This is a genomic window from Amycolatopsis sp. NBC_01307, assembly GCF_035975215.1.
GTDB lineage: Bacteria > Actinomycetota > Actinomycetes > Mycobacteriales > Pseudonocardiaceae > Amycolatopsis.
The window spans coordinates 9,001,244-9,054,183 of record NZ_CP108403.1 but is presented as its reverse complement, the minus strand read 5'-3'; the positions used below and the strand labels follow the sequence as shown (position 1 = coordinate 9,054,183).

64 protein-coding genes and 1 tRNA gene (2 of these 65 running past the window's edge) are annotated in these 52,940 nt (G+C 70.3%); 41 read left to right on the top strand and 24 right to left on the bottom strand.

The features are described 5' to 3' along the window. From OG439_RS40295 to OG439_RS40280, 4 genes are all read left to right on the top strand, one after another. On the top strand, nt 1-43 hold the final stretch of the coding sequence (locus tag OG439_RS40295; RefSeq protein ID WP_326945730.1) for a DNA methylase. The gene continues 620 nt to the left of window position 1, outside the view; the window shows 43 of its 663 coding nt (coding positions 621-663); the start codon falls outside the window, past its left edge; its stop codon occupies nt 41-43. A gap of 28 nt (nt 44-71) precedes the next feature. Continuing rightward, nucleotides 72-716, top strand: coding sequence for a hypothetical protein (locus OG439_RS40290; RefSeq protein WP_326945729.1), 645 nt, complete (start codon nt 72-74; stop codon nt 714-716). A gap of 42 nt (nt 717-758) precedes the next feature. Then, nucleotides 759-1,580 (top strand): hypothetical protein, encoded by an 822-nt coding sequence (locus tag OG439_RS40285; RefSeq protein ID WP_326945728.1) that lies wholly within the window; start codon nt 759-761, stop codon nt 1,578-1,580. Between the two features lie 96 nt (nt 1,581-1,676). Then, nucleotides 1,677-3,047 (top strand): replication initiator, encoded by a 1,371-nt coding sequence (locus tag OG439_RS40280; RefSeq protein WP_326945727.1) that lies wholly within the window; start codon nt 1,677-1,679, stop codon nt 3,045-3,047. Between the two features lie 29 nt (nt 3,048-3,076). Here OG439_RS40280 and OG439_RS40275 read toward each other — a convergent pair whose 3' ends face one another. Both OG439_RS40275 and OG439_RS40270 read right to left on the bottom strand, forming a co-directional pair. After that, a complete protein-coding gene (locus OG439_RS40275; RefSeq protein ID WP_326945726.1) occupies nt 3,077-3,298 on the bottom strand; it encodes a hypothetical protein in 222 nt (73 codons plus the stop codon). Next, complete coding sequence (locus OG439_RS40270; protein WP_326945725.1) at nt 3,295-5,298, bottom strand: hypothetical protein; 2,004 nt, start codon at nt 5,296-5,298, stop codon at nt 3,295-3,297. Before OG439_RS40270 ends, OG439_RS40275 begins: the two co-directional genes overlap by 4 nt. Nucleotides 5,299-5,774: 476 nt before the next feature. Between OG439_RS40270 and OG439_RS40265 the strand changes: the two genes are divergently transcribed. Both OG439_RS40265 and OG439_RS40260 read left to right on the top strand, forming a co-directional pair. Continuing rightward, complete coding sequence (locus OG439_RS40265; RefSeq protein WP_326945724.1) at nt 5,775-5,951, top strand: helix-turn-helix transcriptional regulator; 177 nt, start codon at nt 5,775-5,777, stop codon at nt 5,949-5,951. Continuing rightward, nucleotides 5,951-7,141, top strand: coding sequence for a tyrosine-type recombinase/integrase (locus OG439_RS40260; RefSeq protein ID WP_326945723.1), 1,191 nt, complete (start codon nt 5,951-5,953; stop codon nt 7,139-7,141). Before OG439_RS40265 ends, OG439_RS40260 begins: the two co-directional genes overlap by 1 nt. A gap of 64 nt (nt 7,142-7,205) precedes the next feature. On the opposite strand, the gene OG439_RS40255 is transcribed toward OG439_RS40260, so the two are convergent. Further along, nucleotides 7,206-7,281, bottom strand: a tRNA-Lys gene (locus OG439_RS40255). Between the two features lie 108 nt (nt 7,282-7,389). Here OG439_RS40255 and OG439_RS40250 point away from each other — a divergent pair. Then, the gene (locus OG439_RS40250; RefSeq protein ID WP_326945722.1) at nt 7,390-7,935 is read left to right on the top strand and encodes an AAA family ATPase; all 546 of its coding nucleotides are present in this window, start codon (nt 7,390-7,392) and stop codon (nt 7,933-7,935) included. Nucleotides 7,936-7,953: 18 nt separating this feature from the next. Here the strand turns inward: OG439_RS40250 and OG439_RS40245 are convergent, their stop codons facing one another. Beyond that, nucleotides 7,954-8,802: a hypothetical protein gene (locus OG439_RS40245; RefSeq protein WP_326945721.1), complete on the bottom strand. Its 849-nt coding sequence runs from the start codon at nt 8,800-8,802 to the stop codon at nt 7,954-7,956. 210 nt (nt 8,803-9,012) lie between these two features. Between OG439_RS40245 and OG439_RS40240 the strand changes: the two genes are divergently transcribed. Beyond that, on the top strand, nt 9,013-9,546 hold the full coding sequence (locus OG439_RS40240; protein WP_326945720.1) for a DinB family protein: 534 nt from the start codon (nt 9,013-9,015) through the stop codon (nt 9,544-9,546). Here the strand turns inward: OG439_RS40240 and OG439_RS40235 are convergent, their stop codons facing one another. After that, nucleotides 9,547-10,284: a TMEM175 family protein gene (locus OG439_RS40235; protein ID WP_326951738.1), complete on the bottom strand. Its 738-nt coding sequence runs from the start codon at nt 10,282-10,284 to the stop codon at nt 9,547-9,549. It lies immediately after the preceding gene. Between the two features lie 448 nt (nt 10,285-10,732). Here OG439_RS40235 and OG439_RS40230 point away from each other — a divergent pair, with 448 nt between their 5' ends. Then, nucleotides 10,733-12,379, top strand: coding sequence for a class-II fumarase/aspartase family protein (locus tag OG439_RS40230; RefSeq protein WP_326945719.1), 1,647 nt, complete (start codon nt 10,733-10,735; stop codon nt 12,377-12,379). Nucleotides 12,380-12,540: 161 nt separating this feature from the next. Continuing rightward, complete coding sequence (locus tag OG439_RS40225) at nt 12,541-13,536, top strand: SCO0930 family lipoprotein (protein ID WP_247060090.1); 996 nt, start codon at nt 12,541-12,543, stop codon at nt 13,534-13,536. Between the two features lie 18 nt (nt 13,537-13,554). Here the strand turns inward: OG439_RS40225 and OG439_RS40220 are convergent, their stop codons facing one another. From OG439_RS40220 to OG439_RS40210, 3 genes are all read right to left on the bottom strand, one after another. Beyond that, the gene (locus OG439_RS40220) at nt 13,555-14,247 is read right to left on the bottom strand and encodes a DUF4383 domain-containing protein (RefSeq protein WP_326945718.1); all 693 of its coding nucleotides are present in this window, start codon (nt 14,245-14,247) and stop codon (nt 13,555-13,557) included. Between the two features lie 167 nt (nt 14,248-14,414). Beyond that, nucleotides 14,415-15,623 carry an alpha/beta hydrolase gene (locus OG439_RS40215; protein ID WP_326945717.1) on the bottom strand — a complete coding sequence of 403 codons (1,209 nt, stop codon included), beginning with the start codon at nt 15,621-15,623 and terminating at the stop codon, nt 14,415-14,417. 147 nt (nt 15,624-15,770) lie between these two features. Beyond that, the gene (locus OG439_RS40210) at nt 15,771-16,733 is read right to left on the bottom strand and encodes an alpha/beta hydrolase (RefSeq protein ID WP_326945716.1); all 963 of its coding nucleotides are present in this window, start codon (nt 16,731-16,733) and stop codon (nt 15,771-15,773) included. A gap of 159 nt (nt 16,734-16,892) precedes the next feature. Between OG439_RS40210 and OG439_RS40205 the strand changes: the two genes are divergently transcribed. The 3 genes from OG439_RS40205 to OG439_RS40195 all read left to right on the top strand — a co-directional run bounded on the left by OG439_RS40205 (nt 16,893) and on the right by OG439_RS40195 (nt 18,798). Continuing rightward, nucleotides 16,893-17,351, top strand: a complete 459-nt coding sequence (locus OG439_RS40205; RefSeq protein ID WP_326945715.1) for a MarR family winged helix-turn-helix transcriptional regulator — start codon at nt 16,893-16,895, stop codon at nt 17,349-17,351. 55 nt (nt 17,352-17,406) lie between these two features. Next, on the top strand, nt 17,407-18,249 hold the full coding sequence (locus OG439_RS40200; RefSeq protein ID WP_326945714.1) for an SAM-dependent methyltransferase: 843 nt from the start codon (nt 17,407-17,409) through the stop codon (nt 18,247-18,249). Between the two features lie 84 nt (nt 18,250-18,333). Continuing rightward, the gene (locus OG439_RS40195) at nt 18,334-18,798 is read left to right on the top strand and encodes a hypothetical protein (protein WP_326945713.1); all 465 of its coding nucleotides are present in this window, start codon (nt 18,334-18,336) and stop codon (nt 18,796-18,798) included. Here the strand turns inward: OG439_RS40195 and OG439_RS40190 are convergent. After that, on the bottom strand, nt 18,795-19,733 hold the full coding sequence (locus OG439_RS40190) for a patatin-like phospholipase family protein (protein ID WP_326945712.1): 939 nt from the start codon (nt 19,731-19,733) through the stop codon (nt 18,795-18,797). The genes OG439_RS40195 and OG439_RS40190 overlap by 4 nt on opposite strands. Nucleotides 19,734-19,837: 104 nt before the next feature. On the opposite strand from OG439_RS40190, the gene OG439_RS40185 reads away from it, so the two are divergent. Genes OG439_RS40185 through OG439_RS40175 form a run of 3 tightly spaced genes read left to right on the top strand, consistent with a single transcriptional unit; the run spans nt 19,838 to nt 23,396 of the window. Continuing rightward, the gene (locus OG439_RS40185; protein WP_326945711.1) at nt 19,838-20,380 is read left to right on the top strand and encodes a PadR family transcriptional regulator; all 543 of its coding nucleotides are present in this window, start codon (nt 19,838-19,840) and stop codon (nt 20,378-20,380) included. Continuing rightward, nucleotides 20,380-22,392 (top strand): NADPH-dependent 2,4-dienoyl-CoA reductase, encoded by a 2,013-nt coding sequence (locus OG439_RS40180; RefSeq protein ID WP_326945710.1) that lies wholly within the window; start codon nt 20,380-20,382, stop codon nt 22,390-22,392. Before OG439_RS40185 ends, OG439_RS40180 begins: the two co-directional genes overlap by 1 nt. A 26-nt stretch (nt 22,393-22,418) precedes the next feature. Further along, nucleotides 22,419-23,396 (top strand): prephenate dehydrogenase, encoded by a 978-nt coding sequence (locus tag OG439_RS40175; protein ID WP_326945709.1) that lies wholly within the window; start codon nt 22,419-22,421, stop codon nt 23,394-23,396. Nucleotides 23,397-23,493: 97 nt separating this feature from the next. Here OG439_RS40175 and OG439_RS40170 read toward each other — a convergent pair whose 3' ends face one another. Further along, nucleotides 23,494-23,727 (bottom strand): antitoxin, encoded by a 234-nt coding sequence (locus OG439_RS40170; protein WP_326945708.1) that lies wholly within the window; start codon nt 23,725-23,727, stop codon nt 23,494-23,496. Between the two features lie 23 nt (nt 23,728-23,750). Further along, nucleotides 23,751-25,718, bottom strand: a complete 1,968-nt coding sequence (locus OG439_RS40165) for an FUSC family protein (RefSeq protein WP_326945707.1) — start codon at nt 25,716-25,718, stop codon at nt 23,751-23,753. 68 nt (nt 25,719-25,786) lie between these two features. Between OG439_RS40165 and OG439_RS40160 the strand changes: the two genes are divergently transcribed. Both OG439_RS40160 and OG439_RS40155 read left to right on the top strand, forming a co-directional pair. Next, nucleotides 25,787-26,236: an SRPBCC family protein gene (locus tag OG439_RS40160; protein ID WP_247060074.1), complete on the top strand. Its 450-nt coding sequence runs from the start codon at nt 25,787-25,789 to the stop codon at nt 26,234-26,236. 143 nt (nt 26,237-26,379) lie between these two features. Continuing rightward, nucleotides 26,380-27,120 (top strand): polysaccharide deacetylase family protein, encoded by a 741-nt coding sequence (locus OG439_RS40155; RefSeq protein WP_326951737.1) that lies wholly within the window; start codon nt 26,380-26,382, stop codon nt 27,118-27,120. Here OG439_RS40155 and OG439_RS40150 read toward each other — a convergent pair. The 4 genes from OG439_RS40150 to OG439_RS40135 form a co-directional block, all read right to left on the bottom strand. Further along, nucleotides 27,117-27,590: a carboxypeptidase regulatory-like domain-containing protein gene (locus OG439_RS40150; protein ID WP_326945706.1), complete on the bottom strand. Its 474-nt coding sequence runs from the start codon at nt 27,588-27,590 to the stop codon at nt 27,117-27,119. The two genes, OG439_RS40155 and OG439_RS40150, sit on opposite strands and share 4 nt — an antisense overlap. Then, the gene (locus OG439_RS40145; protein ID WP_247060070.1) at nt 27,587-28,192 is read right to left on the bottom strand and encodes an RNA polymerase sigma factor; all 606 of its coding nucleotides are present in this window, start codon (nt 28,190-28,192) and stop codon (nt 27,587-27,589) included. Before OG439_RS40145 ends, OG439_RS40150 begins: the two co-directional genes overlap by 4 nt. A gap of 422 nt (nt 28,193-28,614) precedes the next feature. Continuing rightward, nucleotides 28,615-29,292 carry an SGNH/GDSL hydrolase family protein gene (locus OG439_RS40140; RefSeq protein ID WP_326945705.1) on the bottom strand — a complete coding sequence of 226 codons (678 nt, stop codon included), beginning with the start codon at nt 29,290-29,292 and terminating at the stop codon, nt 28,615-28,617. A gap of 9 nt (nt 29,293-29,301) precedes the next feature. Beyond that, nucleotides 29,302-29,796 (bottom strand): GbsR/MarR family transcriptional regulator, encoded by a 495-nt coding sequence (locus OG439_RS40135; RefSeq protein WP_326945704.1) that lies wholly within the window; start codon nt 29,794-29,796, stop codon nt 29,302-29,304. Between the two features lie 93 nt (nt 29,797-29,889). Here OG439_RS40135 and OG439_RS40130 point away from each other — a divergent pair, with 93 nt between their 5' ends. Further along, on the top strand, nt 29,890-30,786 hold the full coding sequence (locus OG439_RS40130; RefSeq protein ID WP_326945703.1) for an ABC transporter ATP-binding protein: 897 nt from the start codon (nt 29,890-29,892) through the stop codon (nt 30,784-30,786). After that, nucleotides 30,783-32,417, top strand: coding sequence for an ABC transporter permease (locus OG439_RS40125; protein WP_326945702.1), 1,635 nt, complete (start codon nt 30,783-30,785; stop codon nt 32,415-32,417). The genes OG439_RS40130 and OG439_RS40125 overlap by 4 nt, the downstream gene beginning before the upstream one ends. A gap of 4 nt (nt 32,418-32,421) precedes the next feature. Here the strand turns inward: OG439_RS40125 and OG439_RS40120 are convergent, their stop codons facing one another. Next, entirely contained in the window at nt 32,422-32,748 is a 327-nt protein-coding gene (locus OG439_RS40120) for a hypothetical protein (protein WP_326945701.1), read from the bottom strand. A gap of 115 nt (nt 32,749-32,863) precedes the next feature. Continuing rightward, nucleotides 32,864-33,409, bottom strand: coding sequence for a TetR/AcrR family transcriptional regulator (locus OG439_RS40115; RefSeq protein ID WP_326945700.1), 546 nt, complete (start codon nt 33,407-33,409; stop codon nt 32,864-32,866). 97 nt (nt 33,410-33,506) lie between these two features. Between OG439_RS40115 and OG439_RS40110 the strand changes: the two genes are divergently transcribed. Then, nucleotides 33,507-34,289, top strand: a complete 783-nt coding sequence (locus OG439_RS40110; RefSeq protein ID WP_326945699.1) for a nuclear transport factor 2 family protein — start codon at nt 33,507-33,509, stop codon at nt 34,287-34,289. On the opposite strand, the gene OG439_RS40105 is transcribed toward OG439_RS40110, so the two are convergent. The 3 genes from OG439_RS40105 to OG439_RS40095 form a co-directional block, all read right to left on the bottom strand. Further along, nucleotides 34,252-35,040, bottom strand: a complete 789-nt coding sequence (locus OG439_RS40105; protein ID WP_326945698.1) for a metal-dependent hydrolase — start codon at nt 35,038-35,040, stop codon at nt 34,252-34,254. The two genes, OG439_RS40110 and OG439_RS40105, sit on opposite strands and share 38 nt — an antisense overlap. A 59-nt stretch (nt 35,041-35,099) precedes the next feature. Continuing rightward, nucleotides 35,100-35,453, bottom strand: a complete 354-nt coding sequence (locus OG439_RS40100; RefSeq protein ID WP_247060053.1) for an STAS domain-containing protein — start codon at nt 35,451-35,453, stop codon at nt 35,100-35,102. Nucleotides 35,454-35,682: 229 nt separating this feature from the next. Next, complete coding sequence (locus OG439_RS40095; RefSeq protein WP_247060052.1) at nt 35,683-35,991, bottom strand: WhiB family transcriptional regulator; 309 nt, start codon at nt 35,989-35,991, stop codon at nt 35,683-35,685. 162 nt (nt 35,992-36,153) lie between these two features. Between OG439_RS40095 and OG439_RS40090 the strand changes: the two genes are divergently transcribed. The 3 genes from OG439_RS40090 to OG439_RS40080 all read left to right on the top strand — a co-directional run bounded on the left by OG439_RS40090 (nt 36,154) and on the right by OG439_RS40080 (nt 37,829). Beyond that, nucleotides 36,154-36,570: an anti-sigma factor gene (locus OG439_RS40090; RefSeq protein ID WP_247060051.1), complete on the top strand. Its 417-nt coding sequence runs from the start codon at nt 36,154-36,156 to the stop codon at nt 36,568-36,570. Beyond that, complete coding sequence (locus OG439_RS40085; protein ID WP_326945697.1) at nt 36,567-37,346, top strand: SigB/SigF/SigG family RNA polymerase sigma factor; 780 nt, start codon at nt 36,567-36,569, stop codon at nt 37,344-37,346. The genes OG439_RS40090 and OG439_RS40085 overlap by 4 nt, the downstream gene beginning before the upstream one ends. 63 nt (nt 37,347-37,409) lie before the next feature. Then, nucleotides 37,410-37,829, top strand: a complete 420-nt coding sequence (locus OG439_RS40080; RefSeq protein ID WP_326945696.1) for an ATP-binding protein — start codon at nt 37,410-37,412, stop codon at nt 37,827-37,829. On the opposite strand, the gene OG439_RS40075 is transcribed toward OG439_RS40080, so the two are convergent. Next, nucleotides 37,830-38,315 carry a MarR family winged helix-turn-helix transcriptional regulator gene (locus OG439_RS40075; protein WP_326945695.1) on the bottom strand — a complete coding sequence of 162 codons (486 nt, stop codon included), beginning with the start codon at nt 38,313-38,315 and terminating at the stop codon, nt 37,830-37,832. It lies immediately after the preceding gene. A gap of 33 nt (nt 38,316-38,348) precedes the next feature. Here OG439_RS40075 and OG439_RS40070 point away from each other — a divergent pair, with 33 nt between their 5' ends. From OG439_RS40070 to OG439_RS40060, 3 genes are read left to right on the top strand one after another with little or no spacing between them, the layout of a single operon-like run. Then, complete coding sequence (locus tag OG439_RS40070; RefSeq protein ID WP_326945694.1) at nt 38,349-39,326, top strand: aldo/keto reductase; 978 nt, start codon at nt 38,349-38,351, stop codon at nt 39,324-39,326. 18 nt (nt 39,327-39,344) lie between these two features. Next, entirely contained in the window at nt 39,345-39,983 is a 639-nt protein-coding gene (locus tag OG439_RS40065; protein ID WP_326945693.1) for a nitroreductase family protein, read from the top strand. Then, the gene (locus tag OG439_RS40060; protein ID WP_326945692.1) at nt 39,980-40,534 is read left to right on the top strand and encodes an SMI1/KNR4 family protein; all 555 of its coding nucleotides are present in this window, start codon (nt 39,980-39,982) and stop codon (nt 40,532-40,534) included. The genes OG439_RS40065 and OG439_RS40060 overlap by 4 nt, the downstream gene beginning before the upstream one ends. Before the next feature lie 71 nt (nt 40,535-40,605). Here OG439_RS40060 and OG439_RS40055 read toward each other — a convergent pair whose 3' ends face one another. The 3 genes from OG439_RS40055 to OG439_RS40045 all read right to left on the bottom strand — a co-directional run bounded on the left by OG439_RS40055 (nt 40,606) and on the right by OG439_RS40045 (nt 42,831). Continuing rightward, nucleotides 40,606-41,355 carry a 3D domain-containing protein gene (locus OG439_RS40055; protein ID WP_326945691.1) on the bottom strand — a complete coding sequence of 250 codons (750 nt, stop codon included), beginning with the start codon at nt 41,353-41,355 and terminating at the stop codon, nt 40,606-40,608. 133 nt (nt 41,356-41,488) lie between these two features. After that, the gene (locus OG439_RS40050; protein ID WP_326945690.1) at nt 41,489-42,127 is read right to left on the bottom strand and encodes an alpha/beta fold hydrolase; all 639 of its coding nucleotides are present in this window, start codon (nt 42,125-42,127) and stop codon (nt 41,489-41,491) included. Nucleotides 42,128-42,138: 11 nt separating this feature from the next. Continuing rightward, on the bottom strand, nt 42,139-42,831 hold the full coding sequence (locus OG439_RS40045; RefSeq protein ID WP_326945689.1) for an HNH endonuclease family protein: 693 nt from the start codon (nt 42,829-42,831) through the stop codon (nt 42,139-42,141). A gap of 179 nt (nt 42,832-43,010) precedes the next feature. Here OG439_RS40045 and OG439_RS40040 point away from each other — a divergent pair, with 179 nt between their 5' ends. The 14 genes from OG439_RS40040 to hypD form a co-directional block, all read left to right on the top strand. Then, nucleotides 43,011-44,066 (top strand): SEL1-like repeat protein, encoded by a 1,056-nt coding sequence (locus OG439_RS40040; RefSeq protein WP_247060041.1) that lies wholly within the window; start codon nt 43,011-43,013, stop codon nt 44,064-44,066. 143 nt (nt 44,067-44,209) lie between these two features. Continuing rightward, complete coding sequence (locus OG439_RS40035; RefSeq protein WP_326945688.1) at nt 44,210-44,830, top strand: D-sedoheptulose-7-phosphate isomerase; 621 nt, start codon at nt 44,210-44,212, stop codon at nt 44,828-44,830. Beyond that, nucleotides 44,827-45,063, top strand: a complete 237-nt coding sequence (locus tag OG439_RS40030; protein WP_326945687.1) for a HypC/HybG/HupF family hydrogenase formation chaperone — start codon at nt 44,827-44,829, stop codon at nt 45,061-45,063. Before OG439_RS40035 ends, OG439_RS40030 begins: the two co-directional genes overlap by 4 nt. Before the next feature lie 18 nt (nt 45,064-45,081). Beyond that, nucleotides 45,082-45,771: a D-sedoheptulose-7-phosphate isomerase gene (locus OG439_RS40025; protein WP_326945686.1), complete on the top strand. Its 690-nt coding sequence runs from the start codon at nt 45,082-45,084 to the stop codon at nt 45,769-45,771. Next, a complete protein-coding gene (locus tag OG439_RS40020) occupies nt 45,768-46,817 on the top strand; it encodes a hydrogenase expression protein HypE (protein ID WP_326945685.1) in 1,050 nt (349 codons plus the stop codon). The genes OG439_RS40025 and OG439_RS40020 overlap by 4 nt, the downstream gene beginning before the upstream one ends. A gap of 13 nt (nt 46,818-46,830) precedes the next feature. Then, entirely contained in the window at nt 46,831-48,615 is a 1,785-nt protein-coding gene (locus OG439_RS40015; protein ID WP_326945684.1) for a nickel-dependent hydrogenase large subunit, read from the top strand. Continuing rightward, nucleotides 48,615-49,148: a NifU family protein gene (locus OG439_RS40010; RefSeq protein ID WP_326945683.1), complete on the top strand. Its 534-nt coding sequence runs from the start codon at nt 48,615-48,617 to the stop codon at nt 49,146-49,148. The genes OG439_RS40015 and OG439_RS40010 overlap by 1 nt, the downstream gene beginning before the upstream one ends. After that, nucleotides 49,145-49,762 carry a DUF5947 family protein gene (locus OG439_RS40005; protein ID WP_326945682.1) on the top strand — a complete coding sequence of 206 codons (618 nt, stop codon included), beginning with the start codon at nt 49,145-49,147 and terminating at the stop codon, nt 49,760-49,762. Before OG439_RS40010 ends, OG439_RS40005 begins: the two co-directional genes overlap by 4 nt. Next, nucleotides 49,755-50,384, top strand: coding sequence for a DUF6084 family protein (locus tag OG439_RS40000; protein ID WP_326945681.1), 630 nt, complete (start codon nt 49,755-49,757; stop codon nt 50,382-50,384). Before OG439_RS40005 ends, OG439_RS40000 begins: the two co-directional genes overlap by 8 nt. Continuing rightward, the gene (locus OG439_RS39995; RefSeq protein ID WP_326945680.1) at nt 50,381-51,556 is read left to right on the top strand and encodes a hypothetical protein; all 1,176 of its coding nucleotides are present in this window, start codon (nt 50,381-50,383) and stop codon (nt 51,554-51,556) included. Before OG439_RS40000 ends, OG439_RS39995 begins: the two co-directional genes overlap by 4 nt. Further along, nucleotides 51,553-52,065, top strand: coding sequence for a hydrogenase maturation protease (locus OG439_RS39990; protein ID WP_326945679.1), 513 nt, complete (start codon nt 51,553-51,555; stop codon nt 52,063-52,065). Before OG439_RS39995 ends, OG439_RS39990 begins: the two co-directional genes overlap by 4 nt. Nucleotides 52,066-52,068: 3 nt before the next feature. Continuing rightward, complete coding sequence (locus OG439_RS50480) at nt 52,069-52,173, top strand: DUF6893 family small protein (RefSeq protein WP_442792247.1); 105 nt, start codon at nt 52,069-52,071, stop codon at nt 52,171-52,173. A gap of 4 nt (nt 52,174-52,177) precedes the next feature. Beyond that, complete coding sequence (locus tag OG439_RS39985) at nt 52,178-52,450, top strand: HypC/HybG/HupF family hydrogenase formation chaperone (RefSeq protein ID WP_323329030.1); 273 nt, start codon at nt 52,178-52,180, stop codon at nt 52,448-52,450. Nucleotides 52,451-52,458: 8 nt separating this feature from the next. Beyond that, nucleotides 52,459-52,940, top strand: partial view of a hydrogenase formation protein HypD gene (gene hypD, locus OG439_RS39980; RefSeq protein ID WP_326945678.1) — the beginning only. Its footprint extends 655 nt past the window's final position; the window shows 482 of its 1,137 coding nt (coding positions 1-482); its start codon is at nt 52,459-52,461; the stop codon falls past the right edge of the window.

Here is a 52,940-nt window from a genome sequence, read left to right as displayed (position 1 = left end):
CGCCCGCCTCGCCGCCGCTCCAGCCCTGCCGGCCGCGGCCTGATCACCCCGCCGCCTCGAACGGAGGACATATGAGCTACGCCAAAGACTTCGACCTGTACTCGATCCTCGCCGTCTCGCACCGGCTGCCCTCGAACGCCTTGCAGTACCGCACGATCCTCGCGCACATGGTCGGCCGCGACGTCGACCAGGTCGCAGGCGCCGGGGTGTGCGCGCTGACCATCGCGCCGGAATGCCGGCTGTGGCTGCTCGAACAGCACCCCCAGCTCAACCAGATCCCCACCCCGCCGGACTTCCGCGACGACGAGGCCGCAATGGACGCCTGGGCCGCCGAACAGGCCGCCCGGCTCGGCGTGGACCACCTGCCGGTCTCGCCGCTCCCGCCCGACCGCCCGCGCCGACTGGGGCTCGGCGACCTCATCGACGCGATCACCGACGCCAGCAAAGTGATCATGATCGACCCGGCCGAACTCCCGGCTGTCCCGAAAGGACCGGACGTGACCGAACTGGACTTCAGCGAACTCACCAAGAACGTCCGCCCGCTCGTCAACGAGTACTTCGACCTGCACCGGCGCGAGCAGGCCAAACGCGACGGTGAGCAGTGGTTCCAGCACGACGAACTCGCCGACATCGCCGACGAGGCCGCCAAGTGGATGGAGTTCTACATGGAGCTTTTCCGCCGCAGCGCCCGTCGTTTCCGCACCGGAGAGCACTGACCCGCCCGCTTGACCCTCGACACCCGAAAGGAGGTGCCTGACGTGTCCCGCAAGCCCGCCCCGCGCGACGACGACGGCCGCCCGGTCTCACGCCGGGTCCGCACCCTCACCACCCAGCTCGCCGAAGCCCACGACGTCCACCGGCTCGCCACCGACCCGCTGCTCGGGGCGGTCACCGCGGACCGCTTCCGCACCTCGATCACCCGCACCATGTGGGTGTTCCTCGCCATCGGACTCGGATTCACCACCACCGGCGTCCACGACTTCCTCGCCGGCCGGCTCCCTGCCTCCGACCCGCTGTGGTGGGGAGCCTGGCTCGCCGAACCCGCCCTCGCCGGCATCCTCGTCACCCTGCTCCGCTGGGAAGCCGCCATGCTCACCGCCGGCATCACCGTCACCGACAAGCCCGTCAAGCACCTCAAACGGCTTCTCCTGGGCGCCACCCTCGTGGCCAACGTCTGGGCCGGGCTCGCCCCCGCGGACGGCAAGATCTCCACCGGGATGGTGTTCTTCCACCTCGTCATCCCGCTCGTGGTGTTCCTGCTCGCCGAAGTCATGCCGATCATTCAGCAGCACTGCACCCGAGCCCGTGAACACGCCCTCACCGCCACCCCGCCGGCCGTCACCAGCTCGGACCGACCCACCCGCCCGGTCACCGCGGTCACCACGCCCGGGAAGGTGCTCGGGAAGCTCCCCGCCGGCATCCGCGACACCGTCACCGCCACCACCGCCGACGTCCACGCAGCCGGTCGCCCGGTCACCGCCGACGACCTCACCGCCCGGGTATCGCTCCCGGACCCGATGCTCACCAACCTCGTGGACGAGCTGAACGCCACCGTCAACCACCACCCGGTCACCGCCTGACCGGACCTGCACCTCCGCACCTCACGCACCTTCGCCGGGCCACCCCAGACCACCGGGGTGGCCCAGCCTCGTGGTGCCCGCACGAAAGAGGCCAGCATGATCACCGAGCACGACGGGTCCTCACTGGCTACCCGCATCACCACCCACCTCGCCCGCCCCGACATCCGCGCCATCCGAGCCCGCGCCGAAGCCACCGGCGGCTGCCTGCAACCCGTCCACCTCACCGGACACCGGACCGTCACCGAGCGCGCCACCGGCCGGATCCTCGACCGCACCGCCGGGGTCGTCTACGCCCCGTGCGGCAACCGCCGCGAATCCGTCTGTCCCGCCTGCTCCGACCGCTACGCCGCGGACGCCTTCCACCTCATCCGCGCCGGCATGACCGGCGGCAAGAGCATCCCCGAGGACGTCGCGGACAAGCCGCGGCTGTTCGTCACCTTCACCGCCCCGAGCTTCGGCCCCGTCCACTCGCGGCGGACCACCCGCACCGGGCGCCGCATCCCGTGCTCGTGCGGGGAGTACCACCACGATGCCGATACTCGAGTCGGCACCGCGCTGAACCCGCAGACCTACGACTACAACGGTGCCGTGCTCTGGCAGGGCCACGCCGGGGACCTGTGGCACGCCTTCACCGTCCGACTGCGCCGCGAGATCGCCGCCGCCGCCGGCTACCGCGCCAAGGACTTCCCCGCCCTTGCCCGTCTCTCCTACGCCAAGGTCGGCGAATACCAGCGCCGCGGCCTCATCCACTTCCACGCCGTCATCCGCCTGGACGGCCCCGAAGGCGCCCACGATCCTGCCCCCGCGTGGGCGGACAACCGGCTGATGGAGCACGCCGTCCGGGCCGCCGCCGCGCACACCCGCGTCACCCGCACCTACCTGATCGACAAGGTCGCCACCGAGTACGCCTTCACCTGGGGTGAACAAGTCGACGTCCGGCCCATCCGCCCCGCCCACGCCGCGATCATCGAAGACGGCGGGGAGATCTCCGACCGCGCGCTCGCCGGCTACATCGCCAAGTACGCCACCAAGGGCACCAGCACCAGCGAGGTCCCCGACCGCCCGGTCCGGTCCGAACGCGCCATCGCCGCGCTGGACGTCCACCCGCACCACCGGCGCATGATCACCGCCGCCTGGGACCTCGGGGCCTCCGGGGACCTGGCGTTCCTGCGCAAGTGGGCGCACATGCTCGGGTTCCGCGGCCACTTCCTCACCAAGTCCCAGCGCTACTCCGTCACCTTCACCGCCCTCCGCGGCGACCGCCGCGCCTACCAGCACCTCGTGACGCTCGAAGCCGCCGGCACCCACCCGGACGCGGTGCTGGTGGTCAACGACTGGTCCTACACCGGCAACGGCTACCGCCACCACGAAGAACGCGAGATCGCCGAAGCGATCTACGAAGGAAAACGCCAGCAGCGAAAGGAGAACTTGGTTGCGCTGAAGGAACAGGCCGCGCCGGGCAGGTGATCCTCACCCGGCGTGGCCCGCCGCTCCAGCTAGCGCCCCTTCGGCCAGACGGTGTTGAGGATCGCCAGCCCGAGCGTCATGACGATCACGAAGGCGCCACCGCCGCTGATGATCGCCGTCGGGGGCTTGACACCCCCAGCCCAGGCCAGCAGGCCAACGATCCCGCTCATGAAGAGGGAGAGCATGGCGATGACGCTGATCCAGAGGACGAGGAGGCGCTGGTCGATGTGGTCCTTCCGCGGCGTACTCATCCCTGCTCGCCGTCGTCCGCCGCGTCCGAGTCTTCGCCGTCACCCTCGGTGGCGTGCACGGGGGCGCCACTGGCGAGCTGCGCAAGTTCGGCGGGAGTCGCCTTGGACAGGCCGATCATGAAGAGGTTGTTCGCCCGCTGCCGGAGTTCTTCCAGACCCTCCACGAGGTACTTTCCCCGGCGGGGCGGGAGCCCGTCCCGCTGAGCGCGGCCGCTGTCCGCCGCTTCGAGCATGTCGAAGTCGGCGTGCAGTTCCTTCACGGCCTTGCGGATCTTCAGCTGGATAGATTCGACCGGGTCGTCAGAACCGCCGCCACCGTTCGCACCTCGGGGGTACAGCTTGTAGCGGATATCATCGTCCGTCAGGGGCGCAGGCTCTCCATCGGAGCCGTTCTGGACTTCGCCGTCGGCGTCAATCACGACCGGTGCATCCCCGTCCCGGCCGTCTTCAATGATGCGTCCGAGCTGCCGGATTCCCACCTCCGTGCCGAGCATGTCCTGGAGAACGTGGTGCACCTGGCGCCGGTCGGCGTTGCGCCCGAGGTCGTTCCGCGGGATTCGGAAGGTGCCGTGGTACGCGCCGTAGTAGAGCGCGCGGAGGGCCAGTTCGATCCCGGCCGGGCCGGGCAGGCCGTCGTCCTCCGCGAGTTCGGCGAGGGCGTCTTCTTCGAGGTCCTCGACGTCGTGGCCGCTCGGTCGGGTCAGGTGCTTTCCGGCGATCAGGGCTCCGCTGGCCATGACCTTGGTGATCTTGTCGACGGCGACCTTGAGCTTCTTGTCACCGAAGCGCAGTTCGCGGGCCGTGAGCTCGACAGCCAGGGGCAGTTTCGACTTGCGCCTGACCTGGACGCCGGCGCGCACGGTGTCGCGGGCGAGCACGAACGCGATCGGCTGCCGGATCGCCCGGTGCACCTTCGGCTCGGAAGTGGCGAAAAGATAGATCAGCTGGGCAAAGCGATCTTCGCGGTTCTCTGCGAGACCGAGGGTTTCCACTTCGTCCCGGGGCATGTCGCCCGTGAGCCAGCGGTGTTCGTCGATGGTGATTACACCGCTGCTGAGCGCAGAGGCGAGGCAGTCGTCTGCCATGGTCGCGTCCCGGTCGGACGGCTTCCAGTCGGTCTTGACGTTGATGTGCTCCTGCGCAACTTTCGCTTTGACCGCAGCGCCGAGATCGGGGGTGTCTCCCTCGTCGGGATCGAACCCGACGATCAGGATGAACTCCACAGTGGCCACCCGGGCCTTGGCGAGCTCGTTGTCCGGAACAGGCCCCGGCGACCTCACCGCCTTGTTGACCGATTCGATCAGCTCACGGATCGACGTAGCGCCCTTCGACAGCGTGTAGAGAATGTCGTCGGCGCTAAGACCGAGGAGTTCGAGTGCGTGGCTGGCCCGGCTGGAGCCCTCGCGGATGATCGGATAGGCAATCGACTTCGAGCCGTCACCGAAGTTGACCTGGGTCATGATGCCGAAGGGCGCGTCCATGATGCCCTGCTCACCGATCGGCGGGTGCAGGTCGTTGGCCTCGCGGGTCTTGTTCATCGCGTCGTCGAGCTGCCTGGCGAGGTCGCCACGCGTCGCGGCGTCGATCTGGAGTTCGGCGGGGCTCAGGGGCCGCGGCGCGGAGACGCGTTCGAAGCTAAGGACGTCCATGGTTCCGGTCGACAGAGCCAGCTGGTACGGGTAGGAACTCGCGTTCCGCGGGTTCGCCGGGTCGGGAATCAGCCGGCCCATCCAGGCGAGTCCCCTGAGGTAGCGCAGCTCGCCACCGGTGATCCGCATCCGCTGGGGGTTGGCCACCTGCGGCAGAATTTCTTCCGGGTTGACCCAGAAGGACGACATCGCGCCCGCCCCCAGGTCGCCCATGCCGAGGTGCTTGCGCGCCGCCCGGCTGAGGGCGCGGTTGATGCTGGGGTCCGGCAGATCCGGCAAGGTGCGCACCGGGCGCAACATCCGGGTCTCTTCTCCGACGACGCTCGTCGGAGGGGTGTTCGGGTAAGCCATCGTGCTACTCCTGCTGTTTTCCCGCCACGGGGGCACTCGCATCCCGCGGATAGTCCACGCGGGAGCCGGGAACGCAGCCGACCCTCGCTTCCTCGCTTGAGCGGATCTTTGCCCGTCGCACTTGGAGCGGCTCGAAATCCATTGCCGTGACGTCGGGACGACCTCCGGGAGTCGGCTCGCAAGCCGTATTCCTCACTGGGTCATCCACACCGCCTCATGGGTCTGCGTGCCCTTGAGTGCGGAACCTCACGACGCGGATGTCGCGTCAAGTGAAGTTATACGCCCGTTCGCCGACGGCCCACGCAACGGGGTCCGATCGCGGCGATTCCCAGGGCAAGCTGCGAGGACTACTCGAACATGAGTTCGATTCTGTATCGATGAGTTCAGCTCGGCTAAAGACGAGCTCAGCAGTCTCATTCGTTCAGCTCACGAACCTGAATTCGTTGGACCGCAAGAAAAGCCGAAAGGAGAACCCGATGAGCAGTCGACTTCTGTCCATTGAGGACCTGTCCGAGCACCTCGGCATTCCGATCAACACCCTGTACAAGTGGCGCACCAAGGGCTACGGCCCCGCCGGCCGCCGGATCGGCAAGTACGTCCGCTACCGCCCCGAGGACGTCGACGCCTGGATCGAAGCCCAGGGGACCGCCTGATGGGCCGCCCGCCGCTGCCGATCGGCACACACGGCAAGATCCGGACGATCGAGGAGTCCCCAGGGAGCTTCCGCGCACGGTGCCTCTACCGAGACTTCGACGGCAGGACGTACGAGGTTGCCCGATTCGGCTCGACCGCCACGAAAGCGGAGATCCGGCTAAAGGAGGCCATTCGCGACTGGGTGGCTCCTGTGGACGCCAAACAGGAAGTCACCTCGGAGTCCGGGCTGACCGAGGTCGGGCGGAAGTGGCTTCTCGAACTCGAGAAGGATGCCGAGAAGAACTACAAGAGCTGGGGCACCATCGACACCTACCGGAACCGGTTCGAGACGATCGTCGTCCCGGCCGTCGGCGAGTTGCGGATGCGGGAGGTCGACAACCCGAAGGTGGGCGTGCCGGCGTTCGACCGCCTGTGCCGGCGTGTCCGCGACGAGTCCAGCATCAGCTCAGCAAAAACCGTTCGCGCCATCCTGTCCGGGCTCTCCGCGTTCGCCGTCCGCCACGGCGCCCTCGACGCGAACCCCGTACGGGAGATCGGCCGTTTGGAGAGCAAGAAGGCCAAGCACCAGCGGGCGAAGCCACGCGCGTTGACCGCCGACGAGGCCATCGACTTGCTGAGCAAGTTGGACACCGACCAAGCGGCCATTGCGGAAGACCTGCCGGACCTGGCGCGCTTGTTCCTCGCCACGGGCGAACGGACCGGGGAAGGGCTCGCGGCGCACTGGCCGGACTTCGACGAGGAACGCCGGTTGCTGGTCATGGCTGGGAACGTCATTCGCGCGAAGGGCCGTGGCAAAGTCCTCAACCGCGGCAAGACCCTGAACGCGGACCGCGACATCCCGTTGCCGGACTGGTGCGTTGCGATGCTGGTTCAGCGCCGGGCGACCGCGAAGAACCTCGACGGACCGATCTTCCCCAGCAGCACCGGCACGGTCCGCGAAGCGTCCAACGTGCGCAACCGCGCATGGCGCCCGTTCGTGGCTCGCGCCGGCTACGAGTGGGTGACCTTCCGGACCTTCCGCAAGACGGTCGCCACCCTGCTCGACGACGCCGGCCTGACCGCTCGCCAGATTGCCGACATCCTCGGGCATGCGCATCCGTCGATGACTCAGGACGTGTACATGGGGCGCGGCACGGCTAGCCGCCGGGGTGCGGATGCGCTCGGATCGACCCTGAGGCCGAACCAGTAAACCGGGAGTATTCCGGCCGGATGATCTTGATCCGATCGAGCGCAAGTCACTGACCTGGGCATTTTGGTGGGCCGCCTGGGGCTCGAACCCAGAACCTACGGATTAAAAGTCCGCAGCTCTACCAATTGAGCTAACGGCCCGTGCTACCAGCTTAGCCGGGGCCCGCTCAGCCGCCCTCCGCGGGTGGATCAGGCCGCCTGGAAGGTCAAGACTGGTCTTGGCCGGCGGTGGTGCTCATGATGGCGTCCATGCCTGATGACGCCGGTTCGCTGCTGATCCTCACCGGGCCGCCCGGGGCCGGGAAGTCCACCGTTGCCCAGTCGGTCGCCGCGGGGGCGGCGCGGCCGACCGTCCACCTGCACACCGACAGCTTCTACGTCTGGATCCGGACCGGGTTCGTGCCGCCGTACCTGCCCGAAGCCGCGCGGCAGAACGAGGTCGTGCTCGGTGTGCTCGCCGACGCCGCCTGTGGCTACGCCCGTGGGGGTTATGACGTCGTCCTTGACGGCATCGTCGGGCCGTGGGCTCTTCAGCCGTTTCGCGACGCCGCCAAGCGGGACGGTCTGGACCTGTTCTACGTCGTTCTACGACCGAGTCTGGAAGTGACCCTCGCGCGCGGGACCGCTCGTGAAGGCCGGGAGCTCACCGAGGTCGAGCCCATCAAGGGGATGCACGGCGCGTTCGCCGCGCTGGGTGAGCTCGAGCGGTTCGTGCTGGACACTTCGGAACAGAGCGTCGAGGAGACCGCGTCCGCCGTGCGGCACCGGGGCCGCACGGCGAACTTCGCGCTCTGACGCTCCCTTATGGACGGATCAGCACGTCACGTACAGGCCCGTGTACGCCGTGCACTTCTTCGATGCCACGTCGTTGGCCGTGTTCGGGTCGGCCGGGGTGCTCGCCGCGCGCTGGGCCGTGGCCGTGAACGCGCCCCAGGCGAGGATGCCGCCCTCGGACGTGAACTTGGCCGTCGCCGAGGCGCCCGGGGCGAGGGTGCCGATCGTGCAGCTCAGCGTCGCGCCGGTCTTGGTGCAGCCGGTCGTCGAGACGACCGAGCGGTTCGCACCCGGGTTGACCGTCACGCGGACGCCGGTCGCCGAGGCCGGGCCGGTGTTCGAGGCCGTGACCACGTAGTCGACGCGGGCGAACACGCCGATGCGCGGGGTGGCCGTCAGCGCGACCTTGACGTCGGCCTTCGGCGCCGCCGTGATCGTGACGGCCGGGCCGTCCTCGACGCCGAACGCGTAGTTGTCGCCCGCGAACTGGTGCTGCAGCGTGAACTGGCCGCCGGCGGCGTCGTCCTTGACCTTGAAGGTGAACGTCACCGACCCGCTCTCACCCGGGCCCAGGTCACCGACACCGCCGCGGTAGCTGCTGAAGTACGGCCCGCACGGCGCGATCGAACCGGTGCACGACACCAGGTCCACCAGGTCGACGATCGGCGTTTCCTTGGTGTAGACCGCCGCTTTCGCCCCGGTGACCGTGAAGTCGGTCGGGTTGTAGAGCTGCTCCGTGACCGTGAACGTGTCGCCGGCGTGGAGGCTCGTGTCGCTGACGTCGATCGCGCTGGCGGGCGGGGCCGCGGACGCGACCGCGGGTGCCGCCAGCATGACCGCCGCGGCCAGCGCGGCCAGAACGGCGGCTCTTCGACCGGTTCGCTCCATAGTTTGTTCTCCTGTTTCCGAACCGAAGGGTGCCGCTCCGACCGGTGGGGACTGGTACCGCGCAGCAGGTGACGAAGATCAGATCGCCGCTCCCGAAGATTCGTTACCGGGTCCGCGAAACCGTGTCTGAACTGGGCTTATCGGCCGTTGCCTGGTCACCGGCCGCCGCCGCGAACCGAAATTGTCGTACCCCTCTGGCACGCTCCGCACATGACCGAACACATCGTCTACGGGAGGCGGCTCACCGGTGAGCGCACCGAGCTGACCCAGGTCGCGGGCGAGCTGCAGGCTCTGACCGAGACCGTCGACTACTACCGGCGCACGTTCGAGCTGAAGTGCGCCGGCCTGGCTCCGGCGCAGCTGTCGGAGCGCTCGGTATCACCGTCGACGCTGTCGCTGCACGGGCTGCTGAGGCACCTCACCGGCGTTGAACGGTGGTGGTTCCGGATCCAGTTCGCGGGCGAGGACGTCCCGAACCTCTACACCTCCGACGACGACCCGGACTTCGAGTTCACCGTGCTGGATGGCGACGTCGAAGAGGCGTTCGCCCTGTGGCACGCCGAATGCGAGCGGTCACGGGCGATCGTCGCGGCGAGCACAGTGGACTCGACCGGCACCCGGATCAGCACCGGCACGCCGTTCACCTTGCGCTGGCTGATGTTGCGGATGGTCGGCGAGTACGCGCGCCACTGTGGACAAGCCGACTTGATCCGCGAACGGGTCGACGGCGTGACGGGCGAGTGATCAGGCTTTGCGAAACCGAAGGAGGAGACCGGACACGAGCGGAACGACGATCCAGCAGGCGTAGGCCCACTGCGTGAAGAACGCGACCGGGATCGACACGGCGAAGGCGGCGATCATCACGCCGGACCCGCGGTAAGTCCTGCCGAAGAGCTCCGGCGGGGTGTCCGTGCGGTACAGGTGGTGACGCTGGATCTGCCAGACCATCAGGAGGAACGCGGACATAGCGATGACCTGCACGATGGCGTAGAAGACGAAGCGGAATTCGAACGCGCCGTCTCCGCCGATCACCTTCGTGGCGAAGGGCATGATCACCTGCATCAGCAGCCAGCTGAAGCTGATCCTGATCAGGCCGGCGTTCACCGTGGTGACGTGCTCGAACAGGCGGTGGTGGGCACGCCAGTGGCCGCCGATGACGGCGAAACTGATCAGGAAGGAGACGTATTCGGACTTGTGATCGCCGAGTGAGCGCAGCAGCTCGGTGCCGGTGATGCCCTCCGGCAGCGGCAGCTCGAGCGCGAGCAGGGTGATGGCGATGGCCACGACGGCGTCGGAGAAGAAGACGAGCCGCTCGGCGGCGAACAACCGTTCCTCGGATGCGGCGGCGGTGTCTTCGCCGGGTGTGGCGTCACTCATGGACGGAGAGCGTGCCAGACGCGACCGGACGACAGCGGCGGAGGTCGACTGACGCGGTCGGTAAGCCACCGTCGCGTCACCGGACGACCTGCCTGGGTGAGGCATGCCCACGCTCTTCGGCTGGGCCGCCTCGGTGAGCCCACTCGCCTCCGGCTGGGCCGCCTCGGTGAGCCCACTCGCCTCCGGCTGACGCGGCTCGGTGGCCCACGGTGACGGCGACTCGCCTTGGTGAGGCGCGCCCGCGGCTTCGGCTGGCTTTGCCCGGCGAGGCACGCTCCCGCCGACGGCTCACCGCCTGGCGAGGCACGCTCTGGCTCTCGGCTCACCGGCTTGGCGAGACATGGCCGCGCCCTCGGGCTTACCGGCCTGGCGAGGCACGTTCGCGCCTTCGGGCTTACCGGCCTGGCGAGCGACGCTCGCGTCTCGGCTGACCGGCTGGCGAGGCGAGGCACGCTCGCGTTTCGGCTGACCTGCCCAGCGAGGCGAGGCATGGTCGCGCCTTCGGGTGACTGCCCTGCCGGGCGGGAGGTCGGATGCGTGCGATGCTGGCGCTATGACCGTCGACCCTGATTCCGGGCTGTTGTCTCCGGTGCGGGCCGGGACTCCGGCTGAGACGTCGACCGGTGATGAAGCCTGGCTGCGCGCCATGCTCGATGCCGAAGCGGCGCTGGCGAGGGCGCAGGCTCGGCTCGGCACCGTGCCCTCGGCGGCCGCGGATGCGATCACCGAGGCTGCGGGCAACGCTCGGATCGACGTCGTCGAGCTGGCGCGGGGGTCGCGGGCGACCGCGAACCCCGTCGTCGGGCTGGTCAAGGCGCTGACGTCGGCCGTTGGCGCGATCGCGCCCGACGCCGCCGAGTACGTGCACCGTGGCTCGACCAGCCAGGACATCTTCGACACCGCGATGATGCTGGTCGCCGACCGGACGCTGCGTCCGCTCGCCGACGACCTCGACGCCACGGCTGAGGCGCTGGCCGACCTGGCCCGTGCGCACCGGGACACGGTCATGGCCGGCCGCACTCTGACGGCGCACGCCGTGCCGACGACGTTCGGGCTCAAGGCCGCGGGCTGGCGCCGGCTGGTGCTGGATGCGGCGGCCCGAGTCCGGCGCGTGCTGGACGGTGGGCTGCCGGTCTCGCTGGGTGGCGCGGCCGGAACGCTGGCGGCGTACGTCGAGTACGCGCGTCTCGCCGACGCCGAGCGTGCTGACGGAGGGCTTGACAACGGCGGGCATGCCGCTGGCGTGCCCGCCGACGCTGGACCTGCCGGTGCCGGGACTGCCGGTGCGGTGCCGGCCGCTGGCGTGCCTGCCGACGCTGGACTCGCTGACGCGAGCGTGGCCGGCGGCGGGGCTGCGGGCACCAAGCCTGCGGGCGTCAGCGCGGTCGACGGCGGGTATGCGGAGCGGCTGACTGCGGCCTTCGCCGAGGAGACCGGGTTGGCCGCACCTGTGCTGCCTTGGCACTCGCTGCGGACGCCCGTTGTGGACCTTGCCGGTGCGCTGGCCTTCACGGCCGGTGCGTTGGGGAAGCTGGCGGTCGACGTCGAGACGCTTACCCGGACCGAGCTGGGGGAAGTCGCTGAGCCGGCCGCGTCTGGGCGGGGTGGGTCTTCCGCGATGCCGCACAAGCGCAACCCGGTGCTGGCGACATTGATCCGCTCTGCCGCGCTGCAGGTGCCCGTGCTCGCTGCTGGGGTCACGCAGTCAATGCTGGCTGAGGATGAGCGTTCGGCCGGGGTTTGGCATGCCGAGTGGCAGCTCGTCCGGGAGTGTCTGCGGCTGACCGGGGGTGCTGCTTACACGGCCGTCGAGTTGGCGCGGGGGTTGACCGTGCTGCCTGAGCGGATGCGGGACAACTTGGCGTCGACGCATGGGCTGATCGTTTCCGAGCGGTTGTCGGCTGTGCTCTCGCCGCTACTTGGGAAGGCGGCGGCCAAGGAGTTGCTCGGTGAGGCGTCCCAGCGCGCGGTTCGTGAGGACCGGCCGTTGCGCGAGGTGCTGGACGAGCTGCCTGCGATCACCGGTGTGCTCACCCCGGCGGCGCTCGACGGCCTTCTCGACCCGGCCGGATACACCGGCGCGGCGGCCACGCTGGTCGACCGTGCCCTGGGCGACGGCGAACCGGCGGGCGACGCAGCGGACGCGGGCGGCAAAGCTGCAGCCACGACGGCCGACAAAGCCGCGGGCAGCGACGCGTAATAGCGGACCTCACCTGGTCGCGTGGGCGGGCTCAGGGGCCCGACCTGCGTCGGAAGGTTCGTGAAAATACTTTGAACCGCCTCCGTGGAGTGTCCGTGTAGTGGGTATCAGGCAGCCGCACCGAGCGGCGGACAATCCCAACGGACACAAGGAGAACTTCCATGCTTCGCACGCGCATCGCCGTCTCCGTCGCCGCTGCGGCAGCCGGGCTGGCAGTGCTCACCGCTTGCTCGGGCGCCGAAACCGCACAGCCCGTCATCGCTCCGGCGGCGGCTGGTGGCACCGGCGGCGGCCAGCTGGGCAACGCGGCCCCGGCGTCGAACGAGTCGAAACTCGTCGTCGCCGATGTCGCCGCTGTGGGCCAGGTACTGACCGACCAGAACGGCATGACCCTCTACCGCTTCGACAAGGACACGGCCAAGCCGCCGAAGTCCAATTGCGACGGTGACTGCGCCAAGGCCTGGCCGCCGATGCTGGCCACCGGGGACGTCCAGGTTCAAGGCGTCGACAAGAGCCTCGTCGGGAAGGTGACCCGGACCGACGGTACCGAGCAGATCACCGTCGGCGGGTGGGCGCTCTACCGCTACGCCAAGGACGCCAAGGCCGGCGACGCGACCGGCCAGGGTGTCGGTGGCGCCTGGTACGCCTCGAACGCCAAGGGTGGCAAGGCCGGCCAGCAGGCCGCGACCGGGACCGGCACCGAAGCCGGCGTCGTGAAGCTCAGCGCCACCAAGATCGACGGCCTCGGCGACGCGATCACCGACCAGAACGGCATGACGCTCTACCTGTTCACCAAGGACACCAAGAAGGCCAAGACGTCCGCCTGCAACGGCGACTGCCAGAAGACCTGGCCGCCGGTGCTCTCCAACGGCAAGGTCGAACTGCAGGGCATCGACTCGAAGCTGCTCGGCAGCATCAAGCGCGCGGACGGCACCGAGCAGGTCACCATCGGCGGCTGGCCCGTCTACACCTTCTCGAAGGACCTGAAGCCGGGCGACGCGAACGGCATGGGCGTCAACGGCACCTGGTTCGTCATCGAGCCCGCCGGCTGCAAGCTCGGCACCAACCCCGCGACCGCCGCCACCAGCCAGGCTCCGGCCAGCAGCGGCGGTACGGGGAGCAGCAGCTCCAGCGACTCGGGTGGCTACAGCTACTGACCACCCGAACCCACTGATCTAGTGCGCGAGGCCCGGCGGACGCTCTTCACGAGCGACTTCCGGGCCTTGCTCGTTGCGGTCACGACGCAGGAACGGCCGGCGACGACGGGGCGCCTCGGTGTCCGCGACGGCGACGCGGTCGCGGTCGGCGGCGGAACCCTCGACAACCGGGACGCGTTCGGTCACCCGGTCGTTGTCGACGACACGGTCGGTGCGCTGCTCGACGACGGTCGGCTCGTCGGCCACCTCGTCTTCCTCGGGCACGAGAATGGTGCGGCGGGCCGGCAGGACGGCGATCAGCAGACCGAGCGCGGCGACACCGAGGTGCAGCCAGGTGTCGGCGGGGCCGAGGTCCATCGGGTTGCCGGCGTTGGCGAAGGGGTTGTTCGAGATGAGGCCGTCGATCATCAGGCCCCACACGAACAGGGCGCCGTAACCGATGAACAGCAGCCAGCCGAACGTCCGGGCGCGGCCCGAACCGAACGCGAGCAGCAGGCCGACCACGCCGGTGACGACGCGGACGAGGCTGGTCAGGGGATTGCCGGAGAACCGCCACAACCCGGCGTCGTGGTGACCGGCGAAGTTCCCGACGCCCGTCCTGGTGAATCCGATGATGCCGACGATGATGAACGCGATCCCGGCCAGTCCGGCCAGTACCTGCGCCGGCTGCAGGCCGCGAACCCGGATGCGTGCGCCTTTCGCGTGAGCCATGACTCCAGTCCTTCCCAGCATGTGGTGACGACTGTCACCGCACCCAGGTACCCCGCGACCACTGTGCGCGAAACGAGGCGAAAACCCCCAGACGTCCGATCACTGGCCCCACACCGATGACAACGATGTCGGAAATCGCCGGACCGTCCTCAGTGGACGGTGAACGGCTACTGGTCGGTGTCGGCGAGCGCGCCGCGCGCGCCCGAACGCGGCAACGGCCAGGGCTGCACGCCGCCAGTGGTCTCGACCTGTCGGCCGACCGGGCCGGGAGCCGTGCTGTGCGCGCCGATCCACGCGAGGACGTCGGGGATCTGGGACTTGAAGGTGTTCATGTTGTGCCCGGCATCCGGGATCTTCCACGACGAAAACCGCAGTGGCGGCCGGGCCGCGTTGCGGATCTGGTCGATCGCAAAGCTTTCGTAGCTCTCTTTGTCGCCCGCGATGGCCAGGATGTCCACCGGCGACGGGTGCAGGCGCACGTTCAGCCGGACGTTGTTGGCGTCGTTGATGTCCTGCCGGCCGTGGAAGAGGTCCTCGGTCTCGGAATCGACCTGCGCCTTGTCGTAGCCGCTGACACTGACCGCCTGTCCGTACCACTGCGGGTGCCGGGTCACGAGGTTCATCGCGCAGTACCCGCCGGACGACCAGCCCGCGATCGTCCAGGCCCGGCGGTCGGGCGCCGCGCCGAGCTTCTGCAGCGCCCAGTCCCGCAGGTCCGCGGTCAGGTAGGTGTCGTTCGCGGTGCCGTTGACCTCGTCGACGCATTCGGTGTCGTGGCCGACCTTCGGGACGCCGGTCGGGTCCGGCACGATCACCACCGTCGGGGGCAGCACGCGCTTGCCGATCGCCGCGTCCAGCTGCTCCGGCAGGTGGTAGCCGGCGGTGACGACCTCGGGGCCGGACGGGTAGTTCGGGATCCACTCGACCACCGGGAACTTGAGCTCCTTGAAGCCCGCGTCGAAGTACTGCGGCGGCAGGTAGACGGTGACGTCGCGGGTGATCTTGGTCCGGCGCCCGGTCACCTTCATGTGGACGACCGTGCCCTTGCCCTCACGGGCGTGCGCCACCGCGGTGTCCCGCAGCTTCTCGAGGTCCTCGCCGTTCTGCGCCGCCTCGGCGTCGGTGCCCGGCGCGGAGTAGACGCCGGTGCCGAGCAGCGAGCCGACCGTCGGGAAGAACCCGCCGATCATGTTGCCCGCCATGCCGGTGGAGACGACCAGGAGGACGACCGCGAGCAGGATCGTCGCGCTGCGCCACAGCCGCTTGCGCTTCCAGCGGTCCCAGAACCACGGCACCGCGATGATCGCGAGCAGCGTCAGCACGACCACGATGATCATGTTGACCGGCGAGTCCAGCCGGATGCTGCTCAGGTGCATGGGACGGGTCCTTCCAGGCGGGCAAAACGCGCGCCCGGACAACGGGACTCGCGTATATAGCACGTTTGACCCACCACCTGCGTTGCGGCCCTGTGAGTTCCGTCATAGGGCCGCAACGCCTCGCGCACTCAGCGCTCTCTCAGGAATTCACTTCGCGAAAGCCCGCGACAGCACGGAGATCGCCTGCGTGATCGCGCCTTCGGCGGCGTGCGTCTCGCGCATCGAGTTCACCATCACGAAGTCGTGGATGATCCCCTGGTACCGCACGGCCGTGACGGGCACGCCGGCCTGACGCAGCTTCGCCGCGTACGCCTCGCCTTCGTCGCGAAGGACGTCCGCCTCGCCGGTGATCACGAGGGCCGGCGGCAGCCCGGCGAGCTCCTCGAGGGACGCGCGCAGCGGGGACGCGGTGATCTCCGCGCGCTGAGCCGGGTCCGTCGTGTACTGGTCCCAGAACCACTTCATGCCCTCGCGGGCGAGGAAGTAGCCCTCGGCGAACTCCGTGTACGACGCGGTGTCGAAGTTCGCGTCGGTGACCGGGTAGAAGAGCACCTGCTGCCGGAAGGTGACGTCGCCGCGCTGCTTGGCGAGGATGGTGAGCGCCGCGGTCATGTTCCCGCCGACCGAGTCGCCGGCGACGGCGATGCGCGTGGTGTCGAGCCCTTTCTCGGCCCCGTGCTCGGCGACCCACTTCGCCACCGCGTAGCTCTGCTCGATGGCGACCGGGTAGCGCGCCTCCGGCGAGCGGTCGTACTCCGGGAAGACGACGGCCGCGCCGGTCCCGACAGCCAGCTCGCGCACCAGGCGCTGGTGGGTGTGGAAGTCACCGAAGACCCAGCCCGCGCCGTGGACGTAGACGATCACCGGCAGCGGACCCTCGACACCCGCGGGGCGGACGATCCGGGTCTCGACCTCACCGGTCGGCCCGCCGGGCACGGTCAGCACCTCGATCTCGGCGGCGGCCATGGCGATCTCGCCGTCCTGGACGCCGTCGACGGCCTTGCGACCTTCCTCCGGCGGCAGCTGGAACAGGTACGGCGGCTGGTCGGTGGCCTCGGCGAACGCCTGCGCGGCCGGTTCCAGAGCGATGTGGTGCGGGTTGGCGGTCATCTCTGCCTCCTCGGGGCGGGTGGAGCAAGCTGATGACTTAAAGGTAGCTCTCAACTGAGTTGTGCACAACTTAATGACGCTCAATGAGATCAGGGGCACTTAAGTTGCCACGCACCACCCGATCGGGGACCATGGAGAGTTACGAGAGAGGAGGCCGCCATGACGGAGAACGGCTCACTGCGCCTGGACGACCAGCTCTGCTTCGGCCTTTACTCGGCGTCCCGCGCGGTGACGTCGCTGTACCGGGTCGTCCTCGCGGAGCTCGACCTGACCTACCCCCAGTACCTCGTGATGCTGGCGCTCTGGGAGCAGGACGACCGCCTGGTCAAGGAGCTCGGCGCCGAGCTGAACCTCAACTCCGGCACGCTGTCGCCGCTGCTCAAGCGGCTGCACGCGGCCGGGCTCGTGCTGCGCAACCGGCAAGTCGACGACGAGCGCGCGGTCATGGTCAGCCTCAGCGACGCCGGGAAGGCGCTGCGAAAGAAGGCCGTCGGCGTCCCGGACGCGATCGGCGACGCGATGGGCCTCGACGCAGCCGGACTCGCCCGGATGCGCGGCGAACTCGACCGTTTGACGGCGTCCGTGAACGCCTATCGGGAGGCGTTGTCCCCGGCGTGATCAAGGCGTCGGCCTGGGTGGTTAGCATGGGCCACGAAGCAGGCAGGGGACGCGAATGATCAACCACGACGACGCGCTCAAGGCCGTCGAGAGCAGTCTCGACCGGCCCTCCGCCGCCCGGATCTACGACTACTTCATCGGCGGGAACACGAACTACGCGATCGACCGCGCGTTCGCCGAGAAGGTCCGCGCCCGGCTGCCGCTGATGGGCGAGTACTGCCTGACCAGCCGCCAGTTCCTCGGCCGCGCCGTGCGGGAGTGCGTGCGCGCCGGCATCCGCCAGTTCGTCGACATCGGTTCCGGGCTGCCGACGGCGGGCAACGTGCACGAGGTCGCCGACGAGACGCGCGACGAGCTCGACACCCGCGTGCTCTACATCGACAACGAGCCCATCGCGCTCGCGCACTCGACGCTGCTGCTCGCCGACACCGCCGACCCGGAGCGCCACCACGCGATCGCGGCGGACTTCCTGCAGCCCGAAGACCTCTGGGAGCGGGTGGCCGCCTCGGCCATCATCGACGTGCGGCAGCCGGTCGCCCTGGTGATCAACGCCGTCATGCACTTCATCAAGGACGACCGGAACCCCGACCGGCTGCTCGCCTTCTACCGCCGGAAGCTCGCCCCCGGGTCGCTGCTGGTGCTGTCGCAGATGACCAACGAGAACCCGGTCAACGACGACGAGCGGCAGGCCCTGATCGACCTGCTCGAGTACTACGAGACCACGACCAACCCGGGGTTCCTGCGGCCGATGGCCGAGTTCGAGCGCTTCTTCGGCGGCTGGCCGATGCTGGAGCCCGGGCTCGTCTACGCGCCGGCGTGGCACCCGGACGACCAGACCGTGTTCGCCGGTTCGCCGTCCGAGTCGCGGGTGATCGGCGGCATCGCCCGCAAGCCCTGATCCACCCGGCTTCCACCCCCGGGTTGACGCTCCGGGGCGCCGGCGCGAGCACCGTGGTGTCCACGCACCGCGGAAGGGACGCTCGTGAACAGCTCGGTCAACATCCTCATCGGAATCGTCGTCGTGGCCTGGATCCTGTGGCGCCAGACGCAGAAGCGCCCGGTCCGGGAGGATCGCAAGCCGACCGTGCTGCTGATCCTGCTGGTGCTCGGGGTGCTCCAGCTGAGCTCGTTCTTCAAGTCCGCGTCGTCGACGGCCCTGGTGATCGGCCTGCTCGTCGGCAGCCTGGTGCTGGCCGCGGGGTTCGGCGTGGTCCGCGGGTACACCGTGCGGCTCTGGCGCCAGGACGGGCAGCTGTTCCGCCAGGGCACCTGGCTCACGATCGTGCTGTGGCTGGCCGGGATCGGTGTCCACATCGGACTCGACGCGCTGATCGACAGCAGCGCGAAGGGCCTGGGCAGCGCGTCGATCCTGCTCTACCTGGCCGTTTCGCTGGGCACGCAGCGGCTGGTCGTCCAGTCGCGCGCGAACCACGCCGTGCGCGTCTAGGACGCTTCGCGCAGGCCTTCCAGGACGTCGAGGACGGCGCTCTTGCCCAGGTCGACGGCCTTGTGCAGGACCTCGGGATCGCGTTCCAGCACCGCCACGTCCGGTGCGCCCATCGGCGGCCGGACGCTGAGGATGCGCGGGTCGGTCGCGAGGATCTCCTCGTCTTCGACGTCGCGGCGGTAGGTGTCGTGCCAGGCGGTGATCGTGCCCGGCGCCTGGCGGCGCAGGAACCGCGGCACGACGACGTCCTGCACCCGCGGCGGCCGCACCGGCAGCTCGTCCATGCGGCGGGTGCGCAGCACCAGCACATCCGTGGCGTCCTGGGCGAGCGCGGTGCGGAACGGGATCGGCTCGGCCACCCCGGCGTCGACGAACCGGCGCCCGGCCATCGGGATCGGCGGCCCGGCCAGCACCGGCATGCAGGACGACGCCGCGAGCGCGACCTTGATCGCGTCGACGTCGTCGAGGAAGGGGTGCAGGTCGGTGGACTCGCCGGTGTCGGCGTCGGTGGCCAGCGGGTGGAACGTCACCGAATTGGCCAGGATCGCCGGGAAGTCCATCGGCTCCAGCACCGAATAGACCTGGTGGACGAGGTATTCGAGGTCGATCACGGCGCGGCCGCGCAGGGTGTGCAGCGGGTTGATGATCCGGCGCATGACCACCGGGTTCCACCAGGTCCGCACGCCGGTCGAAGAGCGGCCGCAGAGCAGCCAGGCGCCGTTCAGCGCGCCGGCCGACGAGCCGTAGACGGCGTCGAACGCGGGCGTGACGCCCAGTTCGTCCAGCGCCAGGACCATCCCGCTCGAGTAGGTGCCGCGGCTGCTGCCGCCCTCGATGGCCAGCGCGAGGCGCCGGCCGTCCGTGCGTTCGCCCGGGACACTGCCGGTCGCCAGCCGTTCGGAGATCAGTTCGAGTACCGGGTGCACTCCTCCCATCCTGGTCTTTTACGGCGATTCGTCGACCCGATTTGCCTCACTCGCGCGGGTGAAGTGATGAGCGCCTCGTTGCACTGCAACTCGTTGCATAGGACTCTCAGAGGATGGCACTGGAGCACGCGATCCTCGTTTCACTGTCCGAGCGCGCCGGCTCGGGCTACGAGCTGACGCGCCGGTTCGAGAAGTCGATCGGGCTCTTCTGGAGCGCCACCCACCAGCAGATCTACCGCGTGCTGAAGCGGATGGAAGAGGCCGGCTGGGTCGCCGTCGACGTCGTCGCGCAGTTGGGGCGGCCGGACAAGAAGGTCTACACGGTCGGCGAAGGCGGACGCGCCGAGCTCGTCCGCTGGCTGAGCGAGCCGGACCCGTCGGCCGGGCCCGTCGAACTCGCGGTGAAGATCCGCGGCGCGAGCTTCGGGGATCCCGGCGCCGTCGCGGCGGAGATCGTCCGGCACCGCTCCGCGCACGCCGAACGCCTCGACGTCTACCGCCAGATCGAGAAGCGCGACTTCCCCGCGCCCGGCGCCCTCCACGGCCGGCACCTGCACCAGTACCTGGTCCTGCGCGGCGGCATCCGCGTCGAAGAGGGCCAGGTCGAGTGGTTCGACGAAGTTCTCGCTGCTCTCCACCACGAGAAGGACGCCTGATGACCGACTACCCGAACTTGCTGGCCCCGCTGGACCTCGGCTTCACGACGTTGCGCAACCGCGTGATCATGGGGTCGATGCACACCGGCCTGGAGGACAAGGCCGCGCACTTCCCCGAGCTGGCCGAGTACTACGCCGAGCGCGCCCGCGGTGGGGTCGGGCTGATCGTCACCGGCGGGTTCGCGCCGAACCGCACCGGCTGGCTGCTGCCGCTCGCCTCGAAGCTGACGACGGCCGCCGAGGCGCGCGAGCACCGGCAGCTCACCGCGCCGGTGCACGAGGCCGGCGGCAAGATCGCGCTGCAGATCCTGCACGCGGGCCGCTACGCCTACCACCCGCTGAGCGTGTCCGCGTCGAGCCGCAAGGCGCCGATCAACCCGTTCCGGCCGCGCGCGCTGACCGGTTACGGCGTGCGTCAGCAGATCCGCGCCTTCGCCGACTGCGCCGCTCTCGCGCGCGAAGCGGGCTACGACGGCGTCGAGATCATGGGCTCCGAGGGCTACCTGATCAACCAGTTCCTGGCCGAGCGCACCAACAAGCGCACCGACGCCTGGGGCGGCACGGCCGAGAAGCGCCGCCGGTTCGCCGTCGAGATCGTGCGCCGGACGCGCGAGAAGGTCGGCGACGACTTCGTCATCATCTACCGGCTTTCGGTGCTGGACCTGGTGCCCGGCGGCCAGCCGTGGGAGGACGTCGTCGCGCTCGCGAAGGACGTCGAAGCCGCCGGGGCGACGATCATCAACACCGGCATCGGCTGGCACGAGGCCCGGGTGCCGACGATCGTCACGTCGGTGCCGCGCGCCGCGTTCACCTGGGTCACCGGGAAGCTCAAGCCGCACGTCGGGATCCCGGTGGTGACGTCGAACCGGATCAACATGCCGCAGGTCGCCGAGGAGGCCTTGGCCCGTGGCGACGCCGATCTGGTGTCGATGGCCCGGCCGTTCCTCGCCGACCCGGAGTGGATCCGGAAGGCCGAGAGCGGCCGCGAGGACGAGATCAACACGTGCATCGCCTGCAACCAGGCCTGCCTCGACCACGCCTTCAAGCGCAAGCTCGTGTCCTGCATGGTGAACCCGCGCGCCGGTCACGAGACGACGTTGACGCTCACCCCCACGCGGCGCGTCAAGCACATCGCCGTCGTCGGCGCCGGGCCCGCCGGGCTGTCGTCCGCCACCGCGCTCGCCGAGCGCGGGCACCGGGTCGAGCTGTTCGAGGCGGACGACGAGATCGGCGGCCAGTTCGGCATCGCGCGGAAGATCCCCGGCAAGGAGGAGTTCGCCGAGACGATCCGCTACTACCAGCGGCGCCTCGAGGTGACCGGCGTGAAGCTGCACCTCGGCACGCGCGTCACGGCGGCGGACCTGACCGACTTCGACGAGGTCGTGGTGGCCACGGGTGTCACGCCGCGGGTGCCGTCGCTGCCCGGCATCGACCACGCGAAGGTGCTGTCCTACGTCGACGTCGTCCGGCACGGCAAGCCGGTCGGCGACCGGGTCGCGGTGATCGGCGCCGGCGGGATCGGCGTCGACGTCAGCGAGTTCCTCACGCACCTCGGCTCCCCCGCGCTCGACCTCGACGCGTGGATGGCCGAATGGGGCGTCACCGATCCCGAGCACGCGCCCGGTGGCCTGGCCGAGCCGAAGCCCGAGCCGTCGCCGCGGCAGGTCTACCTGCTGCAGCGCAAGAAGTCCGGGATCGGTTCCGGGCTCGGCAAGACGTCCGGCTGGGTGCACCGCGCCGCGCTGAAGGCGAAGGGTGTCGAACGGATCCCCGGCGTCACCTACGACCGCATCGACGACGCCGGTCTGCACATCACCGTCGACGGCCGGGCGCGGCTGCTGGAAGTCGACACGGTCGTCGTCTGCGCCGGTCAGGAGCCCGTGCGCGCACTGGCCGACGAGCTGCGGGACCACGGGCGGCCGGTGCACGTGATCGGCGGCGCCGACGTCGCCGCCGAACTCGACGCGAAACGCGCGATCGACCAGGGCACGCGGCTCGCGGCCGCGCTGTAGCCCGGGAGGCGTCCGGCACTGGCAGGATGAACCCCGTGCGAGACGTATGCGTGATCGGGCTCGGGCTGATCGGCGGTTCGCTGCTGCGCGCGGCGGCCGCGAGCGGCCGCACGGCGTGGGGAGCGGCGGTTTCCGAAGTGGACGCCGACGCGGCGAGCAGAGCGGGGTTCGACGTCACGACCGACGTCGAGGCCGCGCTCCACCGGGCCGCCGCGGACGACGCGCTGGTCGTGCTGGCCGTGCCGCTGCCGGCCGTCGAAGACCTGCTGCGCCTGGTCGCCCAGCACGCGTCGCACTGCCTGCTCACCGACGTCACCAGCGTCAAGGCGCCGGTGCTCGACGCCGTCCGCCGCCGGGTGCCGTACACGCGCTACGTCGGCGGGCACCCGATGGCCGGGACGTCCCACTCGGGCTGGCTGGCCAGCGACGCCGCGCTGTTCCGGGGCGCCGCGTGGGTGGTCGGCGTCGAGGACGACACGGACCTCGAAGCGTGGGCCGAAGTGGCGCAGCTGGTGCTCGACCTCGGCGCGCACGTCGTGCCGCTGCCCGCGGAGTCGCACGACGAAGCCGTCGCGCGGATCTCCCACCTGCCGCACCTGCTCGCCGCGATCCTCGCCACCATCGGCGCCGAAGGCGGCCCGCTGGCGATGTCGCTCGCGGCCGGCTCCTACCGCGACGGGACGCGCGTCGCGGGATCGAACCCGCACCTGGTGCGCGCGATGACCGAGGGCAACCGGGACGCGCTGCTCCCGATCGTCGACGAGGCCCTCGGCCGGCTTGGCGCCGCGCGCGGTTCGCTGGCCTCGACCGGCGGCCTGGCGGCGACGATCAACGCGGGACACGAAGGCGCGCAAGCGCTTGCGGCCGGCCTGGACGCCGAGCGGGCGGGCGTGCGGATCAGCCTGGCCGCCCCGGACGCGCGGGACGGCCTGATCGCGCTCGGCGAGCGCGGCGGCCGGATCACCGGCCTCGCGGACGGCGTCGCGACCGGCGAGGTCCAGTAGGAAAGTCCGTGAATGCCACATTCAGGGACGGTGAGTCCGTGAATGCCACATTCACGGACACTAAGGCCCTCAATGTGGCATTCACGGACTTGGGAACCTACTGAGCGGGCGGGGCCGGCGGGGTAGCCGGGGGCGGGTTGTCCGGGGTGTTGTCGAACTTGTTGAGGAAGTCCTTCGCCTTCTCGACGCCGCCGTCGATCTGCGAGTCGTGGCCGGCGAACTTCGACTTCGCGAAGTCGGCCGCCTTGTCGAGGCCCTGCTCGATCTTGTCGTTGTGCTCCCGCAAGGCGTCTTCGGCCTTGCCCTTCAACGCGTCGAAGTCGATTCCCATGAGTGCATTGAACAGCACTCGTGTCACGTACGCCTGTGGTAGGGCAAAAACCGCCTGACCAGCCGCAACGGCGTGTGTTCGACCAGGTCCGGCCCGCGGACGGCGTCGAACGCCGACTCCAGCTGGTCGACCACGCCGGCCAGCTGCTCGCTGTCGGGCAGCGGCACCGATTCCGGCGTCCGCTGCTCGCGGATCGACGCCGCCAGCTCCTCGATCGCGGTGGTCAGCAGCTCGACGTCCGACGGCGACGGCGGCGCCACCCCACGCCCGATCGTCACGCCGACCTCGGTGACGGCGTCCGCGACGCGTTCCTGCGCGGCGATCACCGGCCACCACGCCACCGCCTGGCGGCCGTTGGCCGACGGCTCGACGACGACCTGCTGGAACGCCGTCCGCAGGTCGGCCAGGGCCCGGTAGGCGCCGCGCCGGGCCCGGGACCGCGCCAGCCGCGCGTCGCCCGACGAGGCCTCGACCAGCGCGCACTCGACGTACTTCGCGACGGCGTCCAGCCCGTCGGCCAGCCGGCCGCCGACCTGCGGACGACGGCTGCCGGGCCACAGCAGGTACCCGAAGACGAGCACGATCACGCAGCCCAGCACCGTGTCGACCAGCCGGGCCACGACGACGTCCCAGCTCGCGGTGTTCGCCAGGTCCATCTGCAGGATGATCAACGGCGTCACGAACGCGCTGAGGATGCCGTAGTTGCGCACCTTCCCGACCGCGACGCCGCCGGCGAAGATCGCGATCAGCGCCACCAGGATCCAGCCGCGCCCGCCCGCGACCAGCACGGCGGCGCCGATCCCGACGCCGACGACCGTGCCGATCCCGCGCAGCACCGCGCGGCCGAAGACCGAGCCGAAGTCCGGCTTCAGCACGATGCCGACGGTCAGGGTGAGCCAGTAGGACCGCTCCAGCGGCACGAGCAGGCCGACGACCTCGGCGATCGCGACGCACAGCGTCAGCCGCAGGGCGGCGATCCAGGTCAGCGGGCCGGACGCGAGCGAGCGCACCCAGTCCCGCAGGCGCCGGTACCAGGGCGCCTGCTCCCGGCGCTTCCGGTCGTCACCCTTCCCGATCCGGACCAGCCCGGCGTAGAGCGCGGCTCGCAGCGGGTCGGCGTCGTCGGCCGGCTCCGGCGGCGGCTCGGGCAGCGGCTGGCTCGCCAGCACCGCGGCCGACAGCGCGACGAAGTGGTCGATGACGTCGCCGGACACCCGGCGGCCGGCGTTGACCAGCGCCACCGACGCCTCGACCGCGGGGGTCGTCGCCGAGAGCAGGTTGAGCAGCTGCCGGTAGGCGGCGTCGCGGCCGGAGAGCCACGAGCGCGCGGTGAGCAACTGGTCGTAGGCGGTGTTCATGGCCGTGGTCAGCCGGTGGCGGGCCACCCGCGAGACGGCTTCGTCGGTCGCCGAGAGCATCGCGGCCAGCTCGACGTAGACGTGCGCGACGGCGCTGCGTTCGGCGCTGGTCGCGCGGACCGTCCAGGTGACGAGCGCGACCAGCAGGCTCCACGCGGCGCCGACGCAGAAGTAGCCGAGCAGGATCTCGACGCGGACGCCGGTCGCGTGCTGACCGGTGCCGAGCACGCAGAACACGAACATCTGCAGCCCGGCGACCGAGGCGTTGCTGCCGGCCGCGCTGATCAGCGCGGACACCGCGGCGACCAGGATCACCGCGGGCACGGACAGCGCCGGTGTGCCGCCGGTCAGCAGGCCGACGACGTACCCGGCGGTGGCGGCGAGCGTCGCGCCGCCCAGGCGTCGCGCGCGGTAGCGGTACGGCCCGGCGGACTCGGACAGCACGGCGGGCAGGGCGCCGGTCGAGATCAGGGCGCCGACGGCGATGTCGCCCGCCGCGAAGCCCACGCCCAGCGGGACGGCGAGGGCGAGCACGGCCCGGGCGACCATGTTCCAGGGCACCGGGACCGGCTTGCTCCGCAGCAGCTGGACGAGCCAGTGCGGCGCGGCGATGTCGGGACGCGGCGTGCTCACGCCCCCATCTTGACCTACGCTGCCGGGAACGCTTAATTATCAACCTGTCAACAACGCGGGAGGTTCCGGTGGGCCGCAAGTACTCCTTCGAGGTCAACCGCACGAGCACGGCGCCGCCGGCGGCCCTGTTCGCGCGCGAGGCGGACGGCCCGCGCTGGGCGGAGTGGGGAAAACCACTGATCATCCAGGCGAGCTGGGCCCGGCAGGGCACCGACGAGCCGAACGGCGTCGGCGCCGTCCGCGCGGTCGGCCTGTGGCCGGTGCTGATCAAGGAGGAGACCGTCGAGTACGAGCAGGACCGCCGGCACGTCTACACGTTCTTCGGGAACAACCCGATCAAGGACTACCGGGCCGAGGTGTTCTTCACCCCGACCGTCGACGGCGGCACGCACCTGCGCTGGACCGGCTCGTTCACCGAGCCCGTGCGCGGCAGCGGCCCGATCCTGGCCGCCGGCCTGAAGAACGTCATCCGGCTGTTCTCGGCGAAGCTGGTCAAGGCGGCCGAAACCGGGCACTGACCTGGGTGCGCCAGGCCACACAAGATCGTTTGACGCAACTTCGCGCCCCACCCCCGCGTCACCCTTTCGGGTAGTCCTCGACTACCGCGTGAAAGGGGGACGTGGGGATGTTCAGCAAAAAGCGACACGGACGAGTGACAGCAGTGGTGGCCGCGGCGGTGTTGACGCTCGCAGCGTGTTCGAGCGCCCAGCCGGCGCCGCCCGAGCCCAGCCAGCCGAACCCGGCGCCCGGCGGCGGCCCCGGCTCGACGCCGGCCGGGCCCTACGCGTTCGGCACCGTGCAGCAGAAGGCGCCCGCCGCGGCGAACGGCGAAGTCCAGGTCGTCCGCAAGATCAGCACCGACAAGCCGTACGTCTTCCTCACGATGGACGACGGCGCGGTCAAGGACCCGGACGCGCTCAAGCTGATGCAGCAGTCCGGCACGCACCCGGTGCTGTTCCTGAACCAGAAGTACGTGAAGGGCCACGAGGCCTACTTCAAGCAGATCCTCGACGCGACCGGCGCGACGCTCGGCGACCACACGGTCGACCACCCGAACCTCAAGGGCAAGCCGTTCGAGTTCCAGCGCAAGGAGATCTGCGACGACGCCGACGACTTCCAGAAGGGCCTCGGCGTCCGGCCGGTGCTGTTCCGGCCGCCGTTCGGCAACTACGACCACAACACCCTGCGCGCGGCGGCCGCGTGCGGGATGCGCGTCGCGGTGCTGTGGACGGCCGCGGTCAACGACGGGCACGTCCAGTTCCAGGCCGGCGACAAGCTCAAGCCGGGCGACATCGTGCTGATGCACTTCCGGAAGACGTTCAAAGAGGACTACACGGCGTTCGTCGAGCAGGCGAAGAAGGACGGGCTCACACCCGTCCCCCTCGCCGACTTCCTCGGTTAAAGCACCACGGTCGGCGTGACGACGGTCCGGCGGCACGTCACGTCACCCAGGTGCACCAGGATCTGCGTGGTCCCGCGCGGCACGTTGTCGAGCACGAACCGGCCGCCTTCGTCGGCGGTCGTGGACGTCGTCCCGTGCTCGGCCACCCGCACCTCGACGCCGTACTGGCCGGCCGGCACGAGCCAGCCGTCGATGCGGTGCTGCTTGCCGATCTTGGTCAGGTTGATCATCACGGTGAGGTCGCTGACGGTGAAGGTGATCGTGCCGGTGCCGCTGCCGCGCACGCCGGCGAGCGTGTCGAGCCGCTCCCAGCGGGCGACCTCGACGTCGAGGTCCTCCAGTGCGAGCGCGAACTGGACCCGTTGCACGAGGTCGTCCGGCGGCGGGTCCAGCTCGTCGAGGAAGCGGCCGATGTCGGCCAGGAGCACGTCGTCGGAAAAGGCCTCGCCCGGCGTCCCGAGGTCGTTCATCGGCTTCCCCCTTCACTGGCGAGGAGATCGCGCATCTGGTCGAGGCAGCGCCCTCTGGTCGGTCCGACGCTGCCGCGCGGCATACGCAGCGCTTCGGCGACGAGCTGGTACTCCGCGCGGCCCGCGAGGACGGTCAGCCGGAGCAACTCCTGACAGCGGTGGGGCAGCCGGACGAAGGCGCGCCAGACCCGGCGGTCGCGGTCGGCGCGGACGGCTTCGTCTTCGGGAGCCGGTTGGGTGCTGGGCATGGCTTCGGCCACCTCGTCGCTCAGCGGGACGGGCTGGATGCGGCGGCCGTGCGGGTGGGTCGCTTCGCGCCGGGTCGTGGTGATCAACCAGGCGGCGAGCGCCTTGGGATCACGCAGCTTCCCGAGCTGGCTGAAGAGGGCGAGCCACACGGTCTGGACCACGTCCTCGGCGACCGAGCGGTCGAGCCCGTTGGCCCGGGCCACGTGCCAGACGAGCGGGGTGAGCTCGTCGACCAGGCGGGCCATCGCCTGGCGGTCGCCTTCTCTCGCCGCGTGCATGCAGGCGGCATGCAGCTCGGCGCCGGTCAGGCCCTCCCAAGGAGGATCAACCTCTGCGGTTTGCACGTCGGTCACCGTATCTGCCCCTCTTCGGAAACGTCTTCGAGTCGGCTTCGGCAGTATCGCGGGTCCTTCGGGGGGAAGGAGCGTGCAGGTGGATCTCGGATACATCAAGTCTCTTAGTTCGTCGGTCACGCTCGCGGTCAACGGCTGCGGGGGAGGTACCGGCCGACGCAGGCGTGTGGACTCGCGCCGACCGGTACTCCCCTCCCTCACGGGCCCGCTCCCCAACGGGCCCCGCCGGATGACCCCTCCCCCGAAGGGCACCCGGCCGACGGCGTCCGGGGGCCCCCTCGGCTCCCGGCCACCGCGTTTTCCTCCGAACCCGGCACCCCCTGCCCGATCCGATCTCCGTGCTTGGCTGCTCCACAGGACGCAGTGGCGGGACCGCCAGATACACGGATGCTCGAGAATTTCCGAAGATCGACGGAATGCGGCTACTTGATCACCGAGAGTGCACCGGCAAGCGTTTGCGCCCACCGCGCGTAGCCCGCCGGACCCGGGTGGAAGCGATCCGGCGCGAAGGCCTCGGGGTCGAGCAGGCCGGGCGCCATCGGCACGTGCGTGACGCCGGGAACGCGCGCCACGGCGGCGGCCGCCGCGTCGAGCGCGCTCGACCGGGCGGCGAGGACGTCCCGCAGCGGCCGCGGCAGCGACGGGAAGCGCGCCATCGGCGGGACACCGGCGAGGACGACGTCTACCGGGCCGAGGCGGCGGCGCAGGTCGACGACGAGGGCCAGCAGGTCACGGCGGTAGCCGGCGGCGGTCCGCAGCTCGATCGTGTCGTTGACGCCGAGGGCGATCACCACGAGATCGGCGGGCTCCACCAGCGGCGCCAGCTCGGCGCGGACGGTCCGGGCGTTGGCCCCGGTCCGCCCGACGGCCTGCCAGCGCACGGCCCGGCCGCCCTGCGCGAGCTCACGAGCGAGGCAGCCGGTCAGCGCCTCTTCGTGGGTGGCCGCGCCGACGCCGTCCACTGTGGACTCCCCGAGCACGGCCAGCCGGAACGGCTCCCCCGCGCCCGCGACGACGCCGTCGGCAGGCCCGGCGGCCCCGGGCAGCCGCGGCGTCGTCCGCTTGACGTAGACCGCTTGGGCGGCGAGGAGGAGGATCACGCCTCGACGTTAGCTGGCGCGGTTCTTCTCTTCGCGCATCTTGTGCCAGCGCTCGTACATCCCGTTGAGCTCTTCGAGCATGAACGACAGGAAGTCCCGCATCTCCGCGAGCCGGTCGCCGGCGGGTGAACCTTCGCCCAGCGCGTCGATGCCGTTCTCGGCCGCGTCGCGCCACATGATGATCATGCGGTCGCGCTTGAGGAACGTGGCGTACCAGAGGTCGTCGAAGAGGCGGTAGTGGTCGCGGCGCTCGCCGGGCTCGCGTTCCTTGGCGACCAGGCCGATCTGCTCCAGGAAGCGCACGGCACCGGAGACGGCCGCGGGGCTGACCGACAGCTGGGAGGCCAGGTCGGCCGCGGTCAGGCGGCCCGCGTCCGTGGTCATCAGGGCCGCGAACACCCGCGCGGACATGCGTTGCATCCCGATCTGCGAGAGCACCAAGGCCAGGCTTTCGACGTACCGGCGGACGGCGTCTTCATCTCGCTTCGTGTCAGGCGTCGTCATCCGGCCATCCTCTCGCACCACCCAGTCAAGATCACTCAGTCTAGACATTTTCTTAACTTCACAACTTCGTGAAATCAGTGTAGCTTCCGAAGCATGGAAAATGCCATCGCGATCTCCGGCTTGCACAAGTCGTTCGGCCGGACGAAGGCCCTGGACGGCCTCGATCTGCAGGTACCTACTGGGGAAGTACACGGATTCCTGGGCCCGAACGGCGCCGGGAAGTCGACCACCGTCCGGGTCCTGCTCGGCCTGCTCCACGCGGATTCGGGGGACGTCCGGCTGCTCGGCGGCGACCCCTGGAAGGACGCGGCGAGCCTGCACCGCCGCCTGGCCTACGTGCCCGGCGACGTCAACCTCTGGCCCAACCTCTCCGGCGGCGAGGTGATCGACCTGCTCGGCCGGCTGCGCGGCGGCCTCGACGAGAAGCGGCGCGCCGACCTGCTCGAGCGGTTCGACCTCGACCCGAAGAAGAAGGGGCGGACGTACTCGAAGGGCAACCGGCAGAAGGTCGCCATCGTCGCGGCGCTGGCGTCCCGGGTGGACCTGCTGATCCTCGACGAGCCGACGTCCGGGCTCGACCCGCTGATGGAGGCGACGTTCCAGTACGCCATCCAGGAGGAGCGCGAGCAGGGCCGCACGGTGCTGCTCTCCAGCCACATCCTCGCCGAGGTCGAGGCGCTGTGCGACAAGGTGAGCATCATCTCGGGCGGCCGCACGGTCGAGTCGGGCACGCTCGCCGAGCTGCGCCACCTGACGCGGACGTCGATCACCGCGGAGCTCGCCGGACCGCCCAACGGCCTGGCGACGCTGGCGAACGTCCACGACCTCAAGGTCGACGGCAACCGCGTCCGGTTCGACGTCGAGACGCGCTCACTCGACGAGGCTCTGCGCCAGCTGACCCAGGTCGGCGTGCGGAGCCTGGTCAGCCAGCCGCCGACGCTGGAAGAGCTGTTCCTGCGGCACTACACGACCGAGGCGAGCGCGAAGTGACCGCGACCCTCTCCCGTGAAACCGAAACCGCGCCGGCCCACGAACTGGCCGGCACCTGGCACCTGACGCGGCTCGCGCTGCGCCGCGACCGCGTGACCCTGCCGATCTGGATCGTGCTGCTCAGCGTCATCCCGGCGAGCACCGTCAAGACGTTCGCGCAGTTCTACCCGACCGACGCCGACCGCCTCGCGCTGCAGGCGGGCGCGACCGCGAACCCGTCGTACGCACTGCTCTACGGGCCGCCGTTCGACCTGACCAGTGCGGGCGGGTTCATCGCCTGGCGCATGTGCGGGTTCCTGGCGCTGCTGATCGGGCTGATGGCGGTCTTCACCGTCACGCGGCACACGCGTGCCGAGGAGGACACCGGGCGCGCCGAGCTGCTCGCGTCCGCGGTCGTCGGCCGGTACGCGGCGCTGACCGCCGGGGTGCTGGTGGCCGGCGCGGCGAGCGTGCTGATCGGGCTGATCCAGGTCGGCTCGATGATCGGCGCGGGCCTGCCCGCGGCCGGCTCCCTCGCCTTCGGCGCGTCGATCGCGTTGGCCGGGCTGGTGTTCACCGCCGTCGCCGCGGTCGCCGTCCAGCTCGCCGAGTACTCCCGCACGGCCAACGGGATCGGCACGGCCGTGGTCGGCGCTGCGTTCCTGCTGCGCGGCGCCGGAGACTCCACTGTGGACGCTCGCTGGCTGTCGTGGCTGTCGCCGATCGGCTGGGTGCAGCAGATCCGCGCGTTCGCCGGCGAACGCTGGTGGGTGCTGCTACTGCCGGTGGCGCTGGCCTTGGTGATCGGCGCGGCCGCGTACTGGCTGCTCCCCCGCCGCGACGTCGGCGTCGGCTTCCTGCCGCCGCGGCCGGGCCCGGCGCGGGCGGCCGCGAGCCTGCGGTCCCCGCTCGCGCTGGCCTGGCGGCTGCACCGCGGCCCGCTGCTCGGCTGGACGATCGGGATGGCCGTCGTCGGCGCGGTGTTCGGCTCGATCGCCAGCGGCATCGGCGGTCTCGTCGGCTCGAGCCCGCAGGCGCAGCAGATCATGGAACGGCTCGGCGGCGCGCACGGCCTCACGCAGGCGTTCCTCGCCACGATGGCCGGTTTGTTCGCGATGGTCGCGTCGCTCTACGGCATCCAGGCCGTGCTGCGGATGCGCGGCGAGGAGACGGCGATCCGGCTCGAACCGGTGCTGGCGACCAGCGTCGGCAAGCTGCGCTGGGCGGGCGGGCACCTGGTGTTCGCGTTCCTCGGCACGGCGTTGCTGCTGCTGGCCGGCGGCCTGTTCCTGGGCCTGGCCAACGGGTTGCGCACCCACGACGTCGGCGGCTCGGTCGGTGACGTGCTGAGCGGGATGCTGGTCCAGCTGCCCGCGACGTGGGTGGTGATCGCGCTGGCGGTGACGCTCTTCGGCCTGCGGCCGGCCTACTCGGCCGCGGCCTGGGGCGTCGGCGCCCTGGCGCTGCTGATCAGCCTGCTCGGCCCGATCGTCAACGCACCGCAGGGCGTGCTGGACGTCTCGCCGTTCCAGCACCCGCCGAAGCTCCCGAGCCAGCCGTTCGTGGCGACGCCGCTGGTCTGGCTCCTGGTGGTCACGGTGGTGGCGCTGGGCGCGGGGCTGATCGGCTGGCGCCGCCGCGACGTCGGCTGAGGGCTCAGTCCTGGCTGGTGGTGGCGACCAGCGAGGTCGACGTCGGGGTCGGGGCGGTCGTCGGCGGCGTCGGCGAGACCGTCACCTGCACGAGGGTGGTCGACGTCGTCGGCGGCACGGTTTCGACGGCCGTGACCGTGGACGCGGGCGGGGCGGGGGCCGTGACCGTGACGGGCTGGATCGGCGCGGACGACGTCGGCGCCGGCTGGGTGGACTCGACGGGAGGCGGGGTCGGACGGCCCGCGACGAGCAGTGCGGCCACCAGCAATCCGGTGGCGAAGCCCGCCAGCCCGATCACCACGGCGGAGCCCCAGCTGGGTCGGGTGGACATCCGGGCACCCCCTCGCCACGCGCAGCGCAGATACGAGGAAACTCGCGTCGATCTTAACTCTCGTTACACCCCTCCGGCGGCTGCCGAACCGGTGACCCGGCCCGGCAACTGCCGGTCACGGCGTCTTGAGCCCGTCGACGACCACGCGGACCAGGTGCCCGCTGCCCGGCGCGTACCGCTCGACGGCCAGGCAGCCGACCATCAGCGCCCGCAGGTCGTCGCCGTCGATGTCGGTGCGGACGGCGCCGACGGCCTGCGCGCGTTCGAGCAGCACGCTGAAGGCGCCGCGGAAGTCGTCACCCGCGTCGGCCTTGAAGCCGATGCCGCCGGCCTCGGTGAGGGCGTCGCAGATGGCACGGTTGAGCGAAGCCTGCTTGATGACGCGGACGAAGTAGCCGAAGAAGACTTCGCCGGGGTCGGCCGCGTCGGCGAGACCGCGGGCCTCTTCGGTGAACTGGGTGATGCGCTCGAGGACGACGGCCTGGAACAGCGCTTCCTTGCTGGGGAAGTGCCGGTAGACGGTGCCGGCCCCGACGCCGGCCAGCCGCGCGATGTCGTCGAGCGGCACGGCCAGCCCGTCGGCGGCGAACGCCTCTTCGGCGGCAGCCAGGACCTTCGCCCGGTTGCGCCGCGCGTCCGCCCGCAGGCCGGTCTTCTCCATCGAGTTCCTCCTCGTTGACAACCGGAACGATGGCTCCGTATTGTCGTAAGCGGGTGCACCGTTCCGATTCAACGCACATCTTCTCAGGAGAATTCCGATGCCACGCAACGTGTCCGAGATAGCCGACCTCGTTCGCGCCGGGATGACCGCGCTGGACGCATCTGGGTTCGCTTCGCTGTTCGCCGCCGACGCGGTCTACGAGAAGCCGTTCCTGGGGCAGCGCACAGAAGGCCGCTCCGCCATCACCGCCGAACTCACCGCCGCCGGCGCACGAGGCCGCGCGCTCGGCGTGGCGAAGACCGAGGTCGAGGTGACCTTGACGGAAACGGGCTTCGTGCTCGAACTGGTCGCCGTCGGCGAGACGTTCGCGTTCCCGTCGTCGGTGGGGATCGTGACGGTCACCGACGGGTCGATCACCTCGTACCGCGACTACCCGAACGGCTCGGGCGCGTCCGCCGCCGCGCGCGAGGTGTTCGACCGGTTCCTGGCGGCGTCGGTGGAGAACCGCTGGGACGACCTCGCCGAGCTGTACGCCGAGGACGTGGTGATCGAGATGCCCTTCACCCCGGCCGGCGTGCCCCGGCTGACGAAGGGCCGCGAGGAGCTCCGTCGCCGCTTTCGCGCCGCGGGCGGCGTCCGACGGCTGGTCAAGGCGGAGAACGTCGTCGTGCACGAGACGGCGGACCCGGCGGTGCTGGTGGCGGAGTTCGACCTGCACGGGGAGATGGCGGGCGAGGCGTTCGCCTCGACGTACGTGATGGTCATGACGATCGCCGACGGCCGGATCACGCACTCCCGCGACTACAGCGACACGGCCGCGGCGGCGGAGCGGATCCGCCGGTTCACGGCGTCGTCGCCTGCTGGCTCGACGGCGGGATGAACAGGCGCTGGAACGTGCTCACCGAGTAGTCCCAGACCCCCGGCACCAGCAGGACCGCCAGCACCGCGAACACCGGGAAGATGAGCCGCTTCTCCACCTTCTTGCCGGTGCGGAAGCGCAACGCCCGCGGCGGCCGGATCTCGTACCAGGTCTCGCCCGCGATGGGCACCGGGAACAGGAACGGGCAGCCGGCTTCGGTCAGCGCGTCACCGAGGCAGTGCGTCAAGCAGCCCGCCGCGACCGCGACGCCGAGCCAGCCCGTGATCGAGGCCAGCTCGCCCGCGCGGTCCGGTGGGGCGGTGAAGAACCACCACGCGACCGCTGCGCCGCTCACCGGCAGCAGCCAGTCGCCCAGTGCGCCTTCCGCCAGCATCAAGCCGAAGACCACCACGCCGACCACGGCCCACGGGCCGCCCGTTTCGGTGCCCCAGGACGTCAGCGCGCCCAGGCCGGCCGCGAACAGGACCGTGTGGGAGAGGTGGCGGTGCTTGCCCGTGACGTTCTCGTCGCGGGGGCCCTTGGTGAGGGCGTAGATGCCCGCCGAGACGCGGCGCAGCAGCCAGGACAGGGCGCCGGTGAGCCAGCCGAGGAGGCGGGACGCGCTCGCGCCGGGGTGGTCCAGGTCGGGCAGCAGAGCGAAGCCCGCTGTCGTCGCGGCGAAGACCACCGCTTGGTGCACCGAGCCCGCGCCGACCGCGGGCGCGATGGCCAAGCCAGCGCACCACCCGGTCAGGGCATGTGTGCGCCCCATCATCGTGCCGCCCCCAGGATCCGCGAACCAGAATCAGACCGCCGGACCGTAGCGGGGGATCAGGCTTGCGGGTCCTCCGACACGCTCAGGTGTTCGGCCACGCCGGTGAGCTCGATCACCCGGCTGACGGCCGGGCTCGGGACGACCGCGAGCTGGACGTCCTGCTCGCCGGCCTGGCGTTGGGCGCGCAGCACCACGTTCAGCGCGGAAGAGTCGAAGAAGGTCACCCCGGTCAGATCGGCGACGACCCGCTGCGCGCGCTTGTCCGCGATCAGGCCGGCCAAGGCCTCCTGCAGCTGCGGGCTGGTGAGCAGATCGAGCTCACCCGTGACCACCACCCGGGGCTCCGTCGCTTCGGTGTCCAGCGTGATGCCGAACCCGGGCGGGGTGGCGTTCTGGTCGGCTGCGGGCATGCAGTTTCTCCTCGTCAGGCGCTGCTCCTGCGCCGGGTACGCGCCTGTTGTCTCAAGCGGCAACCGTGTCACCGTGCCTTTCACAGCCCGGGCAGGACCCCGCGCCGGACACGGTCAAGGCAACTCCGGGACCAACCCTAACCCAGCAGGCGACCGAGCCCGCCACGGCCGCCGCCCTTTCGCGTGGAGTGGTCACGTGCGATCGGATCCTGCCTGCTCACGGTGCTGTTCAGTGCGCACTGACGGCCTTGCGCTCGGCCCGGCGCTGCCGGAGGAACAGCTGCCGCCGTTCGATCTCGCCGAGGCCGCCCCAGATGCCGTAGGGCTCCTGCACGGTCAGCGCGTGCGCGCGGCACTGGGCGAGCACCGGGCAGGCCTGGCAGATGGCCTTCGCCCGCGTCTCGCGCCGCTCGCGCGCCGAACCCCGCTCGTTGTCGGTGTGGAAGAAGAGACTGCTGTCCGCACCCCGGCACGAGCCGCGCAGTTGCCATTCCCACTCTTCAGCAACCACAGTGGGCAGCCGGCTCACGTCAGCCATCTCGTTCCTGCCTTTCCCCGGATCAGCACGTCGACCGCTATGTGCCCGCCGGTGCAGCGGATCAAACGCGGGTTTGGTTTGCTCACACCACGGGCATCTCGCTGACCGGGCGTCGAGGGACACCGCAAGTCACCCAGCGCGAGTGCGGAGAAAGGAACAAACGTGGAGGACAACGCCCCGCTCGTGCCGGGAGGCGCGCAGGTCATCGAGGTGCGGACGGCCGCGATCCCGCACGTGGTGCCGACGTTGCGCACCATCGTGGCCGACATCGCGATGCGTCAGGACTTCGATCTCGACGCCGTCGAGGACCTCCGGATGGCGGTGGACGAGGCGTGCTCGCTGCTGCTGCCCGCCGCCTCGGACGGCAAGCTCACCTGTGTCTTCTCCTGGAGCGGGCCGCGCATCGAGGTTTCGGTGTCCGTTCTGTCGGACTCGCCCGACCACGGGGACGACACCGGCCTCTCCTGGCAGCTGCTGACCGCGCTCGCGACGTCGGCCGAGCGGACCGTGACCCCCGAGGACGGGCGCTACCTGTCCCGGGTCGACCTCGTCCGGGAGAGCCAGGCGGCCGGCTCGTGACCGATGCCGCCGGGAGCAGCGGGACGGGCCTCGACGTCAGCGCGCTGTTCACCCACCTCGCCGCTCTGCCGGCGGACTCCCCGGAACGGGAGCGCATCCGCGACACCCTGGTCCGCAACCACCTCGAACTGGCGCGCAACCTGGCGCGGAAGTTCCGCAACCGCGACGAGGCGATGGAGGACCTGGTCCAGATCGCCACGGTCGGGCTGATCCACGCCGTCGACCGGTTCGACCCGACGCAGGGCACGGACTTCCTGGCGTTCGCGGTGCCCACCATCTCCGGCGAGCTGCGCCACCACTTCCGCGACAACAGCTGGTCGGTGCGGGTGCCGCGGCGGCTGAAAGAGCTGAACGCGAACATCTCCGGCGCCCGCGAAGAGCTCACTGTGCAGCTCTCGCGCGCACCGCGCCCGAGTGAGATCGCCGCGCGGCTCGGCGTGCCCATCGAAGACGTCTACGAAGGCCTTCGCGCCGGTCAGGGCCGCTACGGCGCGTCGCTCGACCACCTGCTGGAGAACGCCGCGCACACGCGGTTCGGGGCGCCGGACGCCGAGCTCGGCCAGGCCGAGCTGCGGGAGGCGCTGCGCCCGATGCTGGACAGCCTGCCGGACCGGGAGCGCAAGATCGTGGCGCTGCGGTTCGGCTCCGGGATGAGCCAGTCGGACATCGCGCGCCGCGTCGGGGTCTCCCAGATGCAGGTGTCGCGGTTGCTGGCTGCGACACTGAAGAAGCTGCGTTCGGGCCTGGACGAATCCGAGCTGGCCGACGGCACCTGATTAGCTGCGCAAAGCCGTGGGTACTTCGCGGACAGTACCGAAAGCACAGGGAGGGGGACCCCGATGACGACGTCGAAGATGCCGCAGCGCATCGCCGCGGCCGCACCACTGACGGTGCTTCTCCCGTCGGACGTCACCGCCCCGGCGCTGGCCCGCCGCGAGGTCCGCGCGGCGATGGCTGCCTTCGGCCTGGACGAGGCGCAGCTGGAGGACGTCCTGCTGGCGACCTCGGAGCTGGTCACGAACGCCTTCGAGCACGGTGAACGCCCGCAGCGCTTCCAGATGGAGTACGCCGACGGCCACCTGACGCTGCGGGTGTACGACACCGGCCGGATGCTGCCCGAGCTGCGGGCGCCGTCCCCGGCCGAGGCACGCAGCCGCGGGCTCGTGCTGGTCCAGGCGCTGTCCGAGGACTGGGGCTTCGAGCGCTGCCCCGGCGGCAAGTACGTCTGGGCGATCTTCCGCGTCTCGGACCCGGCCTAGTCACAGCAGCTCGCGGGCGGCTGCCGTCTCCCCGATCCGCTCGCGGAACGGCTTGCGGTCCAGCGCCTCGACGATCGCGTCCAGCAGAGCGCGCAGCGAGTGCGGCAGCTCGGCCTCCAGCGCGTCCCACGCCTGATTCGTCGCCGTCCACTCGGCCTCTACCAGGGGCAGTACGTCACGCGTCCGGTCCGTGAGCGAGATGATCCGCTGCCGCGCGTCGGCGCCGGGTTCGAGCGTCACCAGGCCGGCCCGGCTCATCTGGGCGACCGTCTGGCTGGCGGCCGAGTGCGTCACGCGCAGCTCCGCGGCCAGGTCCCGGATGGCCAGCGGTCCCTTCGCCAGCAGCGCGCGCACGACCGGTGAGTACCGCGGCCGGTAGCCGTCGAGGCCGATGTCGCCGAGGAACTTCGCGACGTCGCCGTCGAGCAGTTCGAGGACGTGCCGCAGCCGGGTCCCCAGCCCGTCCGGACCCGAAGTCATGGCCATGACGGCCGATCATAGGTGTGCTTGGATCGCGGCATGGAGAACCGGAAGATCACCCGCCTCGGCCGTGAGGTCTCGGTCGTCGGGCTCGGCTGCTGGCAGCTCGGCGCGGACTGGGGCGAGGTCGGCGAGAACGACGCCCTCGCCGTGCTGCACGCGGCGGCCGACGCGGGCGTCACCTTCTTCGACACCGCGGACGTCTACGGCGACGGCCGCAGCGAGCGGCTGGTCGGCCGGTTCCGCGCCGACCACCCCGATGTCTTCGTGGCGACCAAGATGGGCCGCCGGGTCGACCAGGTGCCCGAGAACTACGTCGCCGCGCACTTCCGCGAGTGGAACGACCGGTCGCGTCGTTACCTCGGCATGGACACGCTCGACCTGGTCCAGCTGCACTGCCCGCCGACGCCGGTGTACTCCACGGACGCCGTCTACGACGCCCTGGACGCGATGGTCGAGGAAGGCCGGATCAAGGCGTACGGCGTGAGCGTCGAGACGTGCGACGAGGCACTGGCGGCGCTGGCGCGGCCGAACGTCGCGTCGGTCCAGATCATCCTCAACTGCCTGCGGCTCAAGCCGCTGGAGCGGGTGCTGCCGGCGGCGTCGGACGCGGGCGCCGGGGTCATCGCGCGGGTGCCGCTGGCCTCGGGCCTGCTGTCCGGGCGCTACACGGCGAGCACCACCTTCGCCGCCGACGACCACCGGAACTTCAACCGGGGCGGCGACGCGTTCGACGTCGGCGAGACGTTCTCCGGGGTGCCGTACGACGTCGGCCTGGAGGCCGTCGAGCGGCTGCGCGGGCTCGTTCCCGAGGGGCAGGCCCTCGCGCAGTTCGCCCTGCGCTGGATCCTCGACCAGCCGGGCCTGAGCACGGTGATCCCGGGCGCCCGCAACGCTTCGCAGGTGGCGGCGAACACCGCGGCGGCCGCGCTCCCGCCGCTGCCGGAGGAGGCGGCGGCCGGCGTCCGCGCGACGTACGAGGAGCTGATCCGCCCGCTGGTGCACGATCGCTGGTAGGCCCGGCATGATGGGCCGATGATGACGCCCGAAGAGCTCCTGACGACCACCAGGACGGTCCGCAAGCGGCTGGACTTCGACCGGCCGGTGCCGATCGACCTGGTGAAGCACTGCATCCAGGTGGCGCTGCAGGCGCCGAGCGGTTCGAACACCCAGCGCTGGCAGTGGCTGGTCGTCACCGACGACGCCCAGCGCGCGGCGCTGGGCGCGATCTACGGCCGGGCGTGCCACGAGTACCTGGAGTCGGGCAACGCGGCGGGCAAGCTGTTCGCGGACGACCCGACGCGGGCCCCGGTGCAGCAGCGGATCGGGTCGAGCGTGGAGTTCCTGGCCGACCGGATGGGTGACGTCCCGGTCCTGGTGATCCCGTGCCTGGAAACGCCGTCGGACGAGCTCCCGGCGGGCAACCAGGCGGGCCTGTGGGCGTCGCTGCTGCCGGCGGTGTGGAGCTTCATGCTGGCGGCCCGCTCGGTGACCCTGGGCACGGCGTGGACGACGCTGCACCTGAAGTACGAGCAGGAAGCGGCGGAGGTCCTGGGACTGCCGAAGAACGTCCACCAGGCGGCGATGATCCCGACGGCGTTCTACACGGGCGAGACGTTCAAGCCGGCATCACGCCAGCCCCTGGACGACGTGCTGCACATCGACCGCTGGTGACGTGGGCCGGAGTCCGGGGCCGGCTGGCCGAACTGTCGGCGGCCGACCCGGACTTCAGCCGCTTCGGCGCCGGGAAGCATCGGTACCGGCTCGAACCGCCGGTGCCGGCGGCGGAGATCGCGGACTTCGAGGCGCGCCACGGGGTGACGCTGCCCGAGGAATACCGCGGCTTCCTGCTGACCGTGGGCGGACACGGCGCCGGGCCGTACTACGGCTTGTACCGGCTGAGCGCGCCGGAATGCCCCGGCGAAGACGGCTGGCGGCCCGGGTTCCTCTCGACGCCGTTCCCGTTTACGGAGGCGTGGAACCGCGCCGAGCACCACCCGACCGACAACGAGATCCCCGACGACCTGTACTTCGACCAGCGGTGGATCACCGGCTCACTGAAAGTGGCCCACTTCGGGTGCGGCGCCTACTTCCGGCTGGTGGTCACCGGGCCGGAACGCGGGCGGCTGTGGTTCGACGACCGCGCGTCGGACGGGGGCGTTTCCCCGTGCGGCACGGGCTTTCGGGAGTGGTACCTGAAGTGGCTCGACGGCCGCGAGCCATGAAGGCCTCCTTGCCGGAGCGAAGGGGGGACGTCGGCAAGGAGGCTTCACGGCCTTTCGGCGGCCAGGTGGCTCTAGCGCACCGTCAGCGTCAGCCGCTGGATGCCCCACGCGTCGGCCTGGGAGCCCGGTAGCCAGACGTCGACGATGTCGTCCTTGATCCAGCTGCCGATGTCCGCGGCGTAGCACTCGCCGTAGCCCGGGACCGAGAACCTGGTGCCCCACGGGATGTTCCGGGCGTCGACCGCGCAGAAGCCCGGGCCCGCGCTGTAGCCCAGCGCCGTCTGGGCGACGTCGTTGTACGACGTGACGCGGTAGCTCAGCGTTGTGCCCGCCGGGATGCGGTAGGCCGCGAGGTGGTTGCCCGTGTCGAGGCGGTACGCCGTGGAGATCTGGCCGAGCGAGCCGGGTGAGTTGTCCTCCGCCGTCATCGCGTAGAGCTGGTAGTTCGCGTTCTGGCACGGGCTCGCGTCGGTCACCGTCAGGGTCGGCTGGCCCCAGTCGGAAATCCACTGCAGCGCCTGGCCGTTGCGGAACGCGCGGTACGCCTTCGCGCCGCTGACGCGGGCGAACGTGAACGTCACCTTGCCGTCCGTGCCGAGGCCGCCGCTGACGGAACCCGGTGCGGGCAAGCGGTTCGACACGTTCGCCGCGCCGACGAGCGTGCCGGGGCCGTGGCCGCCGGTGACCGGGCGGTCCGGGATCGTACCGGTGTAGAAGTGCTGGCACGCGGGCAAAGCCGCGGCGGACGCCGGGGCCGCGGGAGCCACGAGGAGGCTGCCGGCGGCGAAGGCCGTCAAGGCGATGATCCTGGCGAAGCGCATGACGGGGGAACCTCCATGGCGGGGACCGGAGCGGAGGTGAAACAGGTGGGAGGTGCGGGTTCGCCGCGCACCAGACGTTAAGTGGCCTGGACCACACAGTCAATAGGTCTAGACCTTTAAGTAACCAAAGCGACTAGAGGTAGCTGACCAGCTTCTCGGCGATGGCGGCCGGGTGGCTCAGCGGCGCGCAGTGCGGGCCGTCGGCTTCGTCCGGTTCGACGCCCAGCCGCGAGCGGGCCACGCGGCGCTGGAATTCCGGCGTGAAGAACCGGTCGTCGCGGAAGAGCAGCGCCCGGGTCGGGACGTCCGGGTGGGCCGGCAGCGGCCACGGCTCGTCCCACTCCTTGCTCACCTGATCGCGCCCGTGCGCCTGGCACTCGTCGGCCAGCGACGGATCGACGCCGTTGAAGAACTGCTCGGCCTCGCTCAGCCCGGTCGGCGCCGCGAACCCCGTGTTCCCCCACCACTGCCCGGGCTGCTCCCCCGGCGCCGGGATCATCCCGGCCAGGTACACCAGCACCCGCGCGCGGACCTTCGCCGCGACCAGCGGTGCGGTGAAGCCGCCGTACGAATGCCCGACGACGGCGACGTCCGTGCGGTCGCCCAGCGCGGCCAGCACCGTCTCGGTGAACTCCGCGAGCCCGGCGGCCGGGTCGGTGATCGGCAGGTCCGGGGTGACCGCGTCGTGGCCGCGGGCCGCGAGCTCGGGCACCAGCCGGTGGAAGTCCCAGCCGCTGCCACCGCCGCCGTGGATCAACGCGAACGTCGTCATGGCGGGTCAGCTCAGCAGCGGCGCAGCATGTCCGTCAAGGCGGTCTTCTCGCCCTCGGTCACGGTCAGCCCGTAGTAGTGCTTCACGACGATCCAGTCGGTCGCGTAGGTGCACCAGAACGCCACGAGCGGCGGCTTCCACTGGTCGGGCGCCTTGTCGCTCTTCTGCTGGTTGAGGTTGTCGGTGACGGCGAACAGCTGCGGCCGCGTCAGGTCGTTGGCGAACTGGCCGCGCTTCTCGGTCGTCCACGCCTTCGCGCCGCTCGCCCAGGCCTGGCCGAGCGGGACCATGTGGTCGATGTCGAGGTCGGTCGGCTTGGTCCACGTCTCGCTGTCGTAGACGCTCGTCCAGGTACCGGACGTCGCCCGGCACTCCTTGTCGGTCTTGACGTCCTTGCCGTCGCGCTTCAGCACGACTTCCCGCGTGTCACAGCTCGACCCCTGGCTCGCCCAGTGCGGGAACTTCTCACGGGAGTAGCCGTCCATGGACGTCCGCGCCGCGACGGTCAGCTCGCCGAGCTGCTTCTGCGCGTCGGCGGCGTTGACCGGGACGGGTCCGGAGGGGGCAGCGGAAGATGTCGACGGACCGGCCGGGGTCGCGCCCGCGCCTCTCGTCGCCCAGTAGCCGAAGAGGGCGATCGCGAGGATCGCGACTACCAGCAGGGTTCGCTGCGTCACGCTGAGCCGAAAGCCGCGGGCCGCCAAGATTTTCTCCTCTCACCCAGGGGTGCGCGCGGCGTAGTCTTCCTGCTGTCGACGTGGGAAAACCGCGTCGACACGACCGCCTGGCGCGAATGTGATCTCGCCCACCCCTAGCTGAGATGTCACATCGGGCCCATGAACTGCGACTACCGGAGCAAGGACCAGCCGGAGGGAGCAGGCCGATGCCCGGTCGGCTAAAGAAGTGGAACTCGAGCTTCGACGACTACGTGCAGCGCAAGGCCGCCGAAGGCGGCAACGTCGTCGCCATGGCCCGGATGGGTGCGGCGATGCGCGAGCGCGGGGAGCTCATCGAAGCCGAGTCGTGGTACCGCAGGGCCGCCATGGGCGGTGACCGCACGTCGATGACGGCGCTGGCGCACCTGCTCAACGAGCGCGGCCTCCTGGAGGAGGCCGAGCGCTGGTGGCACGAAGCGGCGCTGGCCGGCGACCCGCACGGGATGCTGAACCTCGCCCGCTCCTACGAACGGCGGGGCAAGCGCGACGACGCCCAGCACTGGTTCGGCGCGGCCGCGCGCACCGGCGACCTGTCCTCGATGGCCGCGCTGGGGCACCTGCTGCGTGAACAGGGCAAGACCGAAGAGGCCGAGTCGTGGCTGCGGCAGGCCTCCGACGCGGGTTACACCGGCGCGATGATCGACCTGGGCATCCTGCTGCGCGACCGCGGCCAGGCGGCGGAGGCCGCCCGGTGGTGGCGCGCGGCCGTGCTGGCCGGCGACCTCGGGGGCGCGTGCCAGCTGGGCAGGCAGGCCGAGCGGCTGGGCCGGCCCAGCGACGCCGAGACGTGGTACCGGCAGGGCGCGACCGGCGGCAACGTCGAGGCGATCGTCCGGCTCGGGCTGCTGCTGCACCGCCGCGGCGACCTCGAAGAGGCCGAGAACTGGTACCTCGACGCCGCCGAGCGCGGCGACCCGGCGGCGATGACGAACCTCGGCGTCCTGGCCCGCAACCGCGGCGACGAGGGTGAGGCCGCCGCTTGGTACCGCAAGGCCGCCGAGCACGGCAGCGTCCCGGCCCTGACCAACCTCGGGCACCTCGCCGAGCACCGCGAAGACCTCTCGGAAGCCGAGCAGTGGTTCCGCCGCGCCGCCGAAACGGGAGACGTCCAGGGCATGCTCAGCCTGGCCCGGATGCTCCGGTCGCGAGGGGCCGCCCACGAGGCCGAACTGTGGCTGGCCCGGGCGGAGCACGCCCAGGGCGACCACGAGCACCAACACTGATGCCGGAGGAATGAGCGAGAAAGTCACGCTCTGCCGACCATCACGGACCACGAATCACCCGAGTAGATCTATTGTGTGATCCAACTCACACCTCTAGCCTGGGGAAGCTCCCACCACCGAGCAGCTCCCGAGGAAGTGCCGCGATGCCGTGGTCACCGAATCACCCCGACTCCGTCGACGCGCTGTTCGCGCGCCGCGAGGCGCCGGTCCTCGCGCTGGCCGACGACGCGCGCAAGGTCGCGCTGGCGTGTCACGGCATGGCCCGGCGCTTCCACCGCGGCGGCAAGCTCGTCGTCTTCGGGAACGGCGGTCCGAGCACCGACGCCCAGCACGTGGCCGTGGAGTTCGTGCACCCGGTGATCGTCGGCAAGCGCGCGCTGCCCGCCCTCTCGCTGACCGCCGACGTCGCGACGGTCACCGGCGTCGCCAGCCGCGCGGGGCTCGACGACGTCTTCGCCCACCAGCTGCGGATCCTCGGCGAACCGGCCGACATCGCGCTGGGCATCTCCACCGACGGCGAGTGCGGCAACGTCCGGCGCGCCCTCGAGACGGCCCGTGACCTCGGCATGCTCACCGTCGCCCTGACCGGTGGTAACGGCGGCGCGATTGCCGCGACTACTGGGCTGGACCACGTCTTCACCGCTCACTCGGACGACCCGCGCGTCGTCAAGGAGGTACACGTGACGACCTACCACGTTCTGTGGGAGCTCGTGCACGTCTTCTTCGAACAACCGGGCGTGCTCACCCCGGAGGTGGCGTCATGAGCGCCAGTGACGCGGACAGAGCGGCTACCCCCGTCTGCCACGACGGGGTGTGCATCACCTGCTCGGACACCGCGGTCGAGGTGACCGTAGTCGAACTCCTGGACCTCGGGTTCGCAGTCGTGGAAACCGGCTCCGGCCGGGAAGAGGTGAGCGTGGCGCTGGTTTCGGCCGGCGTCGGCGACCGAATCCTGGTGCACGCCGGAGAAGCCATCGCTCGCCTGGAGAATTCCTAGCCGAGGAGTTGACGCGCCATGTCGCGGGAACACACCCCCGTGGGCGCGGACGGTCTCGAAGCGCTGTACCCGTTCCTCTACGCGGGTGCCGGTCATGTCGACGCCGTCCTCGATCAGGTCGAAAAGTCCACTGTGGACAAGGTGCACGAGATCGTCGCATTGCGCGCCCAGGTGCTGGCGGCCGATCGCGAGCGCCTGTTCGCCTGTGTGCAGGACGTCGCGCGCGCGTTCGCCGGCGGTGGCCGGCTGCTCGCGTTCGGCAACGGTGGCAGCTCGACCGACGCGCAGGACCTCGCCAGCCTGTTCCTGAGCCCGGCGGGTGCGGCGAAACCGTTGCCCGCCTTCGGGTTGACGAACGACATCGCGGTGGTGACCGCCCTCTCCAACGACATCGGGTTCGACGTCGTGTTCGCCCGGCAGCTGGCCGCGTTCGGCCGGGCCGGCGACATCGCGGTGGGCCTGTCCACCAGCGGGAACTCCGCGAACCTGTTGCGCGCTTTCGACGAGGCCGCCCGGCGCGGCATGGTGACGGTCGGCATCGCCGGCTACGACGGCGGGAAGATGGCCGAGCTGGACAGCATCGACCACCTCTTCGTCGTCCCGTCGCCGTCCGTGCACCGCATCCAGGAAGCCCAGACGACCCTTTACCACGCGCTGTGGGAACTGACCCTCGGCGCGCTCGACGACTTCGGGGTTGATCAGCCGTGACGCATGCCCAGCAAGAAGAGAAGCCCATCCACATCCTCTGGATCAACGCCGGCCTGTCGTGCGACGGCGACTCCGTCGCGCTGACCGCCGCGACGCAACCGAGCATCGAGGAAATCGTCCTCGGCGCGTTGCCCGGCCTGCCGAAGATCGCGGTCCACTGGCCGTTGATCGACTTCGAATGCGGCCCCGAGACGGGGGCCGACACGTTCATCGAGTGGTTCCACAAGGCCGACCGCGGTGAGCTGGACCCGTTCGTTCTGGTCGTCGAGGGGTCGATCCCGAACGAAGCGATCAAGGAAGAGGGCTACTGGTGCGGCTTCGGGAACAACCCCGAGACCGGCCAGCCGATGACGACCAGCGAGTGGCTGGACCGGCTGACGCCCAAGGCGCTGGCGGTGCTGGCCGTCGGCACCTGCGCCACCTACGGCGGCATCCACGCGATGGAGGGCAATCCGACCGGCGCCATGGGCGTGCCCGACTACCTGGGCTGGGACTGGAAGTCCGGCGCGGGCATCCCGATCGTCTGCGTGCCCGGCTGCCCGACCCACCCGGACAACCTGTCGGAGACGATCGTCTACCTGCTGTACCAGGCCGCCGGCCAGGCGCCGATGATCCCGCTCGACGACCACCTGCGGCCGCAGTGGCTCTTCGGCGCGACCGTGCACGAGGGTTGCGACCGCGGCGGCTACTACGAGCAGGGCGAGTTCGCCGACGAGTACGGCTCCCCGAAGTGCCTGGTCAAGCTGGGCTGCTGGGGCCCGGTCGTGAAGTGCAACGTGCCCAAGCGCGGCTGGATCAACGGCGTCGGCGGCTGCCCGAACGTCGGCGGCATCTGCATCGGCTGCACCATGCCCGGCTTCCCGGACAAGTTCATGCCGTTCATGGACGAGCCCCCAGGCGCGCACGTGTCGTCGCTGGCCAGCGGCGCGTACGGCTCGGTGATCCGGCGGCTGCGGAAGATCACCGAACGCAAGATCGACAACGAGCCCAAGTGGCGGCACAAGGGAAAGAAGCTCGACACCGGCTACAAGTCTTCTTGGCGCTGAAAGGGATCGGCAGATGACGGACAAGGGCATCAGCACCAAGGGCCGGACCGACCTCGTCGAGATGGCGTGGGACCCGATCACCCGGATCGTCGGCAGCCTCGGGATCTACACGAAGATCGACTGGGCGGCCAAGCGCGTCGTCGAGTGCCACAGCACGTCGTCGGTCTTCCGCGGCTACAGCATCTTCATGAAGGGCAAGGACCCGCGCGACGCGCACTTCATCACCAGCCGGATCTGCGGGATCTGCGGCGACAACCACGCGACGTGCTCGGTCTACGCGCAGAACATGGCCTACGGCGTCCGCCCGCCGCACCTTGGCGAGTGGATCCTCAACCTCGGCGAGGCCGCCGAGTACATGTTCGACCACAACATCTTCCAGGAGAACCTGGTCGGGGTCGACTACTGCGAGAAGATGGTCGCCGAGACGAATCCCGGCGTCCTGGAGCAGGCCAACCGCACCGAAGCGCCGCACGCGCGTGACCACGGCTTCAAGACCATCGGCGACATCATGCGCTCGCTGAACCCGCTGGAGGGCGAGTTCTACCGCGAGGCGTTGCAGGTCTCCCGGAGCACGCGCGAGATGTTCTGCCTGATGGAGGGCAGACACGTCCACCCGTCGACGTTGTACCCGGGCGGCGTCGGCACGGTCGCCACCGTGCAGCTGTTCACCGACTACCTGACCCGGCTGATGCGCTACGTCGAGTTCATGAAGCGCTGCCTGCCGATGCACGACGACCTGTTCGACTTCTTCTACGAAGCCATCCCCGGCTACGAAGAGGTCGGCCGGCGCCGCGTCCTGCTCGGCTGCTGGGGCAGCCTGAACAACCCGGAGTACTGCGACTTCAGCTACGAGAACATGGAGTCCTGGGGCCGGAAGATGTACGTGACGCCCGGGATCGTCGTCGACGGCAAGCTCGTCACCACCAGCCTGCTCGACATCAACCTCGGCATCCGGATCCTGCTCGGCAGCTCGTTCTACGAGGACTGGGCCGACCAGCCGATGTTCGTCACGCAGGACCCGCTCGGCAACCCCGTCGACCAGCGCCACCCGTGGAACCAGCACACCATCCCGCGTCCGGCCAAGCGCGACTTCGACAGCAAGTACTCGTGGACGATGTCGCCGCGCTGGTTCGACGGCAAGGACCACCTGGCCCTCGACACCGGCGGCGGCCCGATCGCGCGCCTGTGGGTGACAGCGCTCGCCGGGCTCGTCGACACGCCGTACGTCAAGTCGACCGGGCACAGCGTGACGATCGACCTGCCGCGCACGGCGACCAAGCCCGCGGTCAGCTTCGAGTGGAAGATCCCGCAGTGGAGCAACGCGCTCGAGCGCAACCGCGCCCGGACGTACTTCCAGGCGTACTCGGCCGCGATGGCGCTGCACTTCGCCGAGCAGGCCCTCGGTGAGGTCCGCAAGGGCAACACCAAGACGTGGGAGCCGTTCAAGGTCCCGGACGAGGGTGTGAGCTGCGGCTTCACCGAGGCGGTGCGCGGTGTGCTGTCGCACCACATGGTGATCAAGGGCGGCAAGATCGCGAACTACCACCCGTACCCGCCGACGCCGTGGAACGGCAGCGTCCGCGACAGCTTCGGCACGCCGGGACCGTACGAGGACGCCGTGCAGAACACGCCGATCTTCGAGGAGAACACGCAGGAGAACTTCAAGGGCATCGACATCATGCGCGCGGTCCGCAGCTTCGACCCGTGCCTGCCATGCGGCGTGCACATGTACACCGGCAAGGGCAAGGTCGTCGAGCGGCTGCACACCCCGCACGCGTTCGGCGGGGAGATCGCCTGATGACCGACGTCGGCCAGGTCGGGGAGCGGATCGAGCGGCTGCTGGGCGAGTTCTCCGGCCCGGACGCCGAAGTCGCCGAGGACCTCGTCCACACGCTGCTCGAGTTCTACGGCGCGGGGCTGGAACGGATCGTGGAGATCGTCGACCGTCCCCTGCTGGACCGGCTCGCCGAGGACGAGCACGTCCGGGGCCTGCTCGTCCTGCACGACCTGCACCCGAAGACCACGCACGAGCGGGTCGCCGAGGCGCTCGACAAGGTCCGGCCCTACCTCGGCTCGCACGCCGGCGACGTCGAGCTGGTCGGGATCGACGCCGACGGCGTGCTCAGCCTGCAGCTGCAGGGCACGTGCGACGGCTGCCCGTCGTCGACCGTCACCGCGAAGTACGCCATCGAGAAGGTGGTGCGGGAGGCGGCGCCGGAGATCTCCGACGTCCACGTCGCCGGCGTCGTGCCCGAGCAGACCGGCCCTGGCGGACGTCCGCTGCTGCCGCTGGAAGCGCTCGAGTGCCCGGTCCCCGCGGAGCCGGTGTGACGGGCGGACTGCGCAGGTTCCGCAACCCCGTCCAGCGGACGGCGCCCGGCGAGCGGTGCGAGCTGTGCGCCGAGCCGATCGGCGCGGAGCACGGGCACGTCATCGACCTGGAGTCCCGGGCGATCATGTGCTCTTGCCGGGGCTGCTACCTGCTCTTCACCCACCGCGGCGCGGGCGGGAAGCGGCACCGCGCGGTGCCGCAGCGGTTCCGGCACGCGCCGCGGTTCTCCCCCGGCGCCGCGTTGTGGGAGACGGCGGGGATCCCGGTGAAGACGGCGTTCCTGTTCCGCAACTCGGTGCAGGACCGGACGGTCGCGTTCTACCCGAGCCCGGCGGGGGCGACCGAGTCGCTCCTGCCGCTCGGCACCTGGGACGAGCTGCTGGCCGACACCCCGGCGTTCGCCGACGTCGCCGAGGACGTCGAAGCGTTGCTGCTGAACCAGCTCGACCTGGGTTTCGAGTGTTTCCTGGTGCCGATCGACGTCTGCTACGAGCTGGTCGGCATCGTGCGGACGACGTGGCGCGGCTTCGACGGCGGCACCGAGGCGCACGAGGCCATCGACGGTTTCTTCGCGAGTCTGCGGGAACGCAGTGAGGTCGTGGCGGATGGCTGAGCTGACCTTCGACTGCGTCGACGTCCAGCCGCTGAAGTACGCGGCGTCGCCGACACTGGCGTTCAAGCTGCGGATCAGCGAGCTGTCCGGGCAGCCGATCCACGCGATGGTGCTGCGCGTCCAGATCCGCATCGAGCCGCAGCGGCGCCGTTACGCCGACGACGAGTCCGAGCTGCTCACCCACCTCTTCGGCGACCGCTCCCGGTGGGGCGAGACGCTGAAGCCGTTCCAGTTCACGACGGTGTCGGTGGCGGTGCCCGGCTTCACCGGCGCCACCGAGATCGACGCCGAGGTCCCGTGCACCTACGACCTGGAAGTGGCGGCCGGCAAGTACTTCCACGCGCTGACCGAGGGTGTCGTGCCGATGGTGCTGCTGTTCAGCGGCACGGTGTTCGGCAAGGGCGGGGCCGGGTTCTGGGTGGAGCAGGTGCCGTGGCACGCCCAGGCCGAGTACCGGATGCCGGTGAAGGTGTGGGACGAGCTGGTCGAGCGCTACTTCCCGAACGTCGCGTGGATCAAGCTGCCCAAGGAGACGGTGGACGCGCTGCTCAAGTACAAGGCGCGGCACGCCATCCCGACCTGGGAAGCGGCGATGGAACGACTGCTGGCCGGTGAGCCGTGAACGTCCTCGAACAGGCCCGCGCGGTCGGCGACGCCGTCCTCTACGAAGGCTACCTGCTCTACCCGTACCGCGCGTCGGCCGGGAAGAACAAGGTGCGCTGGCAGTGGGGCGTGCTGATGCCGCCGTCGTACGCCTCGGCCGACATCGGCGAGCACGCGTCGGCGCGCGTCGAGTGCCTGCTGGAGCCGCTCGCGCACACGATCCTGCACGTCAAGCTGCGGTTCCTGCAGGCGCGGACGCGGGTCGACCCCGACAGCGCGTGGGACGAGGCCGTCGAGCAGGAGATCGACTTCGAGCTGCCGCTTTCGGAGCTCCCGGCCGAGACGGCGTTCCAGGTGCCCGGCGACGTGCCGGGCTCGAACGAGCTGTCCGGAACCCTCACCGCCCGGGCCGACCCGCTCGACGGGCCGTTCGGCGGCACCCGGCTGCACGTCGAGCTGCGCAACACGACGTCGTGGCCCTCCGACGGCGTCCGCGAGCACGCTCTCCGGCACGCGCTGCTCGCCGCCCACCTCGTGCTCGGCGTCGACACCGGGCACTTCCTGTCGATGCTGGACCCGCCGGAGTGGGCGAAACCCGCCGTCGAAGCCTGCCGACAGGAACGGCTGTGGCCGGTGCTGATCGGCGACACGTCGCGCAGCACGGTGGTGCTGGCGTCGCCGATCATCCTCTACGACGACCCGGCGATCGCGCCGGAAAGCCCGGGTGACCTGTTCGACGGCACCGAGATCGACGAGATCCTCACGCTGCGCACGATGACGCTGACCGACGAGGAGAAACGCCAGGCCCGGGCCACCGACCCGCGCGCGGCGGCGATCGTCGACCGGGTCGACGCGATGCCGCCGGAGCTGCTCGAACGGCTGCACGGCGCGGTCCGGTCCGTGCGGCCGGCCACCAGGGAGCCCGAGCCCGAGACGGTGACCGTCGCGGGCGTCGACGTCACCGCCGGGTCGAAGGTGCGGCTGCGGCCGAACCTGCGCGGGACCGACGCCCAGGACATGTTCCTCGCCGGGCTGACCGCCACGGTCCGGAACGTGCTGTCCGATGTGGACGGTGTGCGGTACGTCGCCGTCACCCTCGACGACGACCCGGCCGCCGACCTGCAGACCACGCACGGCCGGTTCCGGTACTTCTCCCCCGACGAGATCGAGCCATTGGAGGTCGCGGAATGAGGCCACGAGTGCTGGTGGCGGGCATCGGCAACATCTTCCTGAGCGACGATGGTTTCGGCGTCGAGGTGATCAAGGAACTGGAAGGCACCGAACTGCCGGAGTGGGTGCAGATCGCCGACTACGGCATCGCGGGCATGCACCTGGCCTACGACCTGCTGGGCGGCTACGACACGACCATCCTGCTCGACGCCACCCCGCACGGGAAGCCACCCGGCACGCTCTCGCTCATCGAAGCCGACGTCGACGACCTGGCGGCGTCGGCCTCGATAGACGCGCACGGCATGCAGCCCGAAGCGGTGTTCCGGCTCTTGCGGCTGCTCGGCGGCGACGCCGGGCGGGTGCTGATCGTCGGCTGCGAACCCGCGTGCCTCGAAGAGGGCATCGGGCTGTCGCCCGAAGTAACAGGGGCTATTCCGGCCGCGGTCCGCGCCGTCACCGAACTCGCCTGGGGCACCAGCCCGGCTCTGCCTGCCAAAACGCCGCCCGCCAAGGAGACCACGGAGGTCTGACGCATGAAACGTCTGTTGTTGCTGCTCGTGCTGATCGGCGGGGCGACCGTCGTCGTCAAGCTGGTCGAGCCCGACGTCCGGCGGTACCTCGAGATGAGCCGGATGTAAGGCCGTGTGCCTCGGGATTCCGGGCGAAATCATCGAGATCAGCGAGGATCGACCGGACCTCGCGAAAGTCTCGGTCAGCGGCGTCAAGCGGCTCATCAACATCGGCCTGCTCGACGACGACCCGCCGAAGCCGGGCGACTGGATCCTCATCCACGTCGGCTTCGCACTGTCCAAAATAGACGAAGCGGAGGCCGCGGCCGCGCTGGACTTCCTCGAAAGCATCGGCAAGGCGTACGAGGACGAAATGGCCGCGTTGCTGGAATCGCAGATCGAATAGGAGACGTCATGCGTTTCGTCGACGAGTTCCGCGACGCGGAGAAGGCGCGGGCGCTGTCCGCGAAGATCACGTCGCTGTGCGAGCCGGGCCGCCAGTACAAGTTCATGGAGGTCTGCGGCGGGCACACGCACACCATCTACAAGCACGGCCTGGAGGACTACCTGCCCGAGAGCGTCACGCTGGTGCACGGGCCCGGCTGTCCGGTGTGCGTGATCCCGATGGGGCGCGTCGACGACGCCATCCACATCGCGCGGCAGCCCGGCGTGCTCATGACGTCGTTCGGCGACATGATGCGCGTGCCCGGGTCCGGCGGGAACTTCTTCGACTCGAACGCCGAGGGCACCAACATCCGGATGGTGTACTCGCCGCTGGACTCGCTGAAGATCGCCCGGCAGAACCCGGACCTGCGGGTCGTGTTCATGGCCATCGGCTTCGAGACGACCACGCCGTCCACCGCGATGACGCTGCTGCGCGCGGCCGCCGAGGGCAT

Excerpts from the sequence above, each read along its gene's own strand:
- OG439_RS40025 (WP_326945686.1), top strand. The coding sequence starts at position 45,082 with ATGTCGCGGGAACACACCCCCGTGGGCGCGGACGGTCTCGAAGCGCTG.
- OG439_RS40065 (WP_326945693.1), top strand. The coding sequence starts at position 39,345 with ATGATGACGCCCGAAGAGCTCCTGACGACCACCAGGACGGTCCGCAAG.
- OG439_RS40180 (WP_326945710.1), top strand. The coding sequence starts at position 20,380 with ATGACCGACTACCCGAACTTGCTGGCCCCGCTGGACCTCGGCTTCACG.
- OG439_RS40080 (WP_326945696.1), top strand. The coding sequence starts at position 37,410 with ATGACGACGTCGAAGATGCCGCAGCGCATCGCCGCGGCCGCACCACTG.
- OG439_RS40105 (WP_326945698.1), bottom strand. The coding sequence starts at position 35,040 with ATGGGGCGCACACATGCCCTGACCGGGTGGTGCGCTGGCTTGGCCATC.
- OG439_RS40075 (WP_326945695.1), bottom strand. The coding sequence starts at position 38,315 with ATGGCCATGACTTCGGGTCCGGACGGGCTGGGGACCCGGCTGCGGCAC.
- OG439_RS40175 (WP_326945709.1), top strand. The coding sequence starts at position 22,419 with ATGAACCCCGTGCGAGACGTATGCGTGATCGGGCTCGGGCTGATCGGC.
- OG439_RS40220 (WP_326945718.1), bottom strand. The coding sequence starts at position 14,247 with ATGGCTCACGCGAAAGGCGCACGCATCCGGGTTCGCGGCCTGCAGCCG.
- OG439_RS40035 (WP_326945688.1), top strand. The coding sequence starts at position 44,210 with ATGCCGTGGTCACCGAATCACCCCGACTCCGTCGACGCGCTGTTCGCG.
- OG439_RS40190 (WP_326945712.1), bottom strand. The coding sequence starts at position 19,733 with ATGGGAGGAGTGCACCCGGTACTCGAACTGATCTCCGAACGGCTGGCG.
- OG439_RS40170 (WP_326945708.1), bottom strand. The coding sequence starts at position 23,727 with ATGGGAATCGACTTCGACGCGTTGAAGGGCAAGGCCGAAGACGCCTTG.
- OG439_RS40225 (WP_247060090.1), top strand. The coding sequence starts at position 12,541 with ATGCTTCGCACGCGCATCGCCGTCTCCGTCGCCGCTGCGGCAGCCGGG.
- OG439_RS40260 (WP_326945723.1), top strand. The coding sequence starts at position 5,951 with ATGGGCCGCCCGCCGCTGCCGATCGGCACACACGGCAAGATCCGGACG.
- OG439_RS40055 (WP_326945691.1), bottom strand. The coding sequence starts at position 41,355 with ATGCGCTTCGCCAGGATCATCGCCTTGACGGCCTTCGCCGCCGGCAGC.
- OG439_RS40290 (WP_326945729.1), top strand. The coding sequence starts at position 72 with ATGAGCTACGCCAAAGACTTCGACCTGTACTCGATCCTCGCCGTCTCG.
- OG439_RS39990 (WP_326945679.1), top strand. The coding sequence starts at position 51,553 with ATGAGGCCACGAGTGCTGGTGGCGGGCATCGGCAACATCTTCCTGAGC.
- OG439_RS40250 (WP_326945722.1), top strand. The coding sequence starts at position 7,390 with ATGCCTGATGACGCCGGTTCGCTGCTGATCCTCACCGGGCCGCCCGGG.
- OG439_RS40235 (WP_326951738.1), bottom strand. The coding sequence starts at position 10,284 with ATGCCTCACCCAGGCAGGTCGTCCGGTGACGCGACGGTGGCTTACCGA.
- OG439_RS40110 (WP_326945699.1), top strand. The coding sequence starts at position 33,507 with ATGCCACGCAACGTGTCCGAGATAGCCGACCTCGTTCGCGCCGGGATG.
- OG439_RS40240 (WP_326945720.1), top strand. The coding sequence starts at position 9,013 with ATGACCGAACACATCGTCTACGGGAGGCGGCTCACCGGTGAGCGCACC.
- OG439_RS40270 (WP_326945725.1), bottom strand. The coding sequence starts at position 5,298 with ATGGCTTACCCGAACACCCCTCCGACGAGCGTCGTCGGAGAAGAGACC.
- OG439_RS40265 (WP_326945724.1), top strand. The coding sequence starts at position 5,775 with ATGAGCAGTCGACTTCTGTCCATTGAGGACCTGTCCGAGCACCTCGGC.
- OG439_RS40095 (WP_247060052.1), bottom strand. The coding sequence starts at position 35,991 with ATGGCTGACGTGAGCCGGCTGCCCACTGTGGTTGCTGAAGAGTGGGAA.
- OG439_RS50480 (WP_442792247.1), top strand. The coding sequence starts at position 52,069 with ATGAAACGTCTGTTGTTGCTGCTCGTGCTGATCGGCGGGGCGACCGTC.
- OG439_RS40280 (WP_326945727.1), top strand. The coding sequence starts at position 1,677 with ATGATCACCGAGCACGACGGGTCCTCACTGGCTACCCGCATCACCACC.
- OG439_RS40245 (WP_326945721.1), bottom strand. The coding sequence starts at position 8,802 with ATGGAGCGAACCGGTCGAAGAGCCGCCGTTCTGGCCGCGCTGGCCGCG.
- OG439_RS40000 (WP_326945681.1), top strand. The coding sequence starts at position 49,755 with ATGGCTGAGCTGACCTTCGACTGCGTCGACGTCCAGCCGCTGAAGTAC.
- OG439_RS40135 (WP_326945704.1), bottom strand. The coding sequence starts at position 29,796 with ATGACGACGCCTGACACGAAGCGAGATGAAGACGCCGTCCGCCGGTAC.
- OG439_RS40040 (WP_247060041.1), top strand. The coding sequence starts at position 43,011 with ATGCCCGGTCGGCTAAAGAAGTGGAACTCGAGCTTCGACGACTACGTG.
- OG439_RS40150 (WP_326945706.1), bottom strand. The coding sequence starts at position 27,590 with ATGAACGACCTCGGGACGCCGGGCGAGGCCTTTTCCGACGACGTGCTC.
- OG439_RS40185 (WP_326945711.1), top strand. The coding sequence starts at position 19,838 with ATGGCACTGGAGCACGCGATCCTCGTTTCACTGTCCGAGCGCGCCGGC.
- OG439_RS40205 (WP_326945715.1), top strand. The coding sequence starts at position 16,893 with ATGACGGAGAACGGCTCACTGCGCCTGGACGACCAGCTCTGCTTCGGC.
- OG439_RS40275 (WP_326945726.1), bottom strand. The coding sequence starts at position 3,298 with ATGAGTACGCCGCGGAAGGACCACATCGACCAGCGCCTCCTCGTCCTC.
- OG439_RS40010 (WP_326945683.1), top strand. The coding sequence starts at position 48,615 with ATGACCGACGTCGGCCAGGTCGGGGAGCGGATCGAGCGGCTGCTGGGC.
- OG439_RS40015 (WP_326945684.1), top strand. The coding sequence starts at position 46,831 with ATGACGGACAAGGGCATCAGCACCAAGGGCCGGACCGACCTCGTCGAG.
- OG439_RS40230 (WP_326945719.1), top strand. The coding sequence starts at position 10,733 with ATGACCGTCGACCCTGATTCCGGGCTGTTGTCTCCGGTGCGGGCCGGG.
- OG439_RS40200 (WP_326945714.1), top strand. The coding sequence starts at position 17,407 with ATGATCAACCACGACGACGCGCTCAAGGCCGTCGAGAGCAGTCTCGAC.
- OG439_RS40100 (WP_247060053.1), bottom strand. The coding sequence starts at position 35,453 with ATGCCCGCAGCCGACCAGAACGCCACCCCGCCCGGGTTCGGCATCACG.
- OG439_RS40115 (WP_326945700.1), bottom strand. The coding sequence starts at position 33,409 with ATGGAGAAGACCGGCCTGCGGGCGGACGCGCGGCGCAACCGGGCGAAG.
- OG439_RS40050 (WP_326945690.1), bottom strand. The coding sequence starts at position 42,127 with ATGACGACGTTCGCGTTGATCCACGGCGGCGGTGGCAGCGGCTGGGAC.
- OG439_RS40030 (WP_326945687.1), top strand. The coding sequence starts at position 44,827 with ATGAGCGCCAGTGACGCGGACAGAGCGGCTACCCCCGTCTGCCACGAC.
- OG439_RS40210 (WP_326945716.1), bottom strand. The coding sequence starts at position 16,733 with ATGACCGCCAACCCGCACCACATCGCTCTGGAACCGGCCGCGCAGGCG.
- OG439_RS40130 (WP_326945703.1), top strand. The coding sequence starts at position 29,890 with ATGGAAAATGCCATCGCGATCTCCGGCTTGCACAAGTCGTTCGGCCGG.
- OG439_RS40070 (WP_326945694.1), top strand. The coding sequence starts at position 38,349 with ATGGAGAACCGGAAGATCACCCGCCTCGGCCGTGAGGTCTCGGTCGTC.
- OG439_RS40120 (WP_326945701.1), bottom strand. The coding sequence starts at position 32,748 with ATGTCCACCCGACCCAGCTGGGGCTCCGCCGTGGTGATCGGGCTGGCG.
- OG439_RS40215 (WP_326945717.1), bottom strand. The coding sequence starts at position 15,623 with ATGCACCTGAGCAGCATCCGGCTGGACTCGCCGGTCAACATGATCATC.